Source organism: Leptospira kirschneri serovar Cynopteri str. 3522 CT (assembly GCF_000243695.2).
Taxonomy (GTDB): domain Bacteria; phylum Spirochaetota; class Leptospiria; order Leptospirales; family Leptospiraceae; genus Leptospira; species Leptospira kirschneri.
The window spans coordinates 385,001-442,671 of the sequence record NZ_AHMN02000011.1 but is presented as its reverse complement, the minus strand read 5'-3'; the positions used below and the strand labels follow the sequence as shown (position 1 = coordinate 442,671).

The following is a 57,671-nucleotide window of genomic DNA, read 5'->3' as shown; positions in this document are numbered from 1 at the left end:
CAGAATCCGCATCTTCTGCGCTGCAAATTCCCCCTCCGTCCATTCTCATGTCCCGATGTAGATAAGAAACTATATCAAGTGCAAAAGATTTGGCTGAAATTTTTTTCGAAACCAAAGAATACTCCGCAAGAATCTCTAAAAAAAGAGAATTATCATAGAGCATCTTTTCGAAATGAGGAACCAACCATCTTGGATCGGTAGAATAACGACAAAGTCCACCGCCGATTTGATCATAAATTCCGCCTCGTTTCATGGCGAGAAGAGTGTTTTCCACCATCTCCAAAGCATTTGGATTTCCAGAAGAATGATAGTATCGAAGTAAAAACCCAAGTCCCATACTAGGAGGGAACTTATTGACTTGGTTGGTTTTAAAACCTCCAAACTGAGAATCATAATAATTTTCATAGAGTAAAAATCCGGAATCAAAACAATTCTCTGGTGGAAAATCCGCTTCTTGTTTTTCTTTCGCCCTACTTTCTCCGGAATCCTTTAAATATTGGGAAAGTTCAGAAGCCGCAGCAATCAATTCCGATCGTTTTTCCGTCCAAACTTTCTGAATAATATTCAAAACTTCTAAAAAACCTTTTCTTCCATATCTAGATTCCGGAGGGAAATAAGTTCCACCTGTAATCGGTTGTCCTTCAGGCGTCAAAAACATATTGAGTGGCCAACCTCCTTGCTGTTCCATTGCGTGTAACGCGTCCATATAAATCCGATCTATGTCCGGTCTTTCTTCTCGATCCACTTTGATCGATACAAAGTGAGAATTGAGATAATCTGCGATACTTTGGTTCTCAAATGATTCCTTAAATCTATTTTTCGATTTCTAAAAAACTTCCTACATTCAACCATGTCCATTCAGTAGGCACTTGTATGTATTACAAAAAGAAAAGGACATTAGAAAAACTTCTCGTTTTCGGAACCATTCTACTCACGATGATTCAGCCTACTTGGAGTGAGGACATCCTTCCGGAAGAAATTGTTTTAGAAGAGAATAAAAAATCTTCCGTTGAAAATTTAGGCGATTCCAAAAAAATCTTGAGACTGACTTTAAAAGACGCAGTCAATCATGTTCTTGAAAAGAATATTACGATCCAAAACGCTAAAATGGAATATGTAAAAGCGGATGGTGGAGAACTTAAAAACGAATCCCAATTTACTTGGAATCTAATCGGTGGAATCACCGTTTTTAGGACAACCCTTCCTGCCAATAGAAATAACATCTTCGCCGGAACCAAACAAAGCCAAGATAAATTGAGTGTCGGAATTGAGAAAAATTTTAAAACCGGAACGTATGCAAAACTAGAAGCGAGTACTACCCGTTTTGATACGAGTGCTTTTGAAAATCCCAGCACAACTCCTTCTAACTTAGCCGCACTCGCAATTCCTCCTTTATATACTGGAGCTTTGACGATCACTCTCAGTCAGGAAATTTTAAAGTATAGTTTTGGAAAAACCCAGAAAGAAAAAGAAGCTATTTTAAGACAAAATACTGTGATCAAAAGAGAAGAATTGATCTATGTACTTTCGCAGCTTGTAGCGCAAACATTGATTCAATATTGGAGTTTGAATATTTACGATTCGAACGTAAAAACACTGCAAGATTTAGAATCAAATACTAGAAACATCAGAGATCTGACCGTTAGAAAACGGAACTTAGGACTTTCGGAAGGTTTTGAAGTTAATCTATGGAATTCTATTCTATCACAAACCGCAGGTAATTTAGAAAAAGCTAAAGTGTCCCGCAGAGAAGCTGAAAGAAATCTGATTCGAATTTTAAACGCAGATCCTTCTTCTAAAATTGAAGGGGTTACCGATCTTCAAGAAAACATTCCTTTAGATTTTAACGTTGAAAAAGATTATATCTACGCACTCGATCATAGAACCGATCTAAAAAATCTTCGCAAACAAAGAGAAATCGCAGAATTAAATCTTAAGATCAAAGAAGCGGAAGACATGCCTTCTTTAAAACTTTCAGGGGCTTATTCTACAAGAGGACAAAATATTGTTTCTCCTCAGCAAAATCTCACAGATGGAAATAGAGGAGTTGCCTCTTTTAAATATCCGGAAGCATACGCGGCTTTTCAATTTTCCTACCCTCTTTGGGACAAAGGGATCAAGGCAGACATTCGAAACGCAAAGTTAGACCTACAAAATCTAGAAAAGAAAGAAGCCGAATTAAAACTTTCCATCAAAGAAGAATTAGAAAATCGTTATGCTGCCATCGTTGCCGATAAAGATATTTTCGAAGGTGCTAAAAAAAGAAAGGAAGAAGCTAATAAATTCTACAGAGGTCTTTCTGAACGTTTTCGTCAGGGTAGATTTACAGCGGTCGCGGTTAAAAACGCTTTAGACAACGTAATTCAATCCGAATTACAAGTCACCCAAGCAAAAATTCAACTGAACATAGACATTCTTCGTTACGAATTGGCAAAAAATCATATCTTCGAAAGGTTCAGCGTAAACGTAAATGACATCATCGATAGACTAATGAAGATGGTGGATGCTGCACAATCCAAGTCTTCTACGGAAACTTCCGAAAAATAAATCATCCGGTTCTGCTTCTTTTTCAAGTTGATAGTTCGTCTAAGTTCATTGATCTCAAAAATTCTTTTTTATTTAACGTAAGTTTGGCGTAAGAGATTCATTTTATAAAAACCTGATTTTTCCATAAAATAAATGTGGAACTCCTCGACTCGAATTACAAAAAATGAATATTTAAAAATCTGTAATGCGACTTACTACTCCGACACATGAATAGAATACTTGGATTAGATTGTTTCAAAAATTTGAATATTTTGGTCCTGCTTTAAAATGCAGTAAATCCCGAATTTGCGGTATTTTTTAAGTACTACTATTTTTTTCGTAAATTCGACCGTTAATAACTTGGTACTATTTTCATGCGTCCGGGTAGTAATCTCCCACAAATTTATTTTTTACAAATAAATTCTTAAATTGTAGGAATTCATACTTTTAGAAAGTTCTTTCTCAAGCCGAACTCACGTTATTTATGAACTTGCGGTAGTTCCACATTTTAGAAAAAGTTATACTGTAAAAATCCTAAAATATTGCCTTCGGAAAATACTTTTTTACGTCTTTATCCTGATAACCCTCGTATGCACATTCCCCCACTCTCGGAGAATTTACAAGAGGTAAAAGCAAATCGTCCCCTTCCTCTTTAACACATTCATGATTTCTAATACAAGACTGACATAAAAAACCCGATCCGTTATAGATACAAAATGGACAAATCATCACCGCTTTATTGTCACAACAAGAACATTTAAAATCAATGTCCTTATTTCTAAATATTATTTTAATATCTTTTTCGTCTTCATCTTCGATTTCATCAATTAGCGATAAAGATAATTCCGTGGATGATCCGAAATCATATACGTAATCCACTTTAAAACCTTTTTCAAAAACTTGTCCTATTTTTTTCTCCATTTCAATATCATCGTTATCGCCCTCAACAAAGGAGCTTAAATGATCGCAACATTCAACCCATATATTTTTTATGAACCAATCTATTTCTTTTAAGGAAGTATCTGGCTTTGCCTTAACTACAAGCCAATATTCGGGGCTATACTTTCCCTCAATGAGCAAAATCATATGACGAGAGGACTTACCCTTCTTCGTTTTGTTTTTACCATCGCATTTTGAGATATGTGTTTTGATTGATCTGGAATTTTTCGGTATTTCTTTATTACAATACGCGCACGTTCCGTTAGTTTTCATTTTTTTCATAAACTACCTAATTCTTTTTAAATAATAGATTACGCGTTTAGACGACTATCTTTGCATTAAGCGCCATAGACATCAGTTTACAATTTATGCATATTTTAAGAGTTTGTCCCAAAACCTCAAAGAAAATTTGCAGTAGTTCCCACAAATGATGTCTATTTCTGCGGTCTTTGGGCTTTTGCACGATTTTTCTCACCGTTTCAAAAAATAATAGTTCCCACATTGTAGAGAAAGGTCTTTGAAACTTGTGAGAGTTCCTAGTTTTTCATAAGAAACACCTATAAAATAGTTTTTTCATTTTTATAATAGCCGCAAAACGGCGATTTGATGCAATAATTTGATTGGTCATGTTTCTTTTTGAATTTTATAAAGATCCATAGATGATTTGTATTTAAAAGTTATATCTCTAAATTACATAACAAAGTATCCAATATTTTACATTCAAACAGAGCTTTATTATCAAAATTCACAGTATCTAACTTTATAGGTCTCAGTAAAAACTTAAAATTGTGGGAACTACTGCAAAATTTCGTTCGGAAAAATATGATTTAAAATCGCAAAAAAGATAAAAAGAGACGTAATCTGTAGGAACTACCACAATTTAAAAATAGAAGTTTATAACTTGTCGTATTCAAGTGTGGGAACTATTACAAATCACGATTTTACGAACCAATTCTAAAATTGTAGGAACTCATACTTTTAGAAAAGTTTTTCTTAAGCCGAACTCACAGTATTTAACTTTATAGGTCTCAGTAAAAACTTAAAATTGTGGGAACTCTTACAAGTTTTATCATTAGAGTTGGTGAAAAATTCCATAGTTCAGATAACAAAAAGACTTAGATCATCCATTTCCATAAAATAGAACAGATAAAGAATTAATTTTCCAACAGCTCTATTATCTAAAAATATAATAAAACTACCTTAAAAGATAGAATTTGTGGGAACTACTGCATTTTTTTTTATTAACAACTTAACAATGAAAGAGCCATTTTTTTTGCGAAAGCGATTGAGTTGAGGCACAAAACGCTTTTTCAAACGAAAGTGTCTCACTCTCCATCATAACCAACCCCACAACTTGAAAAGGATTTTAGAATCAAAGTTGAACTCAGCAAAACGCACATTATTCAAGTGTTCCGACAAGAATGCGTCTTTTTACTTGCAAAAAGTATGTTTTTCTGATAGAGAAAAGTCTCTCAAACCTTTCCACCTCCATCTGAATTGCGACCATGGGAAGCAATTCATTGAGTTTCTAGGGAAAACTCATGCAACGCTCTCTGCGGATCGCGTTGCAAGTGTAAGTTTTACAGAGGATTTGTCGTAATTCCGACAGATCTATATTGAAATTAAATACAAAATATTGTATTACGTTTCTTTCATGCAATTTATTGACTGGAACTAAAGAGCGCGGTCCGGCAACACCGGATTCGCCCATTTTCTTACTCCGAATCACATTCAATTATAGCAATACACTATCTACAAAAAACGAAAGAATTTAAACTGACCGATTTTCAACGAAGTTAAATTACTAAAGAGATTCTTAAAATGTCGTAACTACTATAAAAAAGAGATGTGAGTTTTAAAACTCACATCTCTTAACTTGAAAAACAAAACCAACTTTAAGTTCTCAAAAATTTTTACTTCGGAACAACTTTTACGAAATAACTTTTGTTCGTTTCAAAATCCTTTAAAATTCCTTCAGAAAGGTCGGAACCGGTCAATTTAGAATGTTCAGAAATTAGATTTTGAATCACTTCATAATCTCCATTTTCTAGATCCACAGTTTTCACATATTCCTTGTTCAAAAGAGGCTCAATGTCCCATCCTTTTTGAAAGAAATACGCAGTCCCTCCGGTCATACCAGCTCCCATGTTTTTTCCTACGCTTCCAAGACATACGATGGTTCCACTGGTCATGTATTCAAGAAAATGATCTCCTGCTCCACCTACAACCGCCTCGGCTCCGGAGTTACGAACTCCAAAACGTTCCCCGGCTCTTCCAGAACAAAAAAGTTTTCCCGAAGTTGCACCATAAAGACAGGTGTTCCCTATGATCGTATTTTCATACGCTTTGAACTTAGACTTACGATGTTTTTTGATTACGATCACACCACCACAAAGACCTTTACCAACGTAATCGTTCGCATCTCCGTGTAAGGTGATCTGAACTCCTTTAACAAGCCAAGCCCCTAAGGATTGTCCTGCGGTCCCTTCCAAAATGATTTCTAACTTTCCAGGCAGACCTTTCGATCCGTATTTTCTAGCAATCAGACCGGAAATCTTTGCCCCCACGGTTCTATTCGTATTACGCACCAAGTATGAAAGAGCCATAGAAGATTTTCCTTCGAGTGCTTTTTCTGCGTCCTTGATGATACGATCGTCCAGAACTTCTCCGACCGGCTCTTTACGAATGGATCTATCTTTTTTCTGTTTTGTAGGGTCATAAAACAAAGGTAAACGGACCAAAATCGGATTGAGATCAAGAGAATCCAAACGATCCCTTTCATAACGTGTAATTTGTTTTAATAAATCGGTTCTTCCAATGATCTCATCGATAGATCTAAATCCGAGTTCCGCAAGATACTCTCTTACTTCCAACGCAAGACAAGTGAATAGATTTACAAGCTGATCCGGAGATCCTTTGTATTTTGCACGAAATTTGATGTCCTGGGTCGCAATCCCCGTAGGACAATTGTTCAAATGGCATTTTCTAGCCATGATACAACCCAATGCGACAAGGGACGCAGCTCCGACCCCGTATTCTTCCGCCCCCAAACAAGCCGCAATGATCACGTCTCTTCCAGAGACAATCCCACCGTCTGTTCGGAGAACGACTCTATCTCTCAGACCATTCATTACTAAAACTTGATGTGTTTCGGAAAGACCTAACTCCCAAGGAGAACCAGCATATTTGATCGATGTGATCGGAGCCGCCCCCGTTCCTCCTACATGACCAGAAATAAGAATTACATCCGCGTTCGCTTTGGCAACACCTGCCGCGATCGTACCTACTCCCGCTTCAGAAACCAGTTTGACCGAAACCTGCGCCTTATGATTGGCCATCTTCAAGTCATAAATCAACTGAGATAAATCCTCGATCGAATAAATATCATGGTGAGGAGGAGGAGAAATCAGATCGATCCCCATCGGAGTATGACGGTTCGTTGCAATTTCCTCGTTATTCTTTTTACCGGGAAGCTGACCACCTTCTCCCGGTTTTGCGCCTTGAGCGATTTTAATTTCTATTTCAGTCGCGGAATTCAAATATTCGGAAGTTACGCCAAATCTACCCGAAGCGATCTGTTTAATGGAAGAATTAGCAAGATCCCCTTTTTCGTTCACAACATAACGAGAAGGATTTTCCCCACCTTCTCCCGAAGAAGACTTAGCACCTAACCGATTCATAGCGATCGCAAGATCCGTATGAGCTTCAATAGAAAGCGCACCATGAGACATTCCAGGAGTTAAAAACCGTTTTTGAATTTCAGTAACGGTTTCCACTTCTTCAATCGGAATCGGTTTTTTAGCTACGAAGTCGAATAAATCTCTTATGTTAATGGGATCACTTTCTTTCAAAATTTTAGTGGCTTCTTTGAAAGCTTCATAATCGTTATCGACTGCGGCCTTTCTTAAAAACTTAACAACTCTAGGAGACCAACGGTGAGGTTGATCGTCCTTCTCGGAAATGAAATCTTCCGGATTAATTTCTTTGTAAAAAGCTTGTTCGTGGTTTCGGAGAATATTTTGTTCGATTCCCCAGATCCCAATTCCAGAAATTCTGGAATACGTTCCTGGGAAATATTTGGAAACAAGAGTTCTAGAAAGACCAATCGCTTCAAAAACCTGACCTCCTACGTAAGAAGATAAAATGGAAATTCCCATTTTAGACATGATTTTGAGAAGCCCATCGTCTACACCATAACGATAATTTCCGCAGATCTTATGAAATTCCGGACGAGTTCCATCTTCTCCGTCAAATTCTCCCTTTTCCCAAAGATCAAATAACGTGTCCCAAATCAAATAGCTGTTAACCCCGGAAGCTCCGTAACCTAACAACACTGCTACATTATGAATTTCGAATGCAGATCCGGTCTCGACCAAAATAGAAACTGCAGAACGAGTTTTATTTCTAATCAGATGATTATGAACCGCCGCCACCGCAAGTTCCATCGGAATAGGTGCCCTTTCTTTCGAAAGTTCTTTGTCGGAAAGAATCAAAATATTCGTTCCGGAAGTAGCAGCCTTAAGAGCCTGCTCCAAAAGCGCCTCTAAAGCGGTTTCTAAATAATTCCTGTTTTGGCTTGTCTCCGTTTCCAGATGCGCCTCAAATGTGGCGTCTAACGTTAAAATTTTATATGGTTTTCCTTCCATTTCTCGGATTCTTTTTAAATCCAAATTGGTAAGATAAGGATGAGAAAGCACCAAACAGTTCTGAGGTTTTTCGTCTCCGAACAAATTCATCTTTTTTACAAGACGAGTGTAAAGAGAAGTTACACCTTTTTCCCTCATATAATCGATCGGAGGATTGGTCACCTGAGCAAATCTCTGACGGAAATAAGTATAAAGACCAATTCTAGAAAGCATCAAAATCGAAAGTGGAGTATCGTCTCCCATAGAACTAATCGCTTCTTTTCCCTGATGCGCCTGTGGTTTGATCACCGATTTTTGTTTAAATGGAGAATAAGCAAATAAGATCTGTCTTCTTCTTAGATCGTCACCTTTGTAAGTGATCGTTTCATTGATGGAAGAATCTAAGTCTTGATTGAGATAAGATACGTTCTCTTTAGACCATTCTCTGTAATCGTATTTCTTTTCAAAAAGAGAGTTAATATCTTCGTTATAATAAAGTTTTCTCTCTTTTAAATTGATTCCTATCATTTCTCCGGGACCAAGACGTCCTTTTTTAGTCACGAGTTCTTCGTCTACTTGAACAAGTCCGGCTTCCGAGCCCATGACCAAAAGACCGTCTTCCGTAACCGCATAACGTGCAGGACGAAGTCCGTTTCTATCTAAAGCGCCCCCGATCCAATCCCCTTCCGCAAACGCAAGCGCCGCAGGCCCGTCCCATGGTTCTATTAGAGTATTATTATATTCGTAAAAACTTTTCAACTCTTCCGACATGGTCAGGTTTTTAGACCAAGCATTTGGAACGAGCATCGCTTTTGCTTGTAGAACATCCTTACCAGAACGAACAATCGCTTCCATCGCGTTGTCCAAACTTGCAGAATCGCTCATGTGAGGGCGAATGATCGGATGAATTTCTTTTTGGTACTCACCCCATTTTTTACATTCTAGTTCTTCCTCGCGTGCCAGCATCCAGATCCTATTTCCGGCGATCGTATTGATTTCACCGTTGTGAGCTAAAATTCTAAACGGTTGTGCTAAAGCCCAAGAAGGAAACGTATTTGTTGAGTATCTTTGGTGAAAGATACAATAGGGAGAAACCATCTCTTCCGAATTCAGATCATCGTAAAACTGGGAAACTTGATTTCCGTTGAATAGTCCTTTAAAAACGATTCTTTCTGACGAAAGAGAACAGATATAAAGATCCCCTGCAAGTGAGTGACGATCTGCGTCTCTCATTAATTTTTTCTGAATTAGAAATAGTTTGGTTTCGAAGTCTTCGTTTGACATCCCTTCCGGTTTGCCTATTAAAACCTGTTCGATCTGAGGTCTGGACTGATTTGCTTTAGGTCCTAGTACTTCCGGATTTACTGGAACGTATCTCCATGCATAAAGTTTAAAGTTAAATTCCATGAGTGCGGACTCTACGAGACTACGACACATATCTTGTTTATCTATGTCTTCTCGAGGAAGAAAAATCATTCCTACTCCGATGGAATCTTCATCAGGTCTTCTGTGACCCATCTCTTCGATGTAAGTGGCAAATAACTTTTTGGGAATCTGGATCATAATACCGGCTCCGTCCCCGGTTACCATATCCGCATCTACTGCACCTCTATGTGTCAGACAGGCTACAGCCTTAAGCCCCATAGATACGATTCTATGACTATTTTCTCCCTGATAGGAAGCAACAAATCCCACTCCACAGTTATCATGTTCGAATGAGTTCTCATAGAGTCCATTTTCTTCCAGATACTTTTGAAGTTGTAATTGTTCTTTTAGATCGTTCATCTGCCAGATCCCTCTTCATCCAATTTCCCTGGTTTCCATATTACGTCGGGTTCGTTTATGGTCGAAATTTCAGCAAAATTCCCCAGTTACAGCCAATAAATTGAGAGTTGAGTAAATTGAAAACATTCTTTTAAAAGACTGGATTGAAATAAGAATCTGTCGGGACTCTACCTGTAAAACAGGACCACGTTCTTCGTTGGATCCTTCTTTTTCAAAAAATTTTCTCACTCCTGAGTATAACACAATTGAAAACACCGTTCCAGATCTAAAAAGGGAATTTTCCATTCTCCAAATGTGGGAACTCTCACAAAGTTAGAATCTCACTCTCCAAATGTAGGAACTCTCACAAAGTTAGAATCTCACTCTCCAAATGTAGGAACTCTCACAAAGTTAGAATCTCACTCTCCAAATGTAGGAACTCTCACAAAGATAGAATCTCACTCTCCAAATGTGGGAACTCTCACAAAGTTAGAATCTCACTCTCCAAATGTGGGAACTCTCACAAAGTTAGAATCTCACTCTCCAAATGTAGGAACTCTCACAAAGTTAGAATCTCACTCTCCAAATGTGGGAACTCTCACAAAGTTAGAATCTCACTCTCCAAATGTGGGAACTCTCACAAAGTTAGAATCTCACTCTCCAAATGTGGGAACTCTCACAAAGTTAGAATCTCACTCTCCAAATGTGGGAACTCTCACAAAGTTAGAATCTCACTCTCCAAATGTGGGAACTCTCACAAAGATAGAATCTCACTCTATTTTAGGTGTGTTCTAAAGAGTCATGAATGAAATCGAAAAACTCGATCTAGAGTTTTTGAAGAAGGGGAAGGAACAGATCGGAAAGTTTTTTTCTCTGAGTTGCATCCGGGATTCTAGTAAAAAGTTGATCCAACTTTTGGCGCAAAGAAGAAGTATTTGGATATTCTTCGAAAATTTTAAGAATGTGGGGCCAGGCTTTTTTCACAAGTTCTTCCATTCCCGGACCGGCGGTTTTAGAAGATACAAAAGCCTTTTCCAAACCTGCCCTGAATTCGGCAAAAATACGAGTCAGATCCAAAACCTTCCAAAGTCTTTTCTCTGTTAATCCAGTTCTAGAAGAAATCGAGGAAAGGGTAGAATTCCAATCTAAAGGTTCATTTTTCATTTCCTTCAAAACAAAAGAATGAAGTTGAACAAGAGCGCTGAGTTCCGAAGGAAGAGCCATCACCCATTTTTTATAAGCGTCCGGTTGACCGTCTTTTTGAAACTGTCGAACACGATTTACACTTTCCATATATTTAGAAAATGGAATATTCACGGGGGGTTCTTCCGGTTCAACCGAAGTATCTTCTAAAAACGTAGGTTCTTCAAAACCTTCAAATTGAAGATCCTCTACTTCGGTTAACAATTCTTCGTTACCACCAACCGCAACTGGAGCCGTTATCTCCGCTTCCTCAAACTCTTCCCTTTTTAATTCTAAAACCTTTCCGGAAAATTCGGAACCAAATCTATCCAAGATTTCGGTAAGAATCAATTTTTCGGGCTGCTTTTTTAAAGGTACAGCGGGGGAAGAAGTTTGTGGTGTAACTTTTTTAACGACACCCTGTCCCGACTCACTTTCCTCATTAGCCTGCTTAGGTGTTTCACCAAAAGAAGAGGCGGAAGGTTCAAGATCTTTTCCGGTCGCATCGTCTCTAAGAACCACATAACCTTCCATTCCGATAAACCTTTTACCTGGAGGAACCAATTCTCCGATCGTTTCCAAAATTTCTTCCGAAATACGGGAATATCTTTTCCTTTTAGGTTTACCTATATTTGCCTTTTCCTGTTCAATGAGTTTGTTTTTGATCCCCGCGTGTGTGTTCATGAAATTTTTCGTCATAAACGCGGAAAGATCAGATTGGGACATTCCTAGAAATTCAGCGAACTTAGGAAGGTGATCAAAAAATTGCTCCGTCTTTTGGATATTACTTACAATATAAGAACGTACTTTTTGTTTAAGAGTTTCCTGGTCTGTTGGAGAAATTTTCTTACCAGAGATAAGGCCGTTAAAAAGTTGAATATGAGTATGGAAATAACTTAAGAACTCTCCGTAAGCTGTTAATTCAAATTCGCCGTGAGAGTTTTGCTCTAGAATCTTTTTATCATTTCCGGACATACGATCAATTTACGTTTGTTAAGTTGAACAAGACGAACTTACACTTTGATTGGACAGTTTTCACCCACTTTTCAGGAATTCAAGACATTTCGAGAAACTCGTAAGGAACGAAAAAAGCCGAAAGATGGCATTTGTGAAACGATCTACGTTACAACCGCAACGTACAAAATTTTGATTTCAATAACAAGCGGTAAGGCACTGAGTTTACAAACCACACTCATAACGAAATAGTCGTCAAATTACTGAGTCGAATCCTATTTTTAAAAACTACTTTTTTACTCATAACTAACTATACAACAAAGTAACAATGTTTTACTTTGGAATAGTATTTTACGACAAAAACTTAAGATACTCAATTTTATAAAAATTAGCAGCCATTTAATTTTATAAATAGAAAATACTTTTTAAAAGAATAAGTTTTGCAGAAAGAACTTTTATAGAACACGATCTTTCAAACGTTTCAAAAAATGATCATAGATTGTAAACGTTATAAAATCTAAAGATAAAGGGTTCTAAATCAAATTTACACGTAAATTTTTCGTTTCACCTAGAACTATAAAATAAAGTCCCAATATTTTACGCTGAAATAGTGTTTTGTAATAAAAATTTACAATACTTAATTTAACGTGAATTTGGTGTAAGAAAATTTTGGCGAATAATAAACTCAGGTGCTGCTCTCTATGAATCACAGCATAATAATCGTTTTCGCATTTGTTATGCCAAACTCACGTTAATTTAATAGAAATCAGTAAAACCACAATCAGATTAAAAATTCATTTTATATAAATAACTGATAAATCTTACGAAATCGTTCCTACCCATAAAGACAAATTGTTTAAATTTGAAATTAAAAGTATGCACTTATATAGGTTTATAATATTAAAATATTCTATATAATTAATAAAAAACTTAGTCTTACTTTCACTTAAAATTAATAGATTTAATTCCTAAATTGAAGTAGTCACATAAAAGTGGACAGTCTTTTAAGCAATATTTCTTCAATCTTTCTTGCCAAATTGAAATAAAATGATTCCCAAAATAGTTCCGCCTACAAGCCCTCCTATATGAGAAGCATTATCAATTCCACCAAACAATCCCCAAATCAAACCAGTTAGTATAAACGTTACTATCATGATCAAAACATTTTTTTTATCATCTCTGGGAAATGCATCCATTAGCACAAGTCCTAAGATCGCACCGTAAAGTCCAAAAATTGCACCGGAAGCCCCTACACTAATTGTATTCGGATACCATACAATACTAGCAAGACTTCCACAAAGTCCAGAGAAAATATAAAGAATTAAAAATCGAATTCGTCCAAGAATGGGCTCTACGAAAATTGCTGAAATGATAAGACCAAATCCATTAAAAAATAAATGTGGGAAACCAGCATGAACAAATACATTAGTTAAAAGCCTCCACCATTGGCCGGCTAACGTTTCAATTCTTCGATTTGCCCCCCATTCCAACAAACTAGGTCCATCCGGATAAAAAAAATGAACTCCTGAAAAAATCATTATTAAGAAAATTAAAATATTTAAATTTAATAAAATTGAAGTAATCATGTGATCACCTCGAGGAAACAAATACTCCAACACATCTCTCAAAGAATACTCTTTCACTTGTTCGTCCTGCGATAACATTTCAGAACCTTCTACTTTATAACTCGGGAATATTAATGAGATTAACAAAATCAAAAAACCAATCCCGAAAGTTCCAAAAAACCAGGCAAGTTTACCTTCATTTTTGCTTTCGAATTTTTCCGGTATCGGTTCCAAAATAATGTAACTTTCGTCCGGTTTTCGTTTTATCGATGATTCAATAGCTTGTAAAAAGTATTTTTTATCATCAGATGTAGGAGTACGTTCAAAATGATCCAAAGAATGGTAGTCGTATTGCTCCATAATCGCCATAGATTCTTCGTAAAAGTCTGTATATAACTTTTCTTTTTCTTCATCGTTCAATTTATTACTGATTTGTTTTTTAAATTTAACTCCATACCAATATTTATATTCTTTTTCGTTAAAACTTTTAGCTTCCGGTAAAAAAGGAATCCCAATAAATAACTCTAAGTTTAAGTTTTCATTATATTTTCCGGTAACTGTAACATTAGCAGAAACACCAGCAAAGGAGGGATCGACAGAAAAATTGATAAGTTTATAATAACGAGCCTTAGAAACACTTTCAATTTGTTGAATATTAGAAATAACTTCTAACTTTCCCATGGCCGTAGTTAAATAACTTTGAGTAATCATAAGAGAAACAGTAATTATAAGAGCCGAAATAAGTTGAAGATAAAAAGATCCGTTGCTGTCTTCATTTTTAAAACGTAAAATTCGCATTCTAGGTCTTAACCATATCAAGATAGGTATCCAAGGTAAAGTTATAGGTAGCACAAAGTCCCAAATTTCTTCGTTAATATCTAAAATTTCATATCGAATGGTAAGCAACCAACGTGCACCCAAAAATAAAATCAGATTCAAAACATAGATTAATAAAAAAATGGGAAGTATATGTTTTAATTTTTTGATATAAGTATTCATAGAATGTTTTTTAACTCAATTTCGCTGATACTGATATGAGTCGCACCTTTCATCAATTCAATTTTTTTAGAATAGGGTTGTTAAAAAATGAATTCTACATCTATCTTCGTTACATTGAAACGAGCTATCGAAACAATTTTGCGAATTCCACTATGGAATTTTTCAACAATTCTAATATTTCAGCAGTTTTCTTTTTGGAATTAAAATATTTTTAAGCTATAGCGACTAACGATCTTATATATGAATCTCATATAAATTCCAGAAACTCAACAAATGTCGCATACCACCCCCGAAAACCAAATCTCACAAAGAAAAAATTCTTTGAACTGCTTTTTCTTCTTTTAGACCCAAATTTCCGAGCGCTGAAAGATGTAGTTTAGGAATTCCAAAAACGGACCTGGCAAACATATTCAAATCTTCTAAAGTAATAGAATAAATTTCCTTCACCCTTTCCTCATAAGAATAATTGCGACCATAGTATAACTCCATTAAGGCGATTGTATTCATACGAGATTCGGTTTGTTCATAACTAATCGAAAGAGTGCCTTCATGATTAGTCTGAGCGTCTAAAAGTTCTTTCTCCGAAATTCCGTGATCCAAAACCGATTTGATTTCGTCCGAAATTGTTTCTAAACAGGTAATGAATTTTTCCTTAGAAGTGGAACAAACGATACTATTGATTCCAACATCAGCATAAGAAGAAGGATAAGCAGTAATATGATAACAAAGCCCTTTTTCTTCTCTCACTTTCTGAAAGAGTCTGGAAGAAGTTCCTCCGCCCAGGATATGAGTAAATAAACTCGCAGAAGAAGCGTTATGAAATTCTCTAGCAAATCCTTCTCCACCTAAAATAAAATAAACCTGTTCCAGCTTTTTCTTTTTCGGGAAATAACCCCATTTTTTCTTAGGTAAGGAAAATGAATTTCCTTCCCTTTTTTTAACTCTGGTTCTATTGAAATATTTGGCGGCAATCGTAAAAATTACGTCTGGTTCAAAGTTTCCAGAAATAGAAAGAAACATATTCTCCGTATGATAATATGTATCATAAAATTCTAATATACTTTTATGAGTAACACCGGAAACAGATTCTCTCGTACCTATAATATCGCGCCCTAAAGAATTTTTAGGAAAAAAATTCTGATAGTAAAAATCGTGGATATAATCTTCAGGAGAATCCTCATAACCTTGAAGTTCCTCCAAAATAACACCCGCTTCATTGTCTATATCAGATTGCTTAAGCAAAGGTTCATAGATCATTTCGGCTAACAATTCCAAGCCGATACCGATATGTTTTCCTGCGACGGTAACGTGAAAGTAAGTATATTCTCTCGAGGTGGCTGCATTTGTAAAACCACCTACTCTTTCTATATCTTCTGCTTGTTGTTTTGCAGAACGTTTAGCGGTGTCTTTAAAGAGCATATGCTCTAAAAAGTGACAATAACCCGCGTTTTTAGAGGATTCGTGTCTGGAACCAACTCGAACAAAAACCCCGGCAGACGCGCTAACGGTATGAGGGGCTTTTTGAAAAAGAACAGTTATTCCGCCAGGTAGAACTTTTTTATGAACTATCTGTGAAGGTTCCTGCACCAATGGAATATTAAAAAATTCTTATACTTATTCTTCGAGAGCGTCTTTTCTGGAAAGATCAATTTTACCGGTTTTATCTACGTTTAAAACTTTCACTCGAATAATGTCACCTTCTTTGACTATGTCTTTGACCGAGTTTACTCTTTTAAAATCGATCTTGGAAATATGACAAAGACCTTCTTTACCCGGAAGAATTTCCACAAATGCACCGAAATCAGCGATTCGTTTTACTTTTCCTTCGTAGATTTTTCCTACTTCTACTTCTGCAAAAAAACCGTCCACCATCTTGGCCGCTTTTTCTGCCGACTCTTGGTCGGAACCAGAAATAGTCACTTTTCCATCGTCTTCTATATAAAGTTCGGCTCCGGTAAGTTCGCTGATCCCTCGAACGTTTTTACCACCTGGTCCGATCAATTCTCCGATTCTATCTTTAGGAATATTTCTAACGATGATACGAGGTGCAGTTCCGGCTAACGTCGCGGAAGCCTTGGATATATGTTTCTCCATAATATCCAAAATATGAAATCTACCTTTCTGTGCTTGTTCGAAAACACTTTCCAGAACGTCAAAGCTAACACCGGTCACTTTCAAATCCATTTGAAACGCCGTGATCCCTTTTCTGGTTCCGGCGATTTTACAATCCATATCTCCGAAATGGTCTTCCAGACCCGCAATATCGGATAAAACTGCATACTTACCGGAAGAATCTGAAAAAAGCCCCATTGCAATTCCAGAAACGCTTCCCCGAATCGGAACACCTGCAGCCATAAGAGCCAAAGAACCAGAACAAACAGAAGCCATAGAACTAGAACCGTTGGATTCTAAAATTTCAGATACTACCCGAATCACATAAGGAAACTCATCCGGCTTAGGAAGAACAAGCTTTAACGCGCGTTCGGCGAGATTTCCATGACCGATTTCTCTTCTACCCGGACCGGAAGATCTACGAACTTCCCCCACAGAAAATGCAGGGAAATTATAATGTAACATGAAAGATTTTTCTTTCTGGCCTTCCAAAGTTTCGTATCTTTGATTGTCAGAGCCGGTCCCTAAAGTCACAACTCCCAAAGACTGAGTCTGACCTCTCGTAAAAACCGCAGAACCATGAGGACCCGGAAGAGGATTGATTTCCACAGAGATGGAACGGATTTCGTCTAACTTTCTACCATCAAAACGAGTTCCTTTTGTAAGAACTTGTTCTCTTACGATCTCATATTCTAACTCGTGAAGATATGCTTTTATATCCTTGATCTTGTCAGAGTCCTCAACCGTACTTTTGAAAAATTCTATTACTTCTTTATTTACATTAGAAATTTCTTTATTACGAGCAGTTTTATCCGGAGTTTGATTCGCTGCAGTTAGTTTTGCAAACGCGTATTCTTTTACTTTAGAAAGAAGTTCTACGTCCCGGACTTTCAAGTTAACTTCGCGTTTAATAACTCCGATTTTTTTAGAGTATTCTTCCTGAAGAGTTACAAATTCTGCGATATGTTTTTGAGCAAAACGAAGAGCGGAGATCATTTCTTCGTTGTTTAGTTCTTTCGCTTCTCCCTCAATCATTACGATATGAGTTTTAGTTCCAGCAACTACTATATCCAAATCGGAATTTAAAATTTCTTTAGTAGTAGGATTTAGAATCAATTCTCCGTTGACTCTACCAATTCTTGCGCCTGCAATTGGTCCATTAAAAGGAATATCAGAAACTGCTAATGCAGCACTGGCAGCATTTAAAGCATGTCCTGCAACGGAAACATTCCCATCTGCAGAAAGTACCTGAACTTGAAGTTGTACTTCGCAGAAATAACCTTCTGGAAATAAAGGACGAATCGGCCTGTCTATGATCCTGGAAATTAAAATTTCATGTTCCGGGGGTTTGGCTTCTCTTTTAAAATAACCACCTGGAAAGCGACCGACTGAATAAAGTTTTTCAGTATATTCACAAGTCAGTGGAAAAAAATCCTGTCCTTCTTTTGCTTCCTCGGCAGCACATACGGTAGCCAGTAAAACTAAATTTCCAGATTTATAAACAACGGCCCCGTGTGCTTGTTTTGCCCAGTTTCCAGTTTCTAAAACGATCGTATCTCGGCCATACTGGCCGGAAATTGTGTGTGTCATGAACGACTCCCTTACTTACGAAGTCCGAGAGTTTCGATTAGTTTTTTATAACGTTCTAATTCAGTTCTTTTAAGATAATCTAGAAGTTTTTTTCTTTTGCCTACAAGTCTTAGAAGACCAGTTTTAGAATGAAAATCTTTTTTATGAGTCTTAAAATGTTCGTTCAATTCTTTGATTCTAGCATCGATCAAAGCGATCTGTACTTCAGTGGAACCCGTATCTCCCGCTTTGCGGGCAAAATTACTGATAATTTGTTTTTTCTGTTCAGTAGCTATCATAGAGTGAATATACCTTTTTACCATTTTCCAGTCAATAGCGCCACTTTAAAGCTAATTTTTAGGAAAGACCCTTAAATATTTATAATCCAATTCATGGATCCCATGTTCTTCTTTTTTACACCAAGCAAGGATCTCTCCTTCCGGAGAAACCAAAAGAAACTCGTTTCCTGGAATCCATTCTAATTTAGTTTTTCTACCATTGAGCACGTTTTTTACTTCCGTGTTCGGAACTTCTATCGTCGGAAAGTCCAAAATCGTTTCCGGAGGATAAACTTTAATCTTTCCTTCTAATAAACTTTCGTACGAATCCGCCTGGTTTAAGTTCAACTTACCTATACTTGTACGAACCAATTTTTCTAAACGAAGCGGAAAACCGATCTGATTGGAAATATCCATTACAATTTTACGAATATAAGTTCCTGCAGAAACTCGAATTTGAAAAAAAATGGATTCGGGAGAAAATTCTCCCAGTTCATACTGATATACTTTGATCTTTCGAACGGCTGGAACAAGAGCGACCCCTTCTCGAAATAGATCCGACCTTCGTCTACCGTTTACCTTGAGAGCAGAAACTTCCGGAGCTTCTTGAGTTTCCCAAGTAGGCACTTGTTCAAATAGATCCCTCAATTTTTCTTGGTGTTCCTGAAACCAGATTTCAGTTTGTTCTTTGGGAAGAGATTCTAAAATCTCGCCTTCTTTATCTCCGGAATCAGTGGATTCTCCCGGCTTTACCCATGCTTGGTAGGATTTTTCTTTTTCTAAAAATACGCTGGAAAAACTAGTACAACTTCCAATGGGTAGAATCATTAGACCACTTGCAGCTCGGTCTAAGGTTCCGGTATGACCTACTTTCTTAAATCCTAGTTTTTTACGAACGGTAACCACTAGATCTGAAGAAGTCATACCTATTGGTTTATGGATCAGTAAGAATCCGGATTCAGTCCGTGTTCGTGGGTTTTCTAGTAAGTCTGAGCGATTCATCCAAACTCTGAATATATTCCTCGTCCCAGAGAAAATGCATTCTAGGTGTAATTCTAAGTCCTAACTTTCCGGACAAAGTCGCTTGGAATAAACCCGCAGCGCTATTGAGTCCGGACAATACTTTTATTTTTTTTTTGTCCGTGCAGATCGCAGTCACGAACACTTTCATGTTCTTTCCGTCTTCAGATATTTCCGCACGATGTACGGAAACCATATGCACCCTCGGGTCTTTTACCTTACCCGATAGAATCATCATTGCAACGGTTCGAACCGCTTCCGCTTCGATTTTTCTTCTTCGGATCGGATTCACAGTCCGATTTTCCTATTCTAACTTCCGCTTAATTACGGTTACATTATAAGCTTCGATCGTATCTCCGACTTTAAAATCATTGTATCCGTCTACTTGGATTCCGCACTCGAAACCCGCAACCACGTCGTTTACGTCGTCTTTGACCCGTTTGAGAGACTTAAGTTTCCCTTCGAACTTAGTTGCTCCATCACCGATAACACGTATGTTTGCAGACTTTTGAATTTTCCCGGAAAGAACCATACAACCCGCAATGTTTCCTATCTTGGATACTTTAAAAATCTCTCTGATTTCTGCAGTTCCGATCACTTCTTCGATTTTTTCAGGCTCAAGAAGTCCTTCCATCGCAAGTTTAATTTCATCCACTACTTGATAGATGATATTATAATATTTGATCTGAACTCCTTCTTTTTCTGCAAGCGCAATGGTCTTAGGATTTGCACGCACGTGAAAACCGATAATGAGAGCATTCGATGCAGACGCGAGCATCACGTCCATATCCACAATCGCACCCGCTCCAGATTGGATTACGTTCAACTTCACTTCGGGGGTAGAAAGTTTTTCCAAAGATTCTTTGATCGCTTCTGCAGAACCTCTTACGTCCGCTTTGATGATTACCTTGAGTTCTTTCAAAGCTCCTTGTTTAATGAACTCGTTCATGTTTTCAAGGGTTACTTTAGAAGAAGTTCCGGTTGCCGCACCTGCGTTTCCGATTCTTTCAAACTCGATTCTATGTTGAGAAATATTTCGAGCTTCTTTTTCATCCGCCATCGCGTCAAACGGAGCGCCTGCGTCCGGAACCCCGTCGATACCTGTCACCTGTGCCGGAAAAGCAGGACCCGCTTCCTGAATCAGCTGACCTAAATCGTTATACATGGCTCTTACGCGACCGGAAAAAACTCCTGCAACAAACGGATCTCCTACTCGGAGAGTTCCATTTTGAATGAGCACTGTAGCAACCGATCCACGACCTGGATCTAGTTTCGCCTCTATAATGGTTCCTTTCGCTCTTCGTTTCGGATTGGCCTTAAGATCCATTACTTCGGCCTGAAGCAGAATCATTTCTAAAAGTTTATCGATTCCTATATTTTCCCGAGCAGAGATTTTGGCATACATAGTCTCGCCACCCCATTCTTCGGATTGAAGACCATGATTGGCAAGTTCCTGCATAATTTTTTCCGGATTTGCAGCAGGAAGATCAATTTTGTTAATTGCTACAAGAATCGGAACCTCAGCGGCTTTTGCGTGACTGATCGCTTCTAAGGTTTGAGGCATCACTCCGTCATCCGCCGCAACTACAAGAACTACTATATCCGTTACTTTGGCCCCTCTCGCTCTCATCGATGTAAACGCTTCGTGACCAGGAGTATCTAAAAATGTAATAAGACCACGCGCAGTTCTAACTTGATACGCTCCGATATGTTGCGTAATTCCTCCAGACTCTGTATCAATCACAGAACTTCTACGAATCGTATCTAGTAATTTCGTTTTACCATGGTCCACGTGACCCATGATAGTAACTACAGGAGGACGATTGATATAATCCTCTTCTTTGTCTTTTTCCTCTTCTATGATGGTTTCTTCATATAAGGAAACTACTTTTACCTTACAACCGTATTCATCCGCGAGAAGAGCCGCGGTTTCCGCGTCTATGATATTGTTGATCGTCACCATCATTCCCATTTTCATGAGTTTACCGATGACGTCTCCAGGTTTTAAGTTCATTTTTTTGGCGAGTTCGCCTACTTGCACATTTTCTAATACTGTAATTTCTTTCGGAACAGAAATTCCAGATACACCAACTACTTTAGTTTTTTTGAATTTTTGTTTAAAAAACTTTGTGTTTTCTGCGCCGGAAAAATCCCTATCGGAAGTAGATTTTTCTTTATCGTGTCCCTTTTTCTTACTGGTAACAGAAGAACCTCTTGATTGAGAAAGTTCCACTTCTGCAGAAGTAATAGGCATAGGGCGAGTTCCAGTTCCACCGGAACGAGGACCTCGATTGCCTTGGTAACCTCCACCACCTTGTCCAGGACCACCTCCGGGACCGCGATTTCCCTGATAACCTCCGCCCTGTCCGGGACCACGATTGCCTTGGTAACCTCCGCCCTGTCCAGGACCACGATTGCCTTGATAGCCGCCGCCCTGTCCAGGACCGCGATTTCCCTGATAGCCGCCGCCTGAATTCGGTCTAGAGGGTCCAGATCCAGTTCTTTGAATCGGTCTAGAAACGATAATATTAGAATCTTCTTTTTGGAAAGGAGAACGAGAAGGGGGGCCTCCACTTTGTCGAGTGTCTTTATCTCTGGGAGGTCGAGTATCTTGTTTACTCGGAGATTCCTCGCGTTTTGCAGGAGAATGAGAAGAAGGAGCCGGACGAACGATTGGCGATTGACCGGAATTACCCGGTAATGGCAATGGCATTACAGGCGGCTTTTGGGAAGGAGCAGACTCTGCAACCGTTTCCTTCTTTGGAGACGCAGGCGGTGAAGGAGTCGATGGATCGTCTCCTTTCTTTTTTATAATCAGCTTTTTGCGCTTTCCCGCGTCCGCCGAACCCTGAAGCGTTTCCTTGATCGTCTTATTTTTATCTTCCATAAATGATTCCCTGGCTTTCCAAAGTTCTACAAACTCCAGATCTGAATCCACCGTTCCGGTTTTTTCAGTTATCCTCCACCCACTCTACGGATTCTCGGAGCAATTTGAGAATCTGTCCGGCTGTAGTATGTCCGATTCCTTGTAATTTTGCCAGATCGTCTTGGCTATACTCGATTAGAGTTTCCAAATCTTTAATTCCTTCGCTCTTCAAAATTCCTACGATACGAGCAGAGAGACCGGGAAGATCTTCCAAAGGTGTAAGTTCTTCCTCTTCTTCTTGTCCCATTGAAATTTTGGCTTCTTCCGCCATAGGAGAGTAAAAAAGTCTTTCCAGCCTTTCTCTTGCTTCTGGTGAAGCAAGTTCAGCGTTATACTGTGTCACGGTTTTAATATCAATTTTGTAACCAGCCAACTGAGAAGCGAGTTTTACATTGGATCCATTGATTCCGATCGCAAGAGAAAGCTGATCATCAGGCACAACTACCATCGCTTCTCTACCGGAACCGTCTACTTTTACTTCCACCGGTTTTGCTGGAGAAATCGCGTTTGCAATAAATTCAGAAGCGTCATCGGATGATTCTACAATATCAATTCTTTCGTTTCCAAGTTCTCTTACGATCGATTGAATCCGAACGCCTTTCATTCCTACACAAGCCCCCACCGGATCGATGTCTCCGCGAGTGGCACGTACTACTACTTTTGTACGAATAGAAGGTTGTCTAGCTACATTGATAATTTCTACTAAACCGTCGTATATTTCTGGGATTTCCATCTCAAACAATTTACGAACAAAATCCGCAGATGCCCTAGAAAGTGTAATGACCGGAATCGGTTCTCTAGGACGCAATTCTACTCTTTGTATGATTGCTTTAAGTCTATCTCCACTGTGATACTTTTCGCCCGGATTTTGTTCTCGGCGGGGCATAATTCCTTCTACTTTTCCGAGATCAATACTCATGGCGTCTTTTTTCCATCTCTGAAAATATCCGTGAGTCAGCTCTCCTTCCTTCGCCTTATACTCGTTATAGAGAAGTTCTTTCTCCATATCTTTGAGTCTTTGAAACACCATTTGTTTCGCTTGGCTAGAAATGATCCTGGAAAGTTCTACTGGTTTTTCTCGAAAAGAAATTACAGATCCGATTTCTGCTGATGCGTCAATTGCTTTAGCATCTTCTAAATTGATTTCAAGTGCGGAGGATGGAGTTCCGTCCACAACCTTTTTGGCGATTGCGATGACTACGCTATCTTTTCCAGAAGCAAATTCTACAGTAACCGGAGAAGGTTTTTCCGATTCTGAAGATTCTTCCAGTCCGGATTTTTTTTTATATGCAGTTATCAAAGAATCTCGAATGACTCCCATAACTGCTTCCCGATCCAGGGATTTATCCGCGCAAAATTGTTGGATCGCCTCCAACAGATTTCCTTCCGATTGTGTCTTCTTAACTGCCATATCAAATATTTACGTAAAGATTCCCTTTCAGTATATCCTTGAGGTCCAGTACCGTCTGCTTTTTTACGGCAGATTTTTTTCCCTTTTGAAATTTTTCCAAAACTACTCGATCCCCGTCACGATTCACGACTCGAAAAATTCCTTCCTGTTCTTTTTCCAATTCTTCTGATCGAAAGACCAAACGAATCGGTATTCCCCGGAAACGATCCAGGTCTCCCGGAAGATCCAGTTTCCTTTCCGCTCCCGCAGAGGAAACTTTCAGAGTATAATCCAGATCCGGTGAGATCCGTTCTAACTCTTCTTTCAGTTTTCTGGAAACTTGCTCACATTCCAGAAGGCTGACTGAACCATACGGATGCTCGAGATTGTCTAAGACTACTTCGATCAACGAATGGTTAGGCCTTTGGTTGACCTTTAATGAGTACAGTTTGACAGGCAAAGACAGAACGCCATCTAGAATACCACTGATTTCTTCACTGCTTACTGTCAAACCCAGCCTTAGAGAGAAAACTCAAAAATGAATGAATTTTTCCTGATAACCTAATCAAACTATTCAGATTTAGCTATAGTGTAAAGTAAAAAAACCCGCACAAACGATTCAGTAGGATTATTGCTTGTTTTCCAATCCATCTGTGAGAATGGTATCGTTAGACTGAATCAAACTCATGAGAAATCTCTATTCCAATTTTAGCAATCATTCCGGCATTCAAAAGCGGACTCGAATCCTTTTTTATTTTAGATTTGTTTTATTCTGCGTTATAACCCTAACGGTTCTTAGCTGCACTCGTTTCAAAGTGGATAATTACAATTCCTATCTTTATGGTAGAATCAAACTAGGAAACACTCTTTCAGATGTTCAGGCTAAAGTTTTGAACGGTGTTCCGACCAATCTTCCACAGACAATTCCAGTCGTTTCGAGTAAATTTTATATTCCAGACTTTGAACAATCTATTTTAAAAGTGTTTTCCACGGATGGAGAATTAAAATTTATCTTAGGAACTCTCAAAGAAAAAGTAGGAGATAAATACAAACTAATCACCGCAAAGATAGGAAAGATTGGACTTGTTACAGTCAACGGTGACGAAGAAATTTTTATTCAGTCTAGAATCGGAAAAGAAGAACAGCCGAAAGTAGATCCTATGTCGGAAGATATTTTTTTGAAAAAAAGCGGTTCTTTTGATACGGAATTTAAGGAAACGATCCCATCTACCATTCTTCATTTTTCGGATTCGGGAAAACTTTTAAATACGATCTATGTAGAAGGGATTTCCGGAAACACTCCTTTTGGCTATATAGAAAGAATGGAAGCGGGTAAAAACCACCTTCTTTTTGTATTTCATAAATCAAACGGAGACATGAAACTTTCCGTGTATGACAACGGTGTTTTACTTAGATCCGTAAACGCGTCTAACTTTGCTGAAACGATTTCGGATACAGAAACCACTCAAGCTAGATTAGAAACCATTCTTCCTCATTTTGAAGGGAAATACGCAGTCGCTTCTTTCAGCATTTTTGATAAGAAAAATTCCAGATTTAAATCCCGTAGAATTTTTAAATACGATTTCGAAACAAAAATCTCCTCACTTCTGAAGGAAATCCAAGATCCTTCGGAGTCTTTGTATTGGATATTAAAAGATAATGATTTTTTTATATGGGAAACTGAAACCGAAGAAGAAAGCTCCATTCGTCTTCAAGTTCATAACGAAGACGGCACACACGTAAACAATATCAGACTCAATTATCTTCCTCCCAGGGGGCTTTGGAGAGAGACCTGGATGGACTTAAACGACGAAATCTATTCCGCGAGAATCAAGTCAGGTTATCTGGAAATCCATAAATGGAAATAAAGTTTTTCGAATATTCAGAATCTCTGTTTGATGACAAAGAAAGCAGGGATCTGGATCGAAATACTATTTTTTCCTCCGGCATCTCCGGTTCCCATTTTATGGGTTTTGCAGCCATTTCCGTTTATCAAAAATTTAGAAAACAAATTCTTTCTTTTGATCGTATTCAAGTTTTATGCGGAAACGGAAACAACGGCGGAGACGGCCTCGCACTTTCCTTCTTTTTAATTCAAGAAAGTATCAAACCTACAGTTTATCTAAAAGATGGTTCTTTGTCGGAAGAATCTAAATTTTATAAAGATGCGTTTTTAAACTCAGGAGGTACTATTCTTCCTTTGGAAGATTTCCAGATTTCTTCTGGAAATGAAAGTTTATTTTTAGTAGATGCTCTTTTAGGAACAGGCTTTCATTTTCCTCTAAAAAGTCCTTTTGATTTAGTAATTTCTAAAATTCAAAAAAGCAAACAAAACAATCCTAAGAACGTTTTTATTCTCAGTATCGACTCCGTTTCCGGTTTTCAAGTCGACGTTCCTCTTCCTTTTGAAGCGGACGCGTTATCCGAAATAGGTTTTAAAAAATGGAAAAACCGTTTTTTACCCGGAAAGGTTCGTAAAACTTTCCATAGAATTGGTTTTCCGATCGGTAAAAATTTTTCTTTTTCAAATCCTACTGAGATCAGTTTTAAATCCTCTCAACACGAAAAACTAAAAGTCGGAACTCCGAAAAACGACGTTAATAATTTAGGATCAGAAATTCAAAAGACAGAATCCATAACTTCGTCATCCGATCCAATCCCGAATGAAACTTTAAAACCGATTCAAACCGGTAAAATCCTTTGGAATCCTATTCCGTTTAAAATTCTTAAAAAATCTCTCAAAAGAAACGAAGACTCTCATAAATATAAAAACGGTTCCTTGGTTGTAGTCGGCGGCTCTAAAGGTATGTCCGGAGCGGCACTTTCCTCGTTACTCGCCTTTCACATGTTAGGTGGTGGAATTTCTCTTCTTTTAACCCCTTCCGTTAAAACGGTAAAGGAAATTTTAAAAAAAGACCCTTCTTTGATGGTGGACTCGATTCCTGATAACAATAAAATCCTTTCTCATCCTTTTGTTCATAAAACCTCCGTTCTTCTTTTAGGTCCCGGTTTAAAATCTGTTGAATGTCCCAGGTTTGTTTTACCCGCAGAAAAATTTTGTGTTTTAGACGCCGGCGCGATCCAGGCTTTCGCAAACGTAGTGTTACACGATAAAGTTCTGATGACTCCTCATACAGGTGAATTGGAGATTCTTCTCAATTCTAAAATCAAATCGATGGATCAAGGGATCTCACTTGCAAAAGAATACATACGTAATTATAACGTAAATATTCTCTGGAAAAGACACTCTTCTTTTCTAATAGACGTCAATGGGATTGTTTATCTTTGGGAAAAATCAGAACCCAAACTCGCGGTCATGGGAACGGGGGACCTTCTCGCGGGAATTCTTGCTTTTTATTTTTCAAGAGGATTTGGTTTACGTGATACGGTTCATCTTTCTTTTTCCTTACTGACTAGAGCCGCTCAAAAATCCAAAGGATTTCCGACTGCTTCTGAAATTCGTAAACTACTGATTCAAGGAGGAAACTAATATGGGAGGTGGTTATCATTCTCGTTCTCCGGAAGAATTTAAAAAATTTCTGGAAGAAAATAGAAAACGGTCGTCCAGTGGCGGCAAATTTTCAAGGATTCGTTTGATCTTTGTTTTAAATTTGGTTTTAGTCATTTTAGTTATCGGCATGGTCGCAAGAACTACCTTGCCGGGTGCGTTTACGGTTCAATCCTCTTCCTCTAAGGTAAGTTTGGGCTCGATCACATTCTATGTTAAATCCAGTCGAGAAGGTAAGGATGGTTTTCCTACCTTTTTTCTTTTTATGAAAAATGAATATAATTCCGGCGAGACTCGTTTTCCGGATCCTACTTGGAAGTTTAGAATTTTATTAAGTAATAAAGAAGGGTTAAATTGTCTGGATACTTTTTGGAAGATTTCGGAAAGATCCATTTATCCGGATAAAATTGAATTTGAAAGATTCCGTTTGAATGACGATGTGATCGATTCTCTTCCTCCTGATTGTAAAATCAAAACCTCCGATAGTTTTTTGGAAAAAATTTTCAGAAGATCCGTCAACAAAAGCGGTTTAAATTTAGATGTGATCATTTCTCACAAAGAAGAACTAAAAACTTTATCTATCGAGAACCTTTGAGTAAATCATTTTTAAAGCAGAACTGCAAGAATCGTATTTTATAATGAAATTTTAGAATTTTCTCGTACGCCCTGAACTCTCAAGTCTAGGTTTTTCTTCAAAACAATGTTTGAAGATTTGTATTTTAACGTGAAGTTTGGCGTTAGAAATGAGAAAGAATTTTCTAAAGGTGGTAGTTCCCACAGATTAATGTTTACGGTAATTTCAAGGTTTTGTAAGAGTTCCCACATCTATTTTTTCGCGGTAAAACAAAATTTTAGGGAACAGATTCCTTGTACCGAGTTCACGTTATTTTAGAGTATTAAAATATACTGAATTTCTATTTTACAAAATATTCTCTTTTAATTTTGTCCTTTTTAACTACCAAAAAAGCAATCCATGAAAACTTCTTTTAGAAAAACGAGTTGAAATAGAAATGAGTGTCCGTCCAAAACGAAATTGGTTTGTCTTTTGAATCAAACTACGAGTATTCTCATTTTTTCAATTGAAAGAATGATTTATGAATTCAACTCTACTCTGACGTGTCTTCTAATCGAATCTTATATCATACATAATCTTGAGGTCAAAAAGTTTATGATCAAAAACAAAAGATTTGGTTTTTGAAACTTTCTATTCCTTGCATACAGGATCTACTTTTGTCGACCTTGATTCTGTAAGATGGCGAAGACAATGGACTGGAAAAATGTTTAAGAATAGGCCTCCGGTGATTTTTGGATTTTTCTATGAAGATTACAAATGTGAAGTTATAGACTTTCTAAAACTTCCCAAAAGCGGAATCCTTATTAGTTGTGATAACAGAGGCTGAAGGTTTAGATCTATATCAAAAATACTTTATCTTTGCTTAAGATGTAAATTCTGATTATTCTAAGATATTTTTTAGTACCTTATATTTTCAATTTCATCCTTAACTTAAGAAATGTATGATTTTCTAAACTTCCTTGCTAAAACCGTGGCCTATTTTTTGTCTTCTAAAAGTATTATTCATAAGCTTAAGTTTGAATAATACTTTTATAAAAATTTGGAAATTACGACTCGAACGCATGAAAAGAATACTATGCTACGCTTGTTTCAAAACTTAGAATGTGAGATCCTTTCATTCTAGGTTTGGTTCAATTTCGAGAGGTCTTCTATATCTTTTAAAAAATTACCCTTAATTTTTGGTACTATTTTCATGCATCTGTATAGGAATTTCTATAAAATGAATTTTAATGTGAATAGACTCATGATTCTGAAAAAAGTTGGAATCTGAACTTTACAATTCGATTCTTTAAATGTGGGAACTACCACAATTTATAAAATAGAAGTTTATAATAATTGAATTTATAGTATTCAAGTGTGAGAACTACTACAAAACTTAGGTTTGTCTGTAAAATGGATGTGGGAACTACTGCAAATCTAGATTTTACGAACAAATTCTTAAATTGTAAAAACTTATACGTTTAGAAAGTTTCTTCTTACGTTTCTGCTCACATTTTTTAAGTTTTTAGATAAATTGATTTTTGATTTAGAAAAAATGATTCAAACAATTCGTTTAGTTTCTCTGAGTTTATAGTAGAGTTCTTTCGCGTTAGGGATCGACGCGTGGTCAAGTTATTTTTATTTTATAATAACATAATATACTTCAGTAATTTTGAAATAACTTGACCGAAGCAGAGAGCCCGGGCCGCGCTAGCGGCAACGCCCGGAATTAGATTTTTTTGTGCGGTTCTTTTTCTAAATTCTGTTGATAGGTTCTAAATTGATTCAGTAGTTTTGTATCGTTGATGTTAGTTTTGTGCTTACAATGTTTTCACGCCAACGGATTTTCTAACCATAACGTCGACAGAACTACTTATTACAACATACACCTGCCGCTTTCACTCAAGCATTGATTTACAGATGCGCTGGTTGGATATTCCCCCGCGCCTCTTCTGTCTTCTCCTTCTCCTGTACAATTTCGATTAGAGATCATAACGTCCAATGGGTTGTGATAAACCTGTCCTAACTGCATAGTTGTAAGCAAAAGCAGAGTTCGATCCGGTCTTTCCAGGTTTGCAATTACCTGATTTGGATCCATTGTGGGTGCTAAAGATTGTCTATATTGGTCCAGTAACGCCGAACGCCAGTTTGTTGACATTACTACCAATCCTTGAGAGGTCCTAAGTATTGGAACTGCATGTCCCACTATAGTTCCATCAGGACGTTGTCGCTCCATTATCGCCAACCAAAAACTTCCAGGGGGAGAATTGATAAGTGTATTTATGTGAGTTATCATCTCAGGTCTAGTGTTCATTTCAGGAGAGACAATCCATTCATACTGAGGCAACATATACGTAGCAGTTGCCAATACCAATAGCCTGAGTCCGATTAAGTCAACATTAAACATGATAGGTAAATTTTCTATTATTAGATTTAAATACGCATAACGTTGTCTAAACGATATAAAGGGATCGGTATTAGGAGCCGTATCGAAAAAATAACCTCCTGCGGAAAGAGGTCCTTGAGAATGATACTCCTGTAGTTCTGCCATCATCTGGAAAGCCTGGAGCAAACAAACTCCACATATTCCACTTCTCTGAGCCGTAGGCGAAGCCGAAATAGCTATCGCGTAAAGTCTTTGAATCCAAGCCTCAGTTAATTGAAAATCGGGTGGTAAGGTTCTTTTGACTCTTTTATGTAGAATACTTTTGTGATTACCAGCTGGACAATACTGATCTGTCTTTCCAAGATTAGATGACGTATAACGTGTCCAATCCAGTAAACTTTTATCAACTACAAACAAAGAAGTGGGGCTATTCTTAGTATCCTTTTTGACAAAATCAGGTTTAGCTGCATAGGCAACTCCCCAATTGCTTCCATATCTGGTTACTCTCAGTAAATTACCTTTATAATCTGTGATGATTCCTCCTTCTTCGGTTTGAAAAGAGACGTTCCAAAAAGCTGGATTCTCTTTACTGATCGCTGCGTCACTACACGATGCCCAAGTCACCCAATTCCAATTTGACTCACCCACGTTAGAATACATACAATAGAGAGAACTACTCACCGGGTCATACTGAGCGAGATGTCCACTTTCTGGATTGTAGTAGAGAGGAGTTGTATTTTTATCCGAACCTCCCCTGCGAATAAAATAACGTTCATTTCCCTCGGTAGTTTGCAAATCCCAAGCGATAGAAGTTTGAATGCTGATGTTTCCAGGAGTGGCTATTGTTTGAATCCAATCTTTCATGGAAGAATCTAATGTATGGTTGTATCTATCTTTAGAATTTCTTGATATATAGCCGTACCAATTTGTATCTTTCAATCGATAACGCTCATCCGCAGTCCAAAATGAGTTGTCTTTTACGATCCATCTTTGCAGAGGATCGTTGATGGTACAAGGTCTGAGATGTACATAGTCCCAGGTTTTTTCTGCATGAATGACTTTTTCCGGTGCAGTGATACATAACCACGTATTATTGACGTTATACGAAATTCTTTGGAACACGTCGTATCTTGCATTCATAACGTGCATTTGCTGACACTGTTCAATTATGATGTAACTTTCACCACCGCTAAAAGTAGGACCATAACAAAATGTTCCTCCGCCACTTACATTGACTTTGATTGGTTTATCTTTTGGTGGATCGGTAGGTTTTTGAATGATCGAGTCAACGGTCTTTGAGGAAGAAGACGCATGTACAAGTGTATAGTTGATACCGTATTCAAAACCAACTACAATCGATACTAACAAAATTAGGATTAACACTTTCCAATTTCGCATTTTTCAAATCCCATTTTTTAAATTGAATAAAGACTCTTTCTTAAATTTGATTTCAATAAATTCGTTTGAATTCTAAAATTTCCGCTGTTCATTTAGATGACATGAGTGTTTTGTCGTACTACTCGAACATACTATAAACTTTTTCTAAAAGCTAAAATATGGAATCCCACTCAAAAGAACCATCAATTCCAGATTAGATTCAATTTGTGAGAACTTATACATCTTCGCAGATACACCCTTAATTTTCAGCACTCAAATTTCATAGGAATCATCAATACAAAAAACGGATACAAATCATCAAAAATCTTTTTACTTTCGAGTTTCTTGCCTCTAAATAAAAATAATATATTTAATTATTTAGAATATTCAAATAAACTGAACCTATAATTTAATTATTTTGAACTTAGATTTGAATTATATATATTAATTTTAATCTATTTTTTAAAGAAAATTTGAACGGACGATTGAATTCATTTCTATTATGAAATTTACCCCTTGAGACACACTCGGCCTTGGGGTCACAGATGTTGTAAATCTTGCTTTTTTTATATTTTCTCTGCGTTTACTGATTTCAATTTTCGTTAATTTTTATCGCAGAAACATCGTTTTCAGAAACAGAACATTACATTTTTTTTATATAGATATGCCTAAGCAGTAAAAGAAACCTACCATAATCTTTAATGGACTACAACTTCTTATCTTTTTAAAATCAATCTGTAAAATCCAGACCTGTTATATCCTTAGTGAAATGTTAAAAACGGTGGTAATTTTGAACTTTTGCGTGAATTTCTATATCGAGAAGACATTAGGTTTCAGTTTTTTGTGTTTTTAATTAACGTGAGCAGGAACGTAAGAAAATCATAGGTCCAGTTTTTTGTCTGTAAAATGGATGTGGGAACTCTCACAAATCTAGATTTTACAGTTAAACTTTGAAATTGTGGGAACTACTATAAAATACAAAAAGAATCATCGTCCTATCCGATTTTTGCGCAAAAACACTGTTTTACGAACATCATCAAAATTTAAATCCCATTTTAACGTGAGTTCAGTGCGAGAAAAAATTTTCTAAAAGTATGAGTTCCTACATTTTAGAATTTGTTGTAAACATCAAAAAACATAAATGATCAATCCTTTAGAAACTTTTAATAAACTGCAGTAGTTCCCACAAAATTACGTCTCATTTATATTTATGTTGAGAAAATTCATTACACTCTCATAAAGAAGTCGGAACTACAAAAAACAAGATCGTTACTATTTGATTTAAAAAATTACCCAGAATTGATAATAACAAAATGCCCAATCTTTGGCATTAAACCAGGGTTTTATGATAAAAATTTACAATACTCAAAAACCGAAAATTTACTATTAAACATTTCTTCCAATTATGAAAAAGAAAGTTAAGGATTAGAAACCGGATTTCTTTTTTTCCTGGGAACCACTTCTTTTCTTTGCAACTTTAAAGACTCAAAATCGATTTTTTCTCTCTGAATGGTTTCTAAAAAAGTTTGAATGTCGTTTAACACCATTTCTCTATGTTCTGGAAATTCATTCATCAGTTCGTGATAAAAACCAGGATAAATTTTGATTCTTTTATTTCTATAAATTAGATTTTTATAAAGTTCTGTAGAACCATTTACGTCCACAAGTCCGTCTTCCTGACCATGCAAAATCAGCACCGGACAACGAAGTACATTTGCTTTTTTGATCAATTTAGGTCCGATTTCCAAAAGTTCGGTTCCCATTTTCAAAGAAACTTTGCCGTGAACGAGAGGATCTTGTTTATAAGATTCAATTACCTCTGGATCATGAGAAAGATATTGAAGATCCAACTCCGCGTCCACAACGGAAGAAGGGGAAATTTTACTTAAAATAGCGGCGGCAAACTTTTTTAACTTCTTTCTAAAATCCATTCTTACCATAAGCGCAGGAGAACCCAGAATCAAACCGAGAATATTATCCTGATTGATTCCTTCCTGAGAATATCGAAGAGTAATCGCTCCTCCCAGAGAATGCCCCAATAGAAAAAAACGTTCTTTGTGTTCTCTTTTAAGAACTTCTGAAACAAAATCGGCAAGATCTCTTACATACAAATCAAAAGAATCCGAATGACCTCTTTTTCCATCCGAATTTCCGTGACCTCTCATATCAAAGGAATAGAAATTAATATCACTTTTCGAAAAATAACGAACCAAATTCGCATAACGTCCGCTATGCTCTCCAAAACCGTGATGAAAGATCAACAATCGATTGGAATTAGGTTTTGTCCAAGACTGACAATATAATTTAGATTTATCGGAACTGGATAGAATGTGAAATTCTTTATGATGAAAGGTCATTGTTAAAACCGATTTATTTGGAAGAAAAGAATCATGAAAATAATACTGGTCAACTAAATATTATAAAACCGTTTAAAAAGGGATTTTTTTCATTCTATACTAGTTTTCTTTCAAAACCAATCAATAATCTTCTATGTCTCGTTGTATATTGAAGTCCAAAAACGAATTTAAAGTTTCCTTGAGTTTTACTCACGGTTTGAATTCCTTTCCTAAAAACGAAAGAAATCAAAACCTAAAATTACCGGAGTGAATATGGAAAAAAGCCCCTCGGACAAAAGTCTTCTTCGCTTTTTCGGATTAGGAGAGTTGGCCAATCATGGATGGAACGCTATCTTAGCTTTCTGGATGATTATGGGAATGGCCTTCTTCCTTTTCGCGGATCAGAATCTAATTGCTCCCAACTTAAAAAATATCGGCGCCTCCTTCGGTTTAATCAATCAAGAAGACGTAGATTGGTATATCGGTGGAGTAATCCCGATTCTGTTTTTTATCTTAGGTGGTGCAGTTTCCGTAAGTATAGGTTACCTATCCCAAAAATATTCTCGCAAAACACTGATTATATTCTCTGTATTTTTAGGAGAGGTTCCTTGTTTTCTTTCCGGCTTTGCGACCAGTTATCCGGAATTCGTATTTTATAGAACTCTTACCGGGTTCGGTCTGGGAGGAATTTTTCCACTTCTTTTCACGGTATTAGGCGATTACTTTTCTAATAAATCCAGATCCACCGCAGCGGCTTACGTTTCTCTTTCGATGGGAATCGGTCTCGGAGTAGGACAACTTTTAGGAGGAATTTTAGGAAGTACAGATCCGATCAATGGTTGGAGAACAAGTTTTATCTATCTTTCCATTCCTTCTTTCTTTTTTGCGATCACTTATTGGATTTTTTGCAAAGAACCAATTCGAGGCGGAGGAGAATCGGAATGGTCCGGAATTGCGGAAAAATTTTCAGAAGAAAGTTTTCATCTTCGTTGGAACGACGTTAGACTACTTTTCAAGAATAAAACGAATATAGGAATTTTTCTTCAAGGGATTCCTGGTTGTGTTCCCTGGGGAGTATTTTTTGTCTTTTTAGTGGATTACTACGAAACTTCTTATCATTTAGACAAGGCAACGGCGACGATGCTTTTGACTTATGCTGCGATTGGTGTTTTTGCAGGCACGTTTTTCGGAGGAATCATCGGACAAAAAATTTATAACTATAAAAAACGTCTTCTTCCCCTTTTTTGTATGTCCAGCATTTTAATCGGAATTTTACCCTGTATCTATCTTTTAAAAGCGGAGAATATTGCAGGCTCAGGACTTTTTATTTTAATCAACGTCGTGGCTGGTTTTATCATCTCCGTTACCGGCCCTAACGTAAGGGCTACATTAATTAATGTGAATATTCTAAAAAACAGAAGTAGTATGTTTGCACTCTATAACCTTACGGACGATCTAGGTAAAGGGTTAGGACCCGCGATGAGCGCCTTGATTTTGGGCCTGACTCCGGGAGATCGTTCTCTTGGACTTTCCATTTCCGTTCTTTTTTGGATTCCTTGCGCCTTATCCTGGTTGATCGTTTTGAAAAATTTTGAAAAGGATGAAAAAGATGTACATGAATATTTGGTTTTAGAAGCCGAAAAAATCAAAGGGGCACCTAATTGAACATAAAAACTTTCGAATTCTATCTATTTGATATTGAAGGAACAACAACTCCGATCGAATTCGTTCATAAGATTCTTTTTCCTTACTCCGTGGAAAAGTTTGATTCTTTTTTTCAATCGAATTCACTTGAAAAAGAATGGATTGAAAAATTGATCTTAGAAGGTAAAAACGATTCCACCTATTCCGGAAAACTTTCGGATTCCGCTCTCGATCTGAGTGAATATTGTAAACATCTCGTTTCGTTGGATCGCAAAAGCGGCACTCTGAAAGAGATTCAAGGTAGAATTTGGAAATCAGGTTATGAAAATGGAAAACTAAAAAGTTTGATGTTTTCGGACGTTCCTCCTTTTTTAAAAAGAATCCAAGCTTCTAAAAAGAAATCGGCGGTTTATTCTTCTGGTAGTATTCAAGCGCAAAAGTTAATTTTCGAATATTCAAATTTTGGCAACTTAACTGATTTTTTTTACGCCTACTTTGATACCGGAGTCGGAGGAAAAAGAGAATCCTCCAGTTATTCTAAAATTTCGGAACTACTAGGAGTTGCACCGGAAAAAATTTTATTTTTCACGGATATTAAAGAAGAAGCCGACGCCGCCAAAGAAGCAAAACTTTACCCTACAATTTTAGAACGTCCCGGTAATTATCCTCAACCGCAACATCCTCATTTTAGAATTTCTTCTTTTGAGGGTTTGAATCCTTAATAACAGAATCGATTTTTTCTTTATTTTCAGAACCGATCCGTAAAATCGAAGTTTAATGGGAGTTCCCACATCTTCAGAATTGATCCGCAAAATCGAAGTTTAGCGGGAGTTCCCACATTTTCAGAATTGATCCGTAAAATCGAAGTTTAATGGGAGTTCCCACATTTTCAGAATTGATCCGTAAAATCGAAGTTTAATGGGAGTTCCCACATCTTCAGAATTGATCCGCAAAATCGAAGTTTAGCGGGAGTTCCCACATTTTCAGAATTGATCCGTAAAATCGAAGTTTAATGGGAGTTCCCACATCTTCAGAATTGATCCGCAAAATCGAAGTTTAGCGGGAGTTCCCACATTTTCAGAACCGATCCGTAAAATCGAAGTTTAATGGGATTTCCCACAAGTTTTTAAATAACATTTGAGCAAATCCGGCATTGGAGGTTTTAAAACAAAAGTTCTTAATGAGAGTTCATTGGATCTTGGTCGTAAGAACGGCAATTTCATACAGAAATTTGATTGGACGATCTTTCTTTTTGAATTTCATAGAGAATTACAAGCGCCAGCGATCTAAGCGACGCGAACGCGGTCACGTTTCCAACGGAAAACGTGACCGAAGCGAAGCGTAGTCGCGGCAGAGCGCGGTCCTTTCGATCTACGATCGAAAGGAGGCGCCATGAATGTTTGCTGAATCGCACTAAAAATAATTTATAAACAAACATTGTTCAAAAAATCGTAGGCTTCGCTTTTACGTTTTGTCCCTTCAAATTTTTATCTTTTGAAATGATTTTCTCTTTTTTAAATCGGTTCTTTTTTAGAGGTAAGTTCGTAAAATTCGCCGATCTTTGTAAGGTGAGATTCTTTTGTTCTTTTTTTCCAACCCTTCTTATTATCTCTTCCTTTGGAAATCTTGTTTCTAGGGAACTCGTCTATGCTTTCAGAGATCCTGGAAAACCGGAAAAGGAAAAGATGATTCTTGTAGGAGAAACCGTTTTGTATGATAAGGTCAAACCGATCGAAGAAAAAGGAAAAAACAAACACCTTGATATCGGAGTCGATACAAGAGCGGATCTAGTTACTATCAAAATCAACTTTGATCCGGGTCTTAGAGTTGGTCAGACTTTATATCTCATCGAAAAAGACTTTGATCATAAAAATTATAAAAACGGCAACATAGTCGCACAGATCGAAATCAAGTCCATCTTTCAAACCTCTTTTATTGGCAAAAGGGCAAGAGGAATTGGAAACCTTAGTCTTGTTAAAAATAAAAATCTAATGGTAGCCGCTCCCTTAGTTTCCGAAAAAGTCGAACCTGCAATCGTGGAAAGAAAAATGGGGGACTATCATCTTTCCAGAAACGAAATTGCAGAAGCAATCCGATCTTACAAACATACGATCAGCCTGGATCCTTCTTCTCCTATGGGACATTTTCGTTTAGGTCTTCTTTATAAAAGAACAGGAGAAGCCTACGTTTCAGCCGGGTCTGAATTTTCTATGGCTTGGAATAACCGTAAACGTTTTGAAAATTCTCAAGAAGAACTTGAGTTTTATACTGAATACATCGACTATTTAAATCATAAATATGATACGGAAGGTTTTAAAAATCAGTCTATTCTTTCTAGATCAATGGAAGTGATTCAAGAAGCGTTCAAACTTACTCGATCTGATTCCGAACTTCTCACCCATTCTGCCTTGACTTACTATTATTTTTATAAAGAAAAATTTAAGTCTGGTTCCTCCGTGGATCGAAAAAAATCAGACACATATTTTGAAATTTCCCAAAAACTTATACAGAACGCAATCCAACTCAATCCTTCGGATTATAGAAATTATCTTTTGGTTTCTAAACTCTATCTAGATAAAATCTCCGAGTTGACCTCCGACACGGGTCAAAGCGGATTAGGCGATTCGGAAGAAATAGAAATTTTAAAAAATAAATTTGCAGATTCATTAGAAAAGTATAAAGTATTTAAGCCAGCTTCCGTTCCCGGCGATCCTTATGTTTTAAAATCCTTAAATTGATTTTTCATTTATATATTTTAAAACTTTTTGCATATTCTCAGATTATAAATTTGTTTCCAAACCTTAATAAATGTAGGAACTACTACAAATCACGATTTTTACAAACAATTCCTAAAATTGTAAAAACTCATACTTTTAGAAAATTTTTACTCGCGTCGAACTCATATTAATTATCATAGCCTAAATTCCTTTTGATGTTTTTAGATAAGTTCAAAGAGGGACTCCTATAAAATCTAAAAATAACGATCTACGGAGAGGATTCTATAAAATGAATTTTTACTCAAAACTATATAATAAAATCCCCAGTATTTTGCTCGGAAACAGAGTTTTGTAATGTAAATTTAGGATATTCAATTTTATAGAAATCTGATAGTAGTCGCCAAACAACAATTTCTTGCAGAAATTTGATTTTATCATTCGACCTACTCAAAAACGACATAACGAAGTACCAAAAATTAACGACCGATTTTACCAAGATATAAAAGTTCCCCAAAATTTCACCTAACCCAGAATTGTTGGTTCACTCGAAGGAGATCCTACATTCTAACTTTTACAACAAGATCTTACCATAAGTATTTATTTTCATACATCTGAGTAATAATTTGGAATCTATTTACATTATAAAAATTTAATAAGCTTCAGTCATCGTATTCCAAATTTTTCCCAAGACAAATCCTAATTTTAGAAATAGAATTAATGATATTCTATCATTTAACACAAGTCCGGTATAACAAATACAATTACTTTCTACGAGTTAATGCAGAAGAACGAATATTAAGACTTCCTGAAGTCACGTTATTTAATTCTGATTAGAGTAAACTTTAAAATCCATCTTTATTCCGAAAGGATTCTTCGAGTTCTAGTAAAGATATATTTTTGTAGAATCAACATGTCGTCCGGATTGGAATCGAAAAAATTTACACCGAGATGGAATCTTTCTTCATCGACAGCGATATATCGAACGACTTCGCCCCTTAAAATTAGGATTTTTTCTGAAACTGGAATAAACATTTTTATAATATTATGTTTTTTTAAATATTGAAAAATTCTTTTCTCTTCGATTTCAAACAAAAGCCCGTTTATACTAATGTCAACCACTCTAGTTCCTGATTTTGCATTTCCGTAGTTATTTTCTCTAATAAATATTTTAGTAATAGAATAACTGAAAATTTCCGCGAGTTCGATTAAATAACCAACTTGAAAAGGGGTAATAGAAAAACGATCCATGGCCGAAGTATAAACTCGGATGTAACCCACTACGTCGTTGAACAATCGAATCGGCAATACTATATAAGAAATCACAAATTCCCTGATCTCTTTTTTTTGAAGCTCTCTAAAAAAATTGTCTGCATAATCCTGACCGTTTTCAAGAACCATTCTCATATATTCTTCGCGGTAGTTCCCAACAATCTCCTCATCTTCACGTATATAATTGATGATCAAGGAAGTATCCGGCATAAACACGGGCCGGTCGTGCCTACGGATAAAAAAGTCCAAAAATGTTTCTTCTCTATCTTGAGAAAAAAACACAATTTCGTATTCCTTAGAAACGTTCGAGATATATTCAGAAATTATAATATTTATTAATCTCAAGTCAGAATTATCTTTTTTGATTTCCCTCATGAGACTATTGAACCTTTGCTCTACTTGTATGTTTCTGCCGATTTCTCTTCCTCCTCCAGAAAGCGATCTAAAAAGTATCACATAGTTCATAAATAGATCGTCTACGGCTACACGGACATTTTTTCTAAAAGAGGCCGCTTGTAGTTCCGACGGAATTCGGATTTGAACGATCGAATCCTCCATAAATTCGAGAATGATAACTTCGAATTGATAAAGAATGTTCATGATTTCGAAACTGATTTTTGCTCTTAGGGTTAGTCCTTGTGTTGCACCGGAAATTCTTAGGTTTACGTTTGTCTCTTCTATATTTTCCACAACGGCAAAAAATCTTTGCCCGTCGTAGTCGAACGGAAATTCCACATCATCCGCTTTAAGATAATAGAACAGGTGTTTTACAAGATTGATGTCGGTTCCGATGATCGTTTCTCCGAACATTGTTTCCAGAATTGTAATGAGTTCTTGTAAACTGTCCGATCTTCCGACTGCCATGAGTTTTTATTGAGAGAAAACTTCTATCTTAAATATCGACCTTCTATAAGTCGGAATTCAGTTGTTAGTTAGAACTATAAAATAAAGTACCTAATATCTTGCACTGAAACAGTGTTTTGCGATAAAAATTTAAGATACTCAATTTTATAGGGATTCAATAAACGTTAGAATTCTCTATCAACAGCTAACTTAAAGTAAATTCGGTCTAATAAAATGAGAAAACATTTTCTAAAAGTATGAGTTCCCACATTTTTAGGAATTGTTTGTAAAAATCGTGATTTGCAGTAGTTCCCGCATTTAAAAAATCAATCTATAAAGTTCAGATTCCAACTTTTTCAGAAAAATGAATCATAGTCGGAACTCACGTTAACTTAATATGTATTCATCATACGAGACATAAAAATCTAAACTCAAATAAATCATTGTCTCAAATAAAAATCAGTAGATACTGAGAACCTATAAAATCTCAAAAGAATGATCGCACAATTAATTTCCACACGAAATTCGGCGGCATCTCATTACAACCATCATAAAATTAAAAATCCGTTTTATAAAGATCCTAATTCTAATCTTTCGAACAAACTCATAATCAATCGCCTTATAGTTGATTTCATTTTTTCTATAGAAAAACCAATCCGTTATAATGAACTCATATACTGTTAAAAGTCTTAAAAATAATATTACTTAACGTGAATTCGGTATAACGCGAAAGAGATCGATGCGGGGAAACTAAAGCAAAACGCCTCTCTCAAACTAAAGCGTCTCACTCCCTGAACTCAGCAAAACGCTTTTTACGAAAGCGTTTTAGGTCGTTCGACAGATCGCGTTCTAAATTGAATCTAAAAACGATTGTTGTATTATGTTTCCTGTATGCAATTTATTGACCAGAGCTAAAGAGCCCAGCTGGCCTGCCTGTGGCAAGCTGGGTTCGCACAGTTTTCTTATGTCGAACTCACGTTACTTAGAAAAAATCAAATTCGCAGTACTGAAATAGTTTTTGGATAAATCCAGAAAAAATCCACGGGAAGGTTTGGAAATATCCCGAAAAAGAATGTATGGACACAAGAAAGTCGGAACTCAATCCAGAATTGTTTGATATGATGAAACAAGGAAAGCTATCAGCCGGAAAAATTCTGAATCTGATTGCTCTGAAAGAACTTGTAGATAGATTTGCGGTAACTCCTTTTATTGAGAAAGATAAAATTGAGCAAATCAAAGAAAAAACAGGCGTTGAACCGGACATTCTAACATGGGGAGACTATTTTCAAACCGAAATCGCATCCAGATATTTCGAAAAGTCGGAAGTAGAATTTAAAAAAATCTTGGAAACTATCCGATTCGATCTTATTTCAGCACATTTAATTTTTTCCGGAAAACCGGAATACTTTCAAGATTCCATTAGAGGCCAAGCCCTGATTTCAAAATCCATTGACTCTACTTTCTGGACTTTGGAAGACGAAGAAGCAATTCATCTAGAAATCCTTCTTGAATATTATATCCAGATGGGAATTGGAGAAAAACCGTTGACCATATCCGACCGAATCTGGTATGAAAGTTTCGAATTGGAGAAAAAAGCAGTTTAATGGGATTCATAGACCGAGACACAATCGATCTGGGTTCAGGAAATAAAATCCTGACTTTAAGCTTCAATAATCCTGAAACCAGAAATTCTATGACTCGCGAAATGGGTTTAGAATTCAAAAAAATTATCGAAGGTTTGATAGAAACTCCAGAACAAAATAAACCAAGAGTTGTAATTTTAACGGGAAAAAACGATATTTTTTCAGCGGGCGGTAATTTCGAATTATTAAAGTCTTTTTCAACTAAAGACTATGAAACGAACAAAAAGACAATGTTCGAATTCTACAATCTATTCTTATCCGTAAGACGTTTGGATATTCCAGTAATTTGCGCCGCAAACGGCCATGCAATTGGAGCGGGATTTTCACTTACATTCGCCTGCGATATTCGTATCTTCGCCAATGAAGCCAAATATCAATTTAACTTTGTTAAACTCGGAATTCATCCTGGAATGGGTTCAAGTTATATCGTGAAAGAATTGTTCGGAACTCATATTGCAAACCGACTTTTATTTTTAGCGGAAACATTAAATGGCGAAGAAGCGTTCCGACTTGGACTCTGTAATGACTCAGTTCCCCAAAAAGAAGTCTTAGGAAGAGCGACTGAAATTGCAATTGCATTATCCGAAAGCGCTCCTTTAGCACTTAGCGAGTTAAAAAAGAACACCTACGATAAGGAAAAATTAGAAGCCGCTCTCAGAAAAGAAGCTGAATCCCAGGCAAGAAATTTCATTTCTTCCGATTTCAAGGAAACAATCAAAGCAATCGAACAAAAAAGAAAACCTGTTTTCAAAGGATTATAAAACGTAGTAATTCCGACATGCGTCTCATTAGAGTTGTTAAAAATTCCATATCCAACACCAGCAAAACGGCATGATCCGTTCACTTTACTCAAAACTACATAATAAAGAACCCAAATTAATAGTTTATACTTCAATCATGTGAATTCACGTCAAAAAATCGGGGCGAGTCCGATGCTGTCAGACCGCGCTTTCAGCTCCAGTCAATAAACTATATGTAAAAAACGTAATACAATATTTTGTTTTAAGTTACAATTTATTATAGAACGTGACCTGCAGAGCGACCTAAAACGCTTTCGTAAAAAGCGTTTTGCTGAGTTCAGGGAGCAATGTATTGAGTTAAAGAAGTTATACGCTAAGTTCCTCTACACTTCACAAGTGCTTTCCGTATTGGATTCTATTGAATTTATGCAAAACGCCACTTTGGGATAACATTTAGGAACTCAATTTGATAGAATGAGTAATGGATAAGAAACAAAAGAAAATGAATTATTAGAGTTGTTAAAAAATTAATTCTTCATTTGTTTCTATTTCATGGGAACAGTCGATTGAAGCAGTTTTGTTAATTGAACTATGGAATTTTTCAATAACTCTATTTTTAAATTTATGCTCTGAAATTTTTGAACGATTTCAATTCAGAGACTTGTCTTTGAACTTACTACTCAAACGTATAAAAAGAGTACCAAAAATTAACAATCATTTTACCAAAGATGTGGAAGCCGTTCAAAAAATGGCGTTTAATCCGAATTTGTTGACTTTTTAAAGGAAATCCACATAAGCATTATTTTTATACACCCGAGTAGTAAAAAATCAGTAGTTCCTACATTTTTAGAAAAAACATCGAGAATTCGACGTAAGAAGTTTTAAAACTAGGAATTCCTGCGTTTATGGAGACATTTAAATTTTATAATTTCTTAAAGTTAGAAGAGGCTCCCTACATTCATCTTTATTTTTTGTTGTAAAACTAACTTTTAAGAAATGTATCCATTTTTTACAACGAACTACTCTTATTATCTACTCTGAGTAAAATCAAATTTTCACATAAAATTCATTGTTTTAATGACGATAATAATCCAATGAAAATTTTACTTTATAGAAATCCCTCTAAAGACAGTAGTTCCTACATTTTATCTGCTAAATTCAATGAATTGACTTCACATCAAATTCGTTAGTTTTTTTCAGTACCTACATAATAGAGTATTTGAAATTCTGTTTCTAAAACGGAGATTTATCTTAAAATTCATGTAATCTATTATGTAAGGTCGATAAAATCGTAAGTATATAGAAGAAATTCCAACTTGAGAAAATCATAAATTAACGTGAGTTCGGCGTAAGAGATTCATTTTATAAAACCTGATTTTTCCATAAAATAAATGTGGAACTCCCGACTCGAATTACAAAAAATGAATGTTTAAAGATCTGTAATACGACTTAATCTGCGGGAACTCTCACAAATTTATAAATTAACGTGAGTTCGTGAAGAAATCCATGATTCATTTTTCTGAAAAAAATTGGAATCTGAACATGCAGATTTTTTTCTAAAATGTGGGAACTGCCACAAATCAAGATTTTACAAATAAATTCTTAAATTGTAGGAACTCATACTTTTAGAAAATTCTTTCTCATTTTCTTACACCGAATTCATGTTAAATTAAGTGAGTTCGGCATAACAAATGCGAAAGCGATTATTATGCTGCGATCCGTAGAGAGATTGAGTTTGAAAAATTCCGAAGGAATTGGAGCGAAAAGAACTCAGTAAAACGCTCTCTACGGATCGCGTTTTAGGTCGTGAGCCATTTTAACTATGAAATTTGCGAGCGATTCGCCCCAATTTTCTTACGTCGAACTCACGTTAAATTAGTCTTTCTTTACTTCCTTCTCGTAATCCTTTAAGGCTTGAAAAGTAGATTCGTAATCATTCCAGGCATTCCAAACTACAAATCCATGCCCTCCACTATCATAAGAGGCCTTTATCTGAGCTTTGATATAATTTGAAAGTGTGAGTCCCGACTTCCCTACAGACATATTAAAACCTTGAATGTAAGGAATAACTCTCGTCGTTTTTAGCGATCTCTTAATGGTAAAAAGAGTTCCGTCATACACTGTCTGATACGGATTTTTGATTTTATCGGCCATACCATAAAAATGAGATGGGTAAAGCATTGGATAAAGTACATCGACAAGTTGAGCAAATATTTCTACTTTCTGTCCGATCATATCGTTTTGGTTGAATGGGATCCGACCAAAAATATCTGCCCCAATATAAGGAAGATTATTACATTTAAGAGTTTCCTTTCTGATACCCTTAATAATTTCAGCGATATTTTTATATCGCATTTCGTAAGTCAGTTTTAAGTTCAGATTATCCGCATAACGAATGTAATCCAATTGAATTTCTGGAAAACCAGATTTACAAGCGGCTTGAATCGATTTGTGTATTGAATTGATTCTTTGGATAGGTGGTTTTTCTGTCGGAAGTCCCCCGTCAAAATTTACAACTCTCGCGACAGGATAAAATCCTTCTATTACCAAAGTTTCTACAATTTCCTTAGAAGGAACTGAAGGTTGAATATCGATTACGAGAAAATTAATTCCATACTGTTTTCCTTTTTTTCTGAGATCATTAAATTCTCTCTCTTTCTTTAAGGTTTTCTGCGAAATATAAATTCCCCTGGAAAATTCCGGAACTTTGATATTAGAAACCGTTTCTAAGTCGGAATTTTTTAAAGAATTTTCCACATTCTGAGTCTTTACAACTTCTATCTTGAAAGTTTTATCTTCTTTAGGTGATTCAAATTTGAAAGATTCTATTTTGGGTTTGGTTTTAGTAGATCCGACTTGTGTTCCCGTAAAAGGCCTATAATTCTCATTGTTTTTTAAAATTTCAGGAGATCCGACCTTTTGTTTACGAGATTCAGAAAGAATAGTTTCAATTGAATGTTTCTTAGCACTTTTTATTGGAAAAGGAAGATCAAAATCAGGAAACGCTGATGAAGTCCAAACAAAACAAATAATAAATAGAATAATATAATACATAAGAACTAAAAAGTTATAAAAAATCAAAAAATCTTTTTAGAACCTATCTGAGATTTGATCTTAGAATAATACTATTATCAGACATAATGTGTCTAAGATAAGCCCTAACCTTTATTAAATGTCGGAATTCACTACGTCTAACTAAAAAATAAATTCAATTTCGAAATAAAATTTAGATCACTTTTCAAACTCCGAATCAGGCTGTTCAATTACTACAAAGATATATGAAAATAAGACAATGAAGCTTATTCAAAAATTAGAATATAATTTTTCTCTCAAAAAACAATAAATTCAGGAATAAGTGTACTTGTAAGAAATCGATACATTTTTGCGAAAATTCATCTTTTATTTTCATGGTAAAACCTAACCTTCTTTGTTTTTTACGTTGAAAAATTTGAATTTTCGTTTTATGAATGTATAAATTTTTTGATCCACAATAAAAAACAGAAAAATAAAATGCCGACAGGTTTTATCTACTCTCAAGATTTTCTTTACCATAATGCAAATTTTGTAATCCCTCATTATGAGAATTCCGACAGACTACTTGCGTGCTTGAACAAATTGCATCAAAGTAGCTATTTTGGTTCTTTATTTTTTCCTGAAATGAAAAAGTTTCCCAATGAATTCCTCAACGAAATCCATTCTAAAAATCACATTCAAAAAATCGAAAACTCCAAAGGAAAAAGAGGTTATTTTGATTCAGATACTCCTTTTACGGAAAAATCGTGGATATCAGCCTACTCCGCTGCAAATTCTGGAATAATATTGTCGGAATCCTTAATTTCGGGAACAATCAAGAATGGTTTCTCTCTTCTTAGACCTCCTGGTCATCATGCGGAGCATAATCGTATTATGGGTTTTTGTATGTTAAACAATGTTGCTATTACCGCTCGGTATTTGCAAAATAATGGATATAAAAAAATTTTTATTATTGATTGGGATGTCCATCACGGAAATGGAACACAAGAAATCTTTTATGAAGATCCAAATATTTTTTATCTATCGATTCATCAATTTCCATTTTATCCAATGACCGGTTTAATAACGGAAACTGGCAAAGGAAAAGGTATTGGAACTACAAAAAATATTCCTATGCAAGCGAATTCTGAAAACCAAGCCTATATTCAGAAATTTAAAGAGATCGTTGTTCCTACAATGGAACGTTTTGACCCAGATATCGTTTTAATTTCTGCAGGTTTTGACGCACATAAAGACGATCCTCTTGGAGGAATGAATGTAACAACAAAAGGATTCGAAGATCTTACTCGTATCATTTTAGAAAGCGCAGATAGAATTTGTGGTGGCAAGGTTCTATCCTTTTTAGAAGGGGGTTACGACTTAACTGCGTTATCAGAATCCGTAGAGGCTCACATAGCAGTTTTAAATTCTTTTTCTTAAAAATTGATTCCAAAAACCTCAGTGGATAAAGGCTTCAAACAAAAACTTTATTCAAAAACGATGCAACAGAGTTTAGTAATGCTGATCTCTAAAAAAATTGAGTATCTTAAATTTTTGTCACAACATCCTATTCCAAAGTAAAATATTAGGTATTCTTTTATATAGTTCTGAGTGAACAAGATTCTAAATTCCTATAGTACTTACGACATATAAATCTTTGAAAAAAATTTTTATTACTGATCCTTACAAAACTGAGTACCCATAAATGTCACGACAAAACGCCGGTTAACGCGTTCGGTATAATCCAATGCGAAAGGGATCGATGCGAGGTCAATAAATTGAAACTAAAGACAATTATTGTATAATGTTTCCTATATACAATTTATTGACCAAAGCTGAGAGCCCGGTCCGGCGGCCTATGGCAAGCCGGATTCGCCCTGATTTTCTTACATCGAACTCACGTTAAATAACGAAAAAAATACTAAAAACTGTAAATTGTATAATGTGGTGGTTTCTGTAAAAACCTCCATATTTTATTGAAGATTCAAAAATGATACATTTAAAAGTTTTTAGGCAAACCTTTAAACTATCGTAGCTTCAGAGATAACCTTTGTTAATTACTGGTTATTATTTTTAAATTTACGGATTTAACACGTGAAAATAATACTATGTCTTTTTCTAAAAGTTAGAATGTGAAATCTTCTTCAAAAAAAGCTAACAACTCTAGAATTAAACTCAATTTGTAGGAACTTCTACATCTTCAGAAAATCAATCGTTTATCTTCGATGTTATTTTCATACTTTGAGATAATACAGATATTTTTTAAAAGAACTTTATAAAATTTCAAAAGAATAATACTCAATCAAATTTCTGCATGAATTCTCTGTTTTGCGACTATCATAAAATTAAAAATTCATTTTATAATGATTTTCTTTAAATTTTTTTCACTTGATATGACCTTTTCTATATCTCCTGGAACTGCATTAAAAGAGGAGATAAAAATGCAAAAACACCATCTAAAAAATTTCACTGAATTTAAAGGAAAGTCAAAAAAAGATTCCGGACCTTCTGACTTATTGGTTCCGCTACATTTAGAAAGTTATTTATATAAACAAATTAAAAAACATAAAAATTTAAAGAATTACTTTCATTACTTGATTCTCAAATTTCAAAAAAGAAATTTATCCTCTAAATTCCCGGATACTGCTTTTAGAAAAACACTTTATCAATCTAAAAACCAACAACTGATTCGATATTCTTTTCGTCCAGACCACCAAGATTGGTACGAAGCAAAATTTATTGGATTTTACTTTGGCCTCTCCATATGCAGGCTTTTTTCTCGGCTTGTCGATTTAGACCGGGAAGAAGACTTGCAAATTATAAATTTAGCAGAGGAGCTTATAAAATTAGGAAAACGAACAATTCATCTCCATTTTTACTTTAAAATCCTTTCTAATCGCAAAATGATTTTAAAGAAAATGTTAGTTGGAAAAAATTTCGAATTGAACAACACATAATTTTTCTATTTTTTATCGGCAAGATCCGATATTTAAAGAAGAAATGGAAATTTCCTTGGAAGAAAAACTAAATCATTTTGAAGCACGTTTTAGAAATTATATCTTGATTTTGGATTTTTTGATCCGAGAAACTAAATCAGAACTTTCCGAAAACCGAGCAAAAAGAGAGATTTGGCAAAAACATCACCAAAATTGGATGCAAAATCGTAAAGTATCCGCAAATACAAATTCTCCTTTTTTAAAACCAAGGTAATGTTTACTGATTTTCAATTTTTCTCATTTAATCAAATTTGATTTTGAACTAATTGTACATTTCTCTATTTTCTGTAAAACCTAGAATCATGTGGAAATTCCGACTCTTTTTCAATATAACAAGAAAACTTACAAAATTCAGAGGTAAGCCGAATTTTCAAATCTCAAATTTCTGTATAAAATCGTAGTTTTAGATCATTATTAGATTAAAAATTAATTTTAGAGAATCATATCTCTATAAAATTTGATTTTAGAATCATTCTTTTTAAATTTACAGGGTTACCCTTTACAAAATGGGTTTCTTTATTACCGAATCAAACTCACGTTAAATAAGACGCACATTCCTATTGTCGGATATTCCATAAAAAATTCTTGAAATTATGTCTCTTAGAGCTGCTTATAGAAATAGAGGCAAGAATAAGCATTCATGCATTTTCATAGACTTTTCATTATTTTAGTTTTTACCTCCGCTACGTTATCTTTGAGTTCCGACGGACTCCCCAATTTTTCCATTCAAGAAAAGGAAGCAAGAATTCAATTTACCAGAGGCTTCTCTTATTTTAATAATTCTCAGTATTCATCTGCAAGAGAAAATTTTTTAAAGGCACTTTCGATTAAAAATGATTTTACATTAGCCCGACTCATGCTTTCAAACTCATACTATCTCTCCGGAGATTGGCCTGAAAGTATGTCGGAATTAGAACAAATTGAAGGTACAACAGGACTAAATCAAATCCAAAAAGCAAGATTAGATGCTCTGAGAATTAATCTATCCGGTGGAAGTCAAGATTTAACAGTCCGTTACTACTCGGCAATTTTAGGTGATGAACTCAGACGTTTTAGATTCCGGAATCCATCCGATGTAGCCGTTGATGACGATGGATTTCTTTATGTCCTCTCCTTTGATACAGCAAACATTGTAAAATTTGATCCGAATGGCAACCCTATAGATAACTTCAAAGGATCTTTAGGTCGGAACTTAACGGGTCCCTTATTCTTTTCATTGAGAGCAAATTCAATTTTTGTAGCCGACTTCAAAGCTGATAAAATTTACGAATTCAATACAAGAGGCGAATATATCAATCGATTTGGGAGTTCTGGAAAAACGAACGGTACATTTCATGGGCCTACAGGCATATTCTATACAAAGAACGGTTATCTTTATGTCTCAGACTCTGGAAACAATCGAATCCAGAAATTAAAGTCGGATGGCACCTTTGTACAAGAAATTGGAGTCGGAACTCTACGCAACCCATCCGGACTAAAAGTCAATTCCAAAGGAGAAATCTACGTGGCTGATCGAGGCAATTCCCGAATCGTAGTATTCGATTCGGAAGGGAATTTTCTTCGAGAAATTACAAATCCAAACATACTATCTTCTCCTCGAAATCTAACAATTCGAAAAAACGAAATTTACATTTCCGATGAAAAGTCGGGACTCGTCATTTATAATACTATAGACAGCACTTGGAGATTATTAGATTCTTTTAGAGATTCAAAAAATGTTGTCCGAAGACTAAACCAACCGTTCTCTTCCACCTTCGACTACACAGGAACACAGTTCATTGCGGATTTCAATCGGCATCGAGTGGAAATTTTCAGTCCTTCCAACCAATTATCTTCTAACATGGACATAGTATTGGAAAAAGTTTTAAATCATGATTATCCGGATATTTCCGTATTTCTACGTGTAAGAGATCGATCTGGTAGGGACATCAAAACGATTCCAAGAAACTCCTTTAAGGTTTATGAATATGGAAATCTTTCTCCATTAATTGGTCTCACAGACATGCGACAATTTAACAATCGAATTTCCTTATCTCTCGTTTATGAAAATACTCCCGAAATTAAAACGGCTTACCCAGTATTTGAAAAGTCCTTAAAACCACTATTCACTTCACTTCGACAATACGACGGAATTGAAGTTCTGCGTTCGGGAACGGAATTGATCAAAGCCTCTGATTTCAACTATTCTATGCATGAGATTTTTAGAATATTAAGAACTTCTCCTAGTGATTCTAGTTCCAAAACGGGAAAAGCAATCTATAGAGGAATCTCCGACTTGCTTGGACGCCTCGGGCCTAGAATCGTATTAGTTTTAGTTTCAGGAAATTCGTATCCGGATTCTTTTACTCAAATTTCATCGGAAAAAATTATCCGCTACTCTAAAGCACATTCAATTCCAATCTATTTCTTATCTCTTTCAGATTCGGGACCGGCGGTAGAAACCTATAAAATGATCGCCGCTTCTACCGGAGGAAAATTCATCCTAATTCCGGGTGAAGGATCAGAAAAAAATCTTTATAACTCTTTTTTATCTCATAAAGACAGACGTTATATCGTTTCTTTCAAAAGTAGAATCGACGCGGATAAAAAAGATTTTTATATTCCCTTAGTCATAGAAGCGAATTTCAGAAACACATCCGGAAAAACGGAAGCTGGATTTTTTACGAAATGATTTTAAGTTTTTTACAAAAACCTTTTCCCTATTTAGTATTTCTGATTTTATACTTCTCCATCGGGTCAACTCATTCTCAAGACACAGTTCGAAAAATTCAGGAAGGAGAGTCCTTTCTTAAAGACCGTAATTACACGGCTGCTTATCAATCCTTTTCCGAAGCCTCTCGTTTCAACCCTATGTCTACTCGTTCTTTACTTGGATTTGCAGAAGCTGCACAACATCTTCACAAGGATAAAGAATCCCTAGAAGCTTACAACAAAGTGCTGGAATTAGAACCGGAAAATAAAGCTGCAATCAAAGGAGCCGCCTTAGGGTATATTCGAAAAAAAGAATATAATAATTCTCTAAATCTTCTCAAATCTTCTCTTGAAACAGATCCGTTTGATCCGGTTCTGGCTCCAATTCAAATTCAGATCCTTTTAGAAATGGGAAATTACGAATCCGCTCTGAAAAAACTGGAAGCGTCAAAATCCAGACTTCAAAACTCCAAGGAAGTGCAAATTTTAGAAGCCAAGGTAAACGGCAAAACCGGTAATTTTTCTAAGTCTTATCATATTTGGAACACAGCGCTTGCGTCCTCTTCAGACGATCCTGATTTATTCTTTAGTATGGCTTCGTTGCTTATGGATTGGTCCGAAAAAAGTTCCGATCCAGAAAAAAAACAAAAACTAGAAATCGCTTCCGAAAAATTGGAAAGAGCAATTTCTTTATACCCAGATTTTGAAGAAGCGATCAATGCACTTGCAAGAATCAGAATATGGCAAGGAGACTTTCAATCCGCAGAATCACTTTCCCGCAAACTCGTTTCTATTTATCCTCAAAACCCTTTGTATCTTTATCTTAAAGCGTTTGCGGAAGAAAAAAACGCAAATGACTCTTCCAAAGATACGCTTAAAAACGATTTAATTGATATATTAAAGTTAGATGACTTAGACTCTATTTCAAGACAAAAGGCGGAATCGGTCGCACTCGATCATTTTCCAGAAAATCATTCCTTTAGAAGGAAACTAGGGGAATATAGAATGCAACGTTTTCGTTCTTCTAAAAATTCCCTTCTCTATGATATGGCTTCTCATCATCTTTCTTGTGCAAGAGAACTCATTCCGAGTCAACCGGAGGTTCAATTTCAAACTTTATCAGAATATAAACGAACCGGATTCTTTCCGCGTTATCTCAATCTTCTTTTATTTTTGAGAAAAAAATATTCAGAAAATCAAAAGTACCAGTATGAAATCGAAAATCTTCTGAACTCTATGAAACAATCTATCGCTTATAGAGAAGGTTTAATAGAAATCACAGGAGACAATCTTGTTGAAAATTATGGCAGAACACCACCCGTTCTTTTAATGTTTGATCTTTTAGATAAATCCTTTTTAGGAGATTATCCAGATCTAGCATTTTTAATTTCTTCTTCCGTACGTAAAAATCTTTCTTTAAATCCTACGATCACTCTTTCGGAAGTTTTAGAATCTGCTCGTAGTAACCCATCTTTTGAAATCAAAACGGCTCCTTATACTGGAATTCTACCTTATACAGAATCTACATACCTCAAGATCAAGGATTCTTCCAAAAAAGGCATCAAACCTAGATTTCTAATTTATGGTTCTCTAAAATACGAAAATCATTCTATACGCATAGATTGGACGATCAAGGATTCCAAACACGAAAAGATACTTTCGACATTTAAAATATTCTCAAAAGGAAGAGATTTTATACCGGAAGCGGTTGTCAGGTCTGTTTCTAAAATTTTAGCTTCTATCCCCCCAAGCGGCTCCGTATTAAAAGTGAAGGATGAAGACCTGATAGTCAATGTAGGAGCCCTTGATGGTCTCAAGAAGGGAAGCAAAATTCAAATCTACAACAGTTCCGGAAAATCTGGAGAGGCTACGATAGAAGAAATCGATTATTTTCTTTCCAGGGCCGTTCCCGAAAATGGAATTAACGGTTTAAAAACGATTTCGGAAGGAGATAGGGTATTCTGGAAACGTTAACCTTGACGCCTAGGAAAATCGCTGAAATAATCCAATACTTCGTCGGCTATTGAACTTTCAATTTTTAGAATTTCCTCAGACTGGTATCGATTTGTTAGGTTCAATTTCCAAATTCTTCCTTTGATTGTTACTTTATTGATTTCTAATATATTTTCTCGGACGGGAAACCAGCTCGGAAATCCAGTAGTTTTTGTATAAACTCTAACTTTATCATTTTCGAATACGTCTCGATCGATTCTTATCTCAAAATAATTTAGAATAACATTATATTCTATCTCCAAATTCACGTCCGGATAAATTTTAAATTCATGTTTTTCAGAATCCCAGTCGATCATGGATCCTTCCAAACAGATCTCATCCTCTTTTGCAATGTCCAGTTCGATCGGGTAAGAGTGTATGGTTTTTATCCCTTTTTTTCGATCATAACCTACTTGAACTCTTGTATGTTCTTTTTCTCTTTCTAACTTTACTTGAAATGCAGTTTCAGGCCGTTTTACAAGATGAGTTTGAATAGTAGTTACGGCTCCTTCCGAAAATCGCAAAGGATAAGTCGGCTTTGAGCGGCTTTTTAAAATGCAAAATATGTTTTGGATCGACATGGAAAGCGAATTCTTAAAATTCATAAATCATTCTTTTATATTAGAGTTATTGAGAATTTCATATCCAACATTAAAATAATGACATGATTCATTCGTCTTACTCATAACTATATAATAAAGTACCTAATATTTTACATAGAATCAGTGTTTTGTGATAAAATTAACGGCACTCGATTTTATAGAGATTAGTAATGAAAAAGTTAAGGAAGAAAATTAATTTTTCAACAAAACTCCATTCTTTACCCAAATATTTTTTAAACAAATTGGCATTTAACTCAAACATTTTGATCACTTGATTACGCTACATTTATTTAAAATTATATAATAAAACACCCATATTTTGCATTGAAACGGTGTTTTGAGGCAGGCTCTAAATTGAATAGGCGATTTTATACCAATGATATGAAAGTTTTCAAATGTATTTAACCCGGATTGTTGGCTTTTTTAAAGAAGTTCCTACATTTTCAGTTTTTTACAATCGTGAATTTGACATAACGCGAAAGGGATCGATGCGAGGTCAATAAATTACAACTGAAGATGATATTTTATATAACGTTTCTTGCATGTAATTTATTGACCCAAGCTGAGAGCCCGGTCCGACTGGCTACTACAGCCAGTCGGATTCGCCCTGATTTTTCTACACCCTGCTCACGTTAAACAAGCTCAACGTATTATTATTTTCATACGTCCGAATAACAGGCAAAGATAATGTATCTTTGAGATAGTTTACAATAACCGATACCGTAAATATAAACATTTTAGAAATTCTGCATCTGTTTTTTTTTAAACCTACTATATTCAAATTTTCTTTTGGATAAAATTTTTATTTTAATCAGTCCTTTTTCACTTTGGTATTGTAGCTCAAAAGAATCTTTTTATAAGTTTTTGTAAATTGAGGAGAACTGATCATATAATCGGCAGTGGATCGATTACAGGCCATAGGAACGTTGTATAGAACCGCAATTCTTAGCAAAGCCTTTACATCCGGATCATGAGGTTGGGCCGTTAATGGATCCCAGAAAAAAATTACTATATCTAAATCACCTTCAGCAATCTTAGCACCGATTTGCTGATCTCCTCCCAACGGCCCGGAAAGAAATCTGTAAACCGGAAGTTCGGTCTCTTCGCTTATTAATTTTCCAGTCGTTCCAGTTCCATATAGCTGATGTTTTGAAAGTATTTCCCTATGAGTTTTTACCCAGTTTACTAAATCTTCTTTACGATTGTCATGGGCGATCAACGCGATTCTTTTGATTGCTGGAACAGAAACTTCTTTCATTTCATTACTCTTTCTCGTTTATTTTGAATCTAATTTTTTGATGACGCAAATTTCAAACCAATCCTAAATTGACCTTAGATATTTTTTTTCAAAGTCGATTTCTAGACTTGTTTTAGATTCGAACAGATCTCCAATGAAACATTCTTCTTTTTATCTTAGATTTTTTACGATCTTATTTATTTTTCCTCTATTACTCTGGAGTGAACCAACTTCCAACGAAAAGAAAATCGAAATTTTAATTCCGGATGGAAGCAATGGTGATTCCGATTGGGGAAAGGATTTTCTTCAATTTGAAGATCTGGATCTGTTAGGCGACGCAAGCGAAGAAAATTCCAAAAACCTTTTTGAAAAAGCAAAAGAAAACTTTTTAAAGTCCGTAGATCATTTTAGAAAAACGAACGAATTAGCGGATCTAAAACGAAAAGATTTCAATAGCCTAAACTTCGAAGCGGATCGTTACGAATGGCAAAAAAAAAGTCGCCGCGAAAATTTTGAAAGAGCCATTACCAGAGACTTAAATAAATCCAGATCCGACTCTATTCATCTTTTAGTTTCTTCCATGAATTTTTTGGAAAGAATTCAAAATCAAAAAGTTAAAGATACGGATACGTTTCGAGATCTACAAGCCAACATTTATAGAGAATACATCAAACACCAACTTGCTTTAAAAAATTTCCTCCAAGCTATGGATATTTTAGAAAGATATATCCAAATCGGAAATAAATACTACGAAGATCCAGAAGCTCAAGGTTTTCTGGCCAATTGTTACGAAAGAGCTTATCGACTTTCTAAAAAAAATCGAGACGACATCTCTCGAGAGAAATACGACATTCTCCGAAAAAAACACGGACTTTTATACGCTGAGTTCAAATTTGGAAAGAACTCTTCGGATTATCTTGAATTTTCCAAAGAACTTTTTAAAGACTAAACAAGGATTCTTTTTAATTATTTAGTTCTGCCCAAAATCTGTAGAGCACCAATAGCAATTAGACGCTTTAGTCTTGTAAAAATACAAGTATGATTTTACCCAGAACTATAAGTATAAAATATCCGTTTTATTACATTTCAATAATATGAATTCTGTGCGATAAAGTTTATGCGAATCCGGTTGCCCATGGCAACCAGACCTCGCCCTTTAGCTCCAGTCAATAAATTGCATGAAAGAAACATAATACGATATTTTGTCTTTGGCCTCTGAATTTTACTTTGTGCAGTAAAATTATGAATCTTGAAAGTTACACTGTGAAATATAGGTTTATGGGAGTTATTACAATTGAGTTGTTAAAAAAACGGAATCCTTGAAAAATAAAATCTTAGATCCCAACCGCTCTAAAGTATTCCTTAAGAATAGAATCTACTTGTTCCAGTGTACAATAACCCCTCGTCAAAATTCCATTTTCAATTCCGTCCGAAAATACAAGACTTGGAAATACACTTACTCCCAAAGAAAAACCATAGTAGAAGTCGTTTCTAGTTTCCAGATCCGTATCCTTGTCTTCAAATACAGATCGGAATTCTTGAGCAGTAATTCCGAACTTTTCTGATAGTTTTACAAAAGTTTCAATGGAAGTCGGATCTTGATTTTCTAAATAAAAGGATTTAGAAAGTACATTCAAATATTCGAATGCGATTTCTGGTCTTATTTTTTGAGCACTGATTACTGCTTTACAAGCGGGAAAGGAATCGTATCGAAAATCCATTTTTTCTAAAAACCCCAATGAAAACGGTTGTTTTGTTGTAAATTCCGCGTCTTTCCATTCGTGTTTTAAAATTCTAGCCAACTCCGGCGTTAAAAGTTCTGCACCTTCTTGAAAACGTAAACCTCCTAACACAAGAGAAAACCGGATTTTATTTTTGTATTCTTCCCTTATCTTTTCCATAACAGAACCAAAGCCATAACACCAGGGACAAAGAGGATCGGTCACATAAAGTATAGAATGTCGAATCGATTCGTTTTGATTCATCTTATTTGATTATTTCCGTAAGTATAAATTCTGCATGGGTTAGATTTTTATCTTTCATCTTTGAAGGTACCGGAAAAATTTCAGTATAATTCATTTTTAATATACTACGTTTAAATTCCAAATCTAATTTTAGTATGTTTTCCATCTATAAAATAAATTTTGCATGTTCTTTTAGATAATAGATTCAAAAAGTAATCCGAAAAATTCTGACGCTTTTTTAGAAACGGTAATAATCAAACGACTCAAACTTTCTACTACTCATAATTTATAATAAAGTATCTAATATTTTGC

37 protein-coding genes and 2 pseudogenes (1 of these 39 cut by a window edge) are annotated in these 57,671 nt (G+C 35.8%); 19 read left to right on the top strand and 20 right to left on the bottom strand.

What is annotated here, in order from left to right; genetic code table 11:
• Positions 1 to 808, bottom strand: a pseudogene (locus tag LEP1GSC049_RS211865) (thioredoxin domain-containing protein); its annotated part reaches 1,070 nt to the left of the window's first position; the annotation flags it as partial.
• 65 nt (positions 809 to 873) lie between these two features.
• Here LEP1GSC049_RS211865 and LEP1GSC049_RS211870 point away from each other — a divergent pair.
• Positions 874 to 2,547 (top strand): TolC family protein, encoded by a 1,674-nt coding sequence (locus tag LEP1GSC049_RS211870; RefSeq protein ID WP_004755754.1) that lies wholly within the window; start codon positions 874 to 876, stop codon positions 2,545 to 2,547.
• Between the two features lie 513 nt (positions 2,548 to 3,060).
• Here the strand turns inward: LEP1GSC049_RS211870 and LEP1GSC049_RS211875 are convergent.
• Positions 3,061 to 3,747: a hypothetical protein gene (locus LEP1GSC049_RS211875; protein WP_004755777.1), complete on the bottom strand. Its 687-nt coding sequence runs from the start codon at positions 3,745 to 3,747 to the stop codon at positions 3,061 to 3,063.
• A gap of 1,631 nt (positions 3,748 to 5,378) precedes the next feature.
• Positions 5,379 to 9,875 carry a glutamate synthase large subunit gene (gene gltB / locus LEP1GSC049_RS0206705; RefSeq protein ID WP_016748505.1) on the bottom strand — a complete coding sequence of 1,499 codons (4,497 nt, stop codon included), beginning with the start codon at positions 9,873 to 9,875 and terminating at the stop codon, positions 5,379 to 5,381.
• Between the two features lie 294 nt (positions 9,876 to 10,169).
• Between gltB and LEP1GSC049_RS2000000228850 the strand changes: the two genes are divergently transcribed.
• The gene (locus LEP1GSC049_RS2000000228850; RefSeq protein WP_016560961.1) at positions 10,170 to 10,649 is read left to right on the top strand and encodes a hypothetical protein; all 480 of its coding nucleotides are present in this window, start codon (positions 10,170 to 10,172) and stop codon (positions 10,647 to 10,649) included.
• Between the two features lie 30 nt (positions 10,650 to 10,679).
• On the opposite strand, the gene LEP1GSC049_RS211880 is transcribed toward LEP1GSC049_RS2000000228850, so the two are convergent.
• The 10 genes from LEP1GSC049_RS211880 to rimP form a co-directional block, all read right to left on the bottom strand.
• On the bottom strand, positions 10,680 to 12,011 hold the full coding sequence (locus LEP1GSC049_RS211880; RefSeq protein ID WP_016560929.1) for a hypothetical protein: 1,332 nt from the start codon (positions 12,009 to 12,011) through the stop codon (positions 10,680 to 10,682).
• Between the two features lie 998 nt (positions 12,012 to 13,009).
• Entirely contained in the window at positions 13,010 to 14,554 is a 1,545-nt protein-coding gene (locus LEP1GSC049_RS211885; protein ID WP_004776827.1) for a rhomboid family intramembrane serine protease, read from the bottom strand.
• 303 nt (positions 14,555 to 14,857) lie between these two features.
• Positions 14,858 to 16,141, bottom strand: a complete 1,284-nt coding sequence (locus LEP1GSC049_RS211890) for a M16 family metallopeptidase (RefSeq protein ID WP_016748503.1) — start codon at positions 16,139 to 16,141, stop codon at positions 14,858 to 14,860.
• Positions 16,142 to 16,168: 27 nt separating this feature from the next.
• Positions 16,169 to 18,256, bottom strand: a complete 2,088-nt coding sequence (pnp, locus tag LEP1GSC049_RS211895; RefSeq protein ID WP_004755858.1) for a polyribonucleotide nucleotidyltransferase — start codon at positions 18,254 to 18,256, stop codon at positions 16,169 to 16,171.
• 11 nt (positions 18,257 to 18,267) lie between these two features.
• Entirely contained in the window at positions 18,268 to 18,534 is a 267-nt protein-coding gene (rpsO, locus tag LEP1GSC049_RS211900) for a 30S ribosomal protein S15 (RefSeq protein ID WP_000562102.1), read from the bottom strand.
• Between the two features lie 51 nt (positions 18,535 to 18,585).
• Positions 18,586 to 19,515 carry a tRNA pseudouridine(55) synthase TruB gene (gene truB / locus LEP1GSC049_RS211905; protein WP_025183925.1) on the bottom strand — a complete coding sequence of 310 codons (930 nt, stop codon included), beginning with the start codon at positions 19,513 to 19,515 and terminating at the stop codon, positions 18,586 to 18,588.
• Entirely contained in the window at positions 19,472 to 19,825 is a 354-nt protein-coding gene (rbfA, locus tag LEP1GSC049_RS211910; RefSeq protein WP_001068305.1) for a 30S ribosome-binding factor RbfA, read from the bottom strand. Before rbfA ends, truB begins: the two co-directional genes overlap by 44 nt.
• Positions 19,826 to 19,837: 12 nt before the next feature.
• Positions 19,838 to 22,471: a translation initiation factor IF-2 gene (gene infB / locus LEP1GSC049_RS211915; protein ID WP_016748502.1), complete on the bottom strand. Its 2,634-nt coding sequence runs from the start codon at positions 22,469 to 22,471 to the stop codon at positions 19,838 to 19,840.
• Between the two features lie 13 nt (positions 22,472 to 22,484).
• Positions 22,485 to 23,870 (bottom strand): transcription termination factor NusA, encoded by a 1,386-nt coding sequence (gene nusA, locus LEP1GSC049_RS211920; protein ID WP_004770218.1) that lies wholly within the window; start codon positions 23,868 to 23,870, stop codon positions 22,485 to 22,487.
• Position 23,871: 1 nt separating this feature from the next.
• Complete coding sequence (gene rimP, locus LEP1GSC049_RS211925; RefSeq protein ID WP_078131590.1) at positions 23,872 to 24,360, bottom strand: ribosome maturation factor RimP; 489 nt, start codon at positions 24,358 to 24,360, stop codon at positions 23,872 to 23,874.
• Between the two features lie 175 nt (positions 24,361 to 24,535).
• Between rimP and LEP1GSC049_RS211930 the strand changes: the two genes are divergently transcribed.
• The 5 genes and pseudogenes from LEP1GSC049_RS211930 to LEP1GSC049_RS2000000229145 form a co-directional block, all read left to right on the top strand.
• Positions 24,536 to 25,717, top strand: a complete 1,182-nt coding sequence (locus tag LEP1GSC049_RS211930; RefSeq protein WP_004755831.1) for an LIC_12708 family protein — start codon at positions 24,536 to 24,538, stop codon at positions 25,715 to 25,717.
• Positions 25,708 to 27,339, top strand: coding sequence for a bifunctional ADP-dependent NAD(P)H-hydrate dehydratase/NAD(P)H-hydrate epimerase (locus LEP1GSC049_RS211935; RefSeq protein WP_004755761.1), 1,632 nt, complete (start codon positions 25,708 to 25,710; stop codon positions 27,337 to 27,339). The genes LEP1GSC049_RS211930 and LEP1GSC049_RS211935 overlap by 10 nt, the downstream gene beginning before the upstream one ends.
• A 1-nt stretch (position 27,340) precedes the next feature.
• A complete protein-coding gene (locus tag LEP1GSC049_RS211940; RefSeq protein WP_004755721.1) occupies positions 27,341 to 27,952 on the top strand; it encodes a hypothetical protein in 612 nt (203 codons plus the stop codon).
• Positions 27,953 to 28,057: 105 nt separating this feature from the next.
• Positions 28,058 to 28,249 carry a hypothetical protein gene (locus tag LEP1GSC049_RS0206685; RefSeq protein WP_004756878.1) on the top strand — a complete coding sequence of 64 codons (192 nt, stop codon included), beginning with the start codon at positions 28,058 to 28,060 and terminating at the stop codon, positions 28,247 to 28,249.
• Positions 28,250 to 28,529: 280 nt separating this feature from the next.
• Positions 28,530 to 28,757: pseudogene (locus tag LEP1GSC049_RS2000000229145) on the top strand (hypothetical protein); the annotation flags it as partial.
• Positions 28,758 to 29,786: 1,029 nt separating this feature from the next.
• Here the strand turns inward: LEP1GSC049_RS2000000229145 and LEP1GSC049_RS211945 are convergent.
• Positions 29,787 to 31,694, bottom strand: coding sequence for a DUF1561 domain-containing protein (locus LEP1GSC049_RS211945; protein WP_016560936.1), 1,908 nt, complete (start codon positions 31,692 to 31,694; stop codon positions 29,787 to 29,789).
• Positions 31,695 to 33,091: 1,397 nt separating this feature from the next.
• A complete protein-coding gene (locus tag LEP1GSC049_RS211950; protein ID WP_004752885.1) occupies positions 33,092 to 34,030 on the bottom strand; it encodes an alpha/beta hydrolase in 939 nt (312 codons plus the stop codon).
• 252 nt (positions 34,031 to 34,282) lie between these two features.
• Here LEP1GSC049_RS211950 and LEP1GSC049_RS211955 point away from each other — a divergent pair, with 252 nt between their 5' ends.
• The 3 genes from LEP1GSC049_RS211955 to LEP1GSC049_RS211965 all read left to right on the top strand — a co-directional run bounded on the left by LEP1GSC049_RS211955 (position 34,283) and on the right by LEP1GSC049_RS211965 (position 38,391).
• A complete protein-coding gene (locus tag LEP1GSC049_RS211955; RefSeq protein ID WP_016560923.1) occupies positions 34,283 to 35,674 on the top strand; it encodes an MFS transporter in 1,392 nt (463 codons plus the stop codon).
• Positions 35,671 to 36,375, top strand: coding sequence for an acireductone synthase (mtnC, locus tag LEP1GSC049_RS211960; RefSeq protein WP_016560946.1), 705 nt, complete (start codon positions 35,671 to 35,673; stop codon positions 36,373 to 36,375). Before LEP1GSC049_RS211955 ends, mtnC begins: the two co-directional genes overlap by 4 nt.
• A 777-nt stretch (positions 36,376 to 37,152) precedes the next feature.
• On the top strand, positions 37,153 to 38,391 hold the full coding sequence (locus tag LEP1GSC049_RS211965; RefSeq protein ID WP_004753431.1) for a tetratricopeptide repeat protein: 1,239 nt from the start codon (positions 37,153 to 37,155) through the stop codon (positions 38,389 to 38,391).
• Between the two features lie 834 nt (positions 38,392 to 39,225).
• Here the strand turns inward: LEP1GSC049_RS211965 and LEP1GSC049_RS211970 are convergent.
• Positions 39,226 to 40,503 carry a DUF1577 domain-containing protein gene (locus tag LEP1GSC049_RS211970; RefSeq protein WP_016560950.1) on the bottom strand — a complete coding sequence of 426 codons (1,278 nt, stop codon included), beginning with the start codon at positions 40,501 to 40,503 and terminating at the stop codon, positions 39,226 to 39,228.
• A 474-nt stretch (positions 40,504 to 40,977) separates the two neighbouring features.
• Between LEP1GSC049_RS211970 and LEP1GSC049_RS2000000229140 the strand changes: the two genes are divergently transcribed.
• From LEP1GSC049_RS2000000229140 to LEP1GSC049_RS211985, 3 genes are all read left to right on the top strand, one after another.
• Entirely contained in the window at positions 40,978 to 41,166 is a 189-nt protein-coding gene (locus LEP1GSC049_RS2000000229140) for a hypothetical protein (protein ID WP_004753427.1), read from the top strand.
• Between the two features lie 392 nt (positions 41,167 to 41,558).
• Positions 41,559 to 42,086: a hypothetical protein gene (locus tag LEP1GSC049_RS211980; RefSeq protein WP_004752944.1), complete on the top strand. Its 528-nt coding sequence runs from the start codon at positions 41,559 to 41,561 to the stop codon at positions 42,084 to 42,086.
• The gene (locus LEP1GSC049_RS211985) at positions 42,086 to 42,886 is read left to right on the top strand and encodes an enoyl-CoA hydratase/isomerase family protein (protein WP_004753219.1); all 801 of its coding nucleotides are present in this window, start codon (positions 42,086 to 42,088) and stop codon (positions 42,884 to 42,886) included. Before LEP1GSC049_RS211980 ends, LEP1GSC049_RS211985 begins: the two co-directional genes overlap by 1 nt.
• Before the next feature lie 1,854 nt (positions 42,887 to 44,740).
• Here the strand turns inward: LEP1GSC049_RS211985 and LEP1GSC049_RS211990 are convergent.
• A complete protein-coding gene (locus LEP1GSC049_RS211990) occupies positions 44,741 to 45,919 on the bottom strand; it encodes a putative glycoside hydrolase (RefSeq protein WP_016560967.1) in 1,179 nt (392 codons plus the stop codon).
• A 456-nt stretch (positions 45,920 to 46,375) separates the two neighbouring features.
• On the opposite strand from LEP1GSC049_RS211990, the gene LEP1GSC049_RS211995 reads away from it, so the two are divergent.
• The 5 genes from LEP1GSC049_RS211995 to LEP1GSC049_RS212015 all read left to right on the top strand — a co-directional run bounded on the left by LEP1GSC049_RS211995 (position 46,376) and on the right by LEP1GSC049_RS212015 (position 53,538).
• The gene (locus LEP1GSC049_RS211995; protein ID WP_004762338.1) at positions 46,376 to 47,317 is read left to right on the top strand and encodes a histone deacetylase family protein; all 942 of its coding nucleotides are present in this window, start codon (positions 46,376 to 46,378) and stop codon (positions 47,315 to 47,317) included.
• Positions 47,318 to 48,270: 953 nt separating this feature from the next.
• The gene (locus LEP1GSC049_RS212000) at positions 48,271 to 48,834 is read left to right on the top strand and encodes a DUF1564 family protein (RefSeq protein WP_025175878.1); all 564 of its coding nucleotides are present in this window, start codon (positions 48,271 to 48,273) and stop codon (positions 48,832 to 48,834) included.
• 43 nt (positions 48,835 to 48,877) lie between these two features.
• On the top strand, positions 48,878 to 49,087 hold the full coding sequence (locus LEP1GSC049_RS212005; RefSeq protein WP_004752897.1) for a hypothetical protein: 210 nt from the start codon (positions 48,878 to 48,880) through the stop codon (positions 49,085 to 49,087).
• Positions 49,088 to 49,513: 426 nt separating this feature from the next.
• Positions 49,514 to 51,544 carry an NHL repeat-containing protein gene (locus LEP1GSC049_RS212010; protein WP_004757082.1) on the top strand — a complete coding sequence of 677 codons (2,031 nt, stop codon included), beginning with the start codon at positions 49,514 to 49,516 and terminating at the stop codon, positions 51,542 to 51,544.
• Positions 51,541 to 53,538 carry a tetratricopeptide repeat protein gene (locus LEP1GSC049_RS212015; RefSeq protein WP_004761178.1) on the top strand — a complete coding sequence of 666 codons (1,998 nt, stop codon included), beginning with the start codon at positions 51,541 to 51,543 and terminating at the stop codon, positions 53,536 to 53,538. The genes LEP1GSC049_RS212010 and LEP1GSC049_RS212015 overlap by 4 nt, the downstream gene beginning before the upstream one ends.
• Here LEP1GSC049_RS212015 and LEP1GSC049_RS212020 read toward each other — a convergent pair.
• On the bottom strand, positions 53,535 to 54,161 hold the full coding sequence (locus tag LEP1GSC049_RS212020; protein ID WP_004756976.1) for a hypothetical protein: 627 nt from the start codon (positions 54,159 to 54,161) through the stop codon (positions 53,535 to 53,537). The two genes, LEP1GSC049_RS212015 and LEP1GSC049_RS212020, sit on opposite strands and share 4 nt — an antisense overlap.
• An 808-nt stretch (positions 54,162 to 54,969) precedes the next feature.
• Positions 54,970 to 55,416 (bottom strand): methylglyoxal synthase, encoded by a 447-nt coding sequence (locus LEP1GSC049_RS212025; protein WP_004756970.1) that lies wholly within the window; start codon positions 55,414 to 55,416, stop codon positions 54,970 to 54,972.
• A gap of 133 nt (positions 55,417 to 55,549) precedes the next feature.
• On the opposite strand from LEP1GSC049_RS212025, the gene LEP1GSC049_RS212030 reads away from it, so the two are divergent.
• Positions 55,550 to 56,344 (top strand): FcpA-related putative periplasmic flagellar protein, encoded by a 795-nt coding sequence (locus tag LEP1GSC049_RS212030; RefSeq protein WP_004752853.1) that lies wholly within the window; start codon positions 55,550 to 55,552, stop codon positions 56,342 to 56,344.
• Between the two features lie 385 nt (positions 56,345 to 56,729).
• Here the strand turns inward: LEP1GSC049_RS212030 and LEP1GSC049_RS212035 are convergent, their stop codons facing one another.
• A complete protein-coding gene (locus LEP1GSC049_RS212035; RefSeq protein ID WP_004752890.1) occupies positions 56,730 to 57,380 on the bottom strand; it encodes a DsbA family protein in 651 nt (216 codons plus the stop codon).
• Positions 57,381 to 57,671: the final 291 nt, after the last annotated feature.

Bases quoted from the DNA above. Each gene is read 5' to 3' on its own strand.
- LEP1GSC049_RS211870 (WP_004755754.1), top strand. From the start codon at position 874: ATGTATTACAAAAAGAAAAGGACATTAGAAAAACTTCTCGTTTTCGGA.
- LEP1GSC049_RS211875 (WP_004755777.1), bottom strand. From the start codon at position 3,747: ATGAAAAAAATGAAAACTAACGGAACGTGCGCGTATTGTAATAAAGAA.
- gltB (WP_016748505.1), bottom strand. From the start codon at position 9,875: ATGAACGATCTAAAAGAACAATTACAACTTCAAAAGTATCTGGAAGAA.
- LEP1GSC049_RS211880 (WP_016560929.1), bottom strand. From the start codon at position 12,011: ATGTCCGGAAATGATAAAAAGATTCTAGAGCAAAACTCTCACGGCGAA.
- LEP1GSC049_RS211885 (WP_004776827.1), bottom strand. From the start codon at position 14,554: ATGAATACTTATATCAAAAAATTAAAACATATACTTCCCATTTTTTTA.
- pnp (WP_004755858.1), bottom strand. From the start codon at position 18,256: ATGACACACACAATTTCCGGCCAGTATGGCCGAGATACGATCGTTTTA.
- rpsO (WP_000562102.1), bottom strand. From the start codon at position 18,534: ATGATAGCTACTGAACAGAAAAAACAAATTATCAGTAATTTTGCCCGC.
- truB (WP_025183925.1), bottom strand. From the start codon at position 19,515: ATGAATCGCTCAGACTTACTAGAAAACCCACGAACACGGACTGAATCC.
- nusA (WP_004770218.1), bottom strand. From the start codon at position 23,870: ATGGCAGTTAAGAAGACACAATCGGAAGGAAATCTGTTGGAGGCGATC.
- LEP1GSC049_RS211930 (WP_004755831.1), top strand. From the start codon at position 24,536: ATGAGAAATCTCTATTCCAATTTTAGCAATCATTCCGGCATTCAAAAG.
- LEP1GSC049_RS211935 (WP_004755761.1), top strand. From the start codon at position 25,708: ATGGAAATAAAGTTTTTCGAATATTCAGAATCTCTGTTTGATGACAAA.
- LEP1GSC049_RS211940 (WP_004755721.1), top strand. From the start codon at position 27,341: ATGGGAGGTGGTTATCATTCTCGTTCTCCGGAAGAATTTAAAAAATTT.
- LEP1GSC049_RS0206685 (WP_004756878.1), top strand. From the start codon at position 28,058: ATGTTTGAAGATTTGTATTTTAACGTGAAGTTTGGCGTTAGAAATGAG.
- LEP1GSC049_RS211945 (WP_016560936.1), bottom strand. From the start codon at position 31,694: ATGCGAAATTGGAAAGTGTTAATCCTAATTTTGTTAGTATCGATTGTA.
- LEP1GSC049_RS211950 (WP_004752885.1), bottom strand. From the start codon at position 34,030: ATGACCTTTCATCATAAAGAATTTCACATTCTATCCAGTTCCGATAAA.
- LEP1GSC049_RS211955 (WP_016560923.1), top strand. From the start codon at position 34,283: ATGGAAAAAAGCCCCTCGGACAAAAGTCTTCTTCGCTTTTTCGGATTA.
- LEP1GSC049_RS211965 (WP_004753431.1), top strand. From the start codon at position 37,153: ATGATTTTCTCTTTTTTAAATCGGTTCTTTTTTAGAGGTAAGTTCGTA.
- LEP1GSC049_RS211970 (WP_016560950.1), bottom strand. From the start codon at position 40,503: ATGGCAGTCGGAAGATCGGACAGTTTACAAGAACTCATTACAATTCTG.
- LEP1GSC049_RS2000000229140 (WP_004753427.1), top strand. From the start codon at position 40,978: ATGATCGCACAATTAATTTCCACACGAAATTCGGCGGCATCTCATTAC.
- LEP1GSC049_RS211980 (WP_004752944.1), top strand. From the start codon at position 41,559: ATGGACACAAGAAAGTCGGAACTCAATCCAGAATTGTTTGATATGATG.
- LEP1GSC049_RS211985 (WP_004753219.1), top strand. From the start codon at position 42,086: ATGGGATTCATAGACCGAGACACAATCGATCTGGGTTCAGGAAATAAA.
- LEP1GSC049_RS211990 (WP_016560967.1), bottom strand. From the start codon at position 45,919: ATGTATTATATTATTCTATTTATTATTTGTTTTGTTTGGACTTCATCA.
- LEP1GSC049_RS211995 (WP_004762338.1), top strand. From the start codon at position 46,376: ATGCCGACAGGTTTTATCTACTCTCAAGATTTTCTTTACCATAATGCA.
- LEP1GSC049_RS212000 (WP_025175878.1), top strand. From the start codon at position 48,271: ATGACCTTTTCTATATCTCCTGGAACTGCATTAAAAGAGGAGATAAAA.
- LEP1GSC049_RS212005 (WP_004752897.1), top strand. From the start codon at position 48,878: ATGGAAATTTCCTTGGAAGAAAAACTAAATCATTTTGAAGCACGTTTT.
- LEP1GSC049_RS212010 (WP_004757082.1), top strand. From the start codon at position 49,514: ATGCATTTTCATAGACTTTTCATTATTTTAGTTTTTACCTCCGCTACG.
- LEP1GSC049_RS212015 (WP_004761178.1), top strand. From the start codon at position 51,541: ATGATTTTAAGTTTTTTACAAAAACCTTTTCCCTATTTAGTATTTCTG.
- LEP1GSC049_RS212020 (WP_004756976.1), bottom strand. From the start codon at position 54,161: ATGAATTTTAAGAATTCGCTTTCCATGTCGATCCAAAACATATTTTGC.
- LEP1GSC049_RS212025 (WP_004756970.1), bottom strand. From the start codon at position 55,416: ATGAAAGAAGTTTCTGTTCCAGCAATCAAAAGAATCGCGTTGATCGCC.
- LEP1GSC049_RS212030 (WP_004752853.1), top strand. From the start codon at position 55,550: ATGAAACATTCTTCTTTTTATCTTAGATTTTTTACGATCTTATTTATT.
- LEP1GSC049_RS212035 (WP_004752890.1), bottom strand. From the start codon at position 57,380: ATGAATCAAAACGAATCGATTCGACATTCTATACTTTATGTGACCGAT.